At 61.4% G+C, this 57671-nt stretch carries 53 protein-coding genes and 1 pseudogene (2 of these 54 running past the window's edge); 23 read left to right on the forward strand and 31 right to left on the reverse strand.

Annotation, left to right across the window (positions count from 1 at the left end; translation table 11 throughout):
• Positions 1-2099 carry the 3' portion of an ABC transporter permease/M1 family aminopeptidase gene (locus H8B13_RS18505; protein WP_187312312.1) on the forward strand. The gene continues 1522 nt to the left of window position 1, outside the view, so only the last 2099 of its 3621 coding nucleotides appear in the window; the start codon falls outside the window, past its left edge; the stop codon is at positions 2097-2099.
• A gap of 151 nt (positions 2100-2250) precedes the next feature.
• Here H8B13_RS18505 and H8B13_RS21715 read toward each other — a convergent pair.
• From H8B13_RS21715 to H8B13_RS21620, 3 genes and pseudogenes are all read right to left on the reverse strand, one after another.
• Positions 2251-2633: pseudogene (locus H8B13_RS21715) on the reverse strand (sensor histidine kinase).
• A 23-nt stretch (positions 2634-2656) separates the two neighbouring features.
• Complete coding sequence (locus H8B13_RS18515) at positions 2657-2824, reverse strand: hypothetical protein (protein ID WP_187312313.1); 168 nt, start codon at positions 2822-2824, stop codon at positions 2657-2659.
• A 3-nt stretch (positions 2825-2827) separates the two neighbouring features.
• Positions 2828-3361, reverse strand: coding sequence for a sensor histidine kinase (locus H8B13_RS21620; RefSeq protein ID WP_187312314.1), 534 nt, complete (start codon positions 3359-3361; stop codon positions 2828-2830).
• Between the two features lie 649 nt (positions 3362-4010).
• On the opposite strand from H8B13_RS21620, the gene H8B13_RS18525 reads away from it, so the two are divergent.
• From H8B13_RS18525 to H8B13_RS18540, 4 genes are all read left to right on the forward strand, one after another.
• On the forward strand, positions 4011-4367 hold the full coding sequence (locus tag H8B13_RS18525; RefSeq protein ID WP_187312315.1) for a hypothetical protein: 357 nt from the start codon (positions 4011-4013) through the stop codon (positions 4365-4367).
• A 466-nt stretch (positions 4368-4833) separates the two neighbouring features.
• Complete coding sequence (locus H8B13_RS18530) at positions 4834-5877, forward strand: hypothetical protein (RefSeq protein ID WP_187312316.1); 1044 nt, start codon at positions 4834-4836, stop codon at positions 5875-5877.
• Between the two features lie 11 nt (positions 5878-5888).
• Positions 5889-6332, forward strand: coding sequence for a hypothetical protein (locus H8B13_RS18535; RefSeq protein ID WP_187312317.1), 444 nt, complete (start codon positions 5889-5891; stop codon positions 6330-6332).
• Between the two features lie 33 nt (positions 6333-6365).
• Positions 6366-8015 (forward strand): sensor histidine kinase, encoded by a 1650-nt coding sequence (locus H8B13_RS18540; protein WP_187312318.1) that lies wholly within the window; start codon positions 6366-6368, stop codon positions 8013-8015.
• 176 nt (positions 8016-8191) lie between these two features.
• Here the strand turns inward: H8B13_RS18540 and H8B13_RS18545 are convergent, their stop codons facing one another.
• The 15 genes from H8B13_RS18545 to H8B13_RS18605 all read right to left on the reverse strand — a co-directional run bounded on the left by H8B13_RS18545 (position 8192) and on the right by H8B13_RS18605 (position 17133).
• Positions 8192-9178 carry a bestrophin family protein gene (locus tag H8B13_RS18545; RefSeq protein WP_187312319.1) on the reverse strand — a complete coding sequence of 329 codons (987 nt, stop codon included), beginning with the start codon at positions 9176-9178 and terminating at the stop codon, positions 8192-8194.
• Between the two features lie 228 nt (positions 9179-9406).
• Entirely contained in the window at positions 9407-9631 is a 225-nt protein-coding gene (locus tag H8B13_RS18550; RefSeq protein WP_187312320.1) for a hypothetical protein, read from the reverse strand.
• A 149-nt stretch (positions 9632-9780) separates the two neighbouring features.
• Positions 9781-9927, reverse strand: coding sequence for a hypothetical protein (locus H8B13_RS21390; protein ID WP_261990451.1), 147 nt, complete (start codon positions 9925-9927; stop codon positions 9781-9783).
• A 3-nt stretch (positions 9928-9930) separates the two neighbouring features.
• The gene (locus H8B13_RS21395; protein ID WP_315985162.1) at positions 9931-10110 is read right to left on the reverse strand and encodes an ATP-binding cassette domain-containing protein; all 180 of its coding nucleotides are present in this window, start codon (positions 10108-10110) and stop codon (positions 9931-9933) included.
• An 86-nt stretch (positions 10111-10196) separates the two neighbouring features.
• On the reverse strand, positions 10197-10697 hold the full coding sequence (locus H8B13_RS18560; RefSeq protein WP_187312321.1) for a hypothetical protein: 501 nt from the start codon (positions 10695-10697) through the stop codon (positions 10197-10199).
• Between the two features lie 263 nt (positions 10698-10960).
• Positions 10961-12049 carry an ABC transporter permease gene (locus H8B13_RS18565; RefSeq protein WP_261990462.1) on the reverse strand — a complete coding sequence of 363 codons (1089 nt, stop codon included), beginning with the start codon at positions 12047-12049 and terminating at the stop codon, positions 10961-10963.
• Positions 11982-12560 (reverse strand): outer membrane lipoprotein-sorting protein, encoded by a 579-nt coding sequence (locus tag H8B13_RS21400; RefSeq protein ID WP_261990452.1) that lies wholly within the window; start codon positions 12558-12560, stop codon positions 11982-11984. Before H8B13_RS21400 ends, H8B13_RS18565 begins: the two co-directional genes overlap by 68 nt.
• Positions 12561-12605: 45 nt before the next feature.
• Positions 12606-12950 (reverse strand): hypothetical protein, encoded by a 345-nt coding sequence (locus H8B13_RS21405; protein WP_261990453.1) that lies wholly within the window; start codon positions 12948-12950, stop codon positions 12606-12608.
• 19 nt (positions 12951-12969) lie between these two features.
• Complete coding sequence (locus H8B13_RS18575; protein WP_187312322.1) at positions 12970-13521, reverse strand: cupin domain-containing protein; 552 nt, start codon at positions 13519-13521, stop codon at positions 12970-12972.
• A gap of 11 nt (positions 13522-13532) precedes the next feature.
• Positions 13533-14069 carry a hypothetical protein gene (locus H8B13_RS18580; RefSeq protein ID WP_187312323.1) on the reverse strand — a complete coding sequence of 179 codons (537 nt, stop codon included), beginning with the start codon at positions 14067-14069 and terminating at the stop codon, positions 13533-13535.
• Positions 14070-14454: 385 nt separating this feature from the next.
• Complete coding sequence (locus H8B13_RS18585) at positions 14455-14649, reverse strand: hypothetical protein (protein ID WP_187312324.1); 195 nt, start codon at positions 14647-14649, stop codon at positions 14455-14457.
• 47 nt (positions 14650-14696) lie between these two features.
• A complete protein-coding gene (locus H8B13_RS18590; RefSeq protein ID WP_410054439.1) occupies positions 14697-14903 on the reverse strand; it encodes a VIT1/CCC1 transporter family protein in 207 nt (68 codons plus the stop codon).
• A gap of 61 nt (positions 14904-14964) precedes the next feature.
• Entirely contained in the window at positions 14965-15336 is a 372-nt protein-coding gene (locus H8B13_RS18595) for a hypothetical protein (protein ID WP_187312326.1), read from the reverse strand.
• 41 nt (positions 15337-15377) lie between these two features.
• On the reverse strand, positions 15378-16691 hold the full coding sequence (locus H8B13_RS18600; RefSeq protein WP_187312327.1) for a PAS domain-containing protein: 1314 nt from the start codon (positions 16689-16691) through the stop codon (positions 15378-15380).
• A gap of 43 nt (positions 16692-16734) precedes the next feature.
• Complete coding sequence (locus H8B13_RS18605; RefSeq protein ID WP_187312328.1) at positions 16735-17133, reverse strand: hypothetical protein; 399 nt, start codon at positions 17131-17133, stop codon at positions 16735-16737.
• A gap of 583 nt (positions 17134-17716) precedes the next feature.
• On the opposite strand from H8B13_RS18605, the gene H8B13_RS18610 reads away from it, so the two are divergent.
• A complete protein-coding gene (locus H8B13_RS18610; protein ID WP_261990454.1) occupies positions 17717-20089 on the forward strand; it encodes an ATP-binding protein in 2373 nt (790 codons plus the stop codon).
• Positions 20090-20200: 111 nt separating this feature from the next.
• Here H8B13_RS18610 and H8B13_RS18615 read toward each other — a convergent pair whose 3' ends face one another.
• The 3 genes from H8B13_RS18615 to H8B13_RS18625 form a co-directional block, all read right to left on the reverse strand.
• The gene (locus H8B13_RS18615; protein ID WP_187312329.1) at positions 20201-21490 is read right to left on the reverse strand and encodes a metal-dependent hydrolase family protein; all 1290 of its coding nucleotides are present in this window, start codon (positions 21488-21490) and stop codon (positions 20201-20203) included.
• 803 nt (positions 21491-22293) lie between these two features.
• A complete protein-coding gene (locus H8B13_RS18620) occupies positions 22294-24924 on the reverse strand; it encodes a TonB-dependent receptor (protein ID WP_222841474.1) in 2631 nt (876 codons plus the stop codon).
• A 201-nt stretch (positions 24925-25125) separates the two neighbouring features.
• Positions 25126-25410: a transposase gene (locus H8B13_RS18625; protein ID WP_261990463.1), complete on the reverse strand. Its 285-nt coding sequence runs from the start codon at positions 25408-25410 to the stop codon at positions 25126-25128.
• On the opposite strand from H8B13_RS18625, the gene H8B13_RS21410 reads away from it, so the two are divergent.
• A complete protein-coding gene (locus tag H8B13_RS21410; protein ID WP_261990455.1) occupies positions 25363-25497 on the forward strand; it encodes a hypothetical protein in 135 nt (44 codons plus the stop codon). The genes H8B13_RS18625 and H8B13_RS21410 overlap by 48 nt on opposite strands.
• Positions 25498-25553: 56 nt before the next feature.
• On the opposite strand, the gene H8B13_RS18630 is transcribed toward H8B13_RS21410, so the two are convergent.
• Complete coding sequence (locus H8B13_RS18630) at positions 25554-25703, reverse strand: hypothetical protein (RefSeq protein WP_187312330.1); 150 nt, start codon at positions 25701-25703, stop codon at positions 25554-25556.
• 158 nt (positions 25704-25861) lie between these two features.
• Positions 25862-25999: a hypothetical protein gene (locus tag H8B13_RS18635; RefSeq protein WP_187312331.1), complete on the reverse strand. Its 138-nt coding sequence runs from the start codon at positions 25997-25999 to the stop codon at positions 25862-25864.
• A 68-nt stretch (positions 26000-26067) separates the two neighbouring features.
• Here H8B13_RS18635 and H8B13_RS18640 point away from each other — a divergent pair, with 68 nt between their 5' ends.
• Positions 26068-26238 carry a RidA family protein gene (locus tag H8B13_RS18640; RefSeq protein ID WP_187312332.1) on the forward strand — a complete coding sequence of 57 codons (171 nt, stop codon included), beginning with the start codon at positions 26068-26070 and terminating at the stop codon, positions 26236-26238.
• Positions 26239-26532: 294 nt separating this feature from the next.
• Here H8B13_RS18640 and H8B13_RS18645 read toward each other — a convergent pair whose 3' ends face one another.
• From H8B13_RS18645 to H8B13_RS18665, 6 genes are all read right to left on the reverse strand, one after another.
• On the reverse strand, positions 26533-27783 hold the full coding sequence (locus tag H8B13_RS18645) for a 5-(carboxyamino)imidazole ribonucleotide synthase (protein ID WP_222841475.1): 1251 nt from the start codon (positions 27781-27783) through the stop codon (positions 26533-26535).
• Entirely contained in the window at positions 27780-28313 is a 534-nt protein-coding gene (gene purE, locus H8B13_RS18650) for a 5-(carboxyamino)imidazole ribonucleotide mutase (protein WP_222841476.1), read from the reverse strand. The genes H8B13_RS18645 and purE overlap by 4 nt, the downstream gene beginning before the upstream one ends.
• A gap of 37 nt (positions 28314-28350) precedes the next feature.
• Positions 28351-28473 carry a hypothetical protein gene (locus tag H8B13_RS21415; protein ID WP_261990456.1) on the reverse strand — a complete coding sequence of 41 codons (123 nt, stop codon included), beginning with the start codon at positions 28471-28473 and terminating at the stop codon, positions 28351-28353.
• A 79-nt stretch (positions 28474-28552) separates the two neighbouring features.
• Positions 28553-29830, reverse strand: a complete 1278-nt coding sequence (locus tag H8B13_RS18655; protein ID WP_187312333.1) for a dihydroorotase — start codon at positions 29828-29830, stop codon at positions 28553-28555.
• Between the two features lie 78 nt (positions 29831-29908).
• Positions 29909-30889, reverse strand: coding sequence for an aspartate carbamoyltransferase catalytic subunit (locus H8B13_RS18660; protein WP_187312334.1), 981 nt, complete (start codon positions 30887-30889; stop codon positions 29909-29911).
• Between the two features lie 1045 nt (positions 30890-31934).
• On the reverse strand, positions 31935-32270 hold the full coding sequence (locus H8B13_RS18665) for a hypothetical protein (protein WP_187312335.1): 336 nt from the start codon (positions 32268-32270) through the stop codon (positions 31935-31937).
• 451 nt (positions 32271-32721) lie between these two features.
• Between H8B13_RS18665 and H8B13_RS18670 the strand changes: the two genes are divergently transcribed.
• From H8B13_RS18670 to H8B13_RS18685, 4 genes are all read left to right on the forward strand, one after another.
• The gene (locus H8B13_RS18670; protein ID WP_187312336.1) at positions 32722-33375 is read left to right on the forward strand and encodes a response regulator; all 654 of its coding nucleotides are present in this window, start codon (positions 32722-32724) and stop codon (positions 33373-33375) included.
• Between the two features lie 415 nt (positions 33376-33790).
• Complete coding sequence (locus H8B13_RS21625; RefSeq protein WP_187312337.1) at positions 33791-36892, forward strand: histidine kinase; 3102 nt, start codon at positions 33791-33793, stop codon at positions 36890-36892.
• A 407-nt stretch (positions 36893-37299) separates the two neighbouring features.
• Positions 37300-37875, forward strand: coding sequence for a hypothetical protein (locus tag H8B13_RS18680; protein WP_187312338.1), 576 nt, complete (start codon positions 37300-37302; stop codon positions 37873-37875).
• 123 nt (positions 37876-37998) lie between these two features.
• Entirely contained in the window at positions 37999-39225 is a 1227-nt protein-coding gene (locus H8B13_RS18685) for an aminopeptidase (protein ID WP_187312339.1), read from the forward strand.
• A 448-nt stretch (positions 39226-39673) separates the two neighbouring features.
• On the opposite strand, the gene H8B13_RS18690 is transcribed toward H8B13_RS18685, so the two are convergent.
• The gene (locus H8B13_RS18690; protein ID WP_187312340.1) at positions 39674-40648 is read right to left on the reverse strand and encodes a LacI family DNA-binding transcriptional regulator; all 975 of its coding nucleotides are present in this window, start codon (positions 40646-40648) and stop codon (positions 39674-39676) included.
• 303 nt (positions 40649-40951) lie between these two features.
• Between H8B13_RS18690 and H8B13_RS18695 the strand changes: the two genes are divergently transcribed.
• From H8B13_RS18695 to H8B13_RS18715, 5 genes are all read left to right on the forward strand, one after another.
• Entirely contained in the window at positions 40952-44023 is a 3072-nt protein-coding gene (locus H8B13_RS18695) for a SusC/RagA family TonB-linked outer membrane protein (RefSeq protein WP_187312341.1), read from the forward strand.
• Between the two features lie 26 nt (positions 44024-44049).
• A complete protein-coding gene (locus H8B13_RS18700) occupies positions 44050-45471 on the forward strand; it encodes a RagB/SusD family nutrient uptake outer membrane protein (protein WP_187312342.1) in 1422 nt (473 codons plus the stop codon).
• A gap of 250 nt (positions 45472-45721) precedes the next feature.
• The gene (locus H8B13_RS18705; protein WP_187312343.1) at positions 45722-46915 is read left to right on the forward strand and encodes a glycoside hydrolase family 88 protein; all 1194 of its coding nucleotides are present in this window, start codon (positions 45722-45724) and stop codon (positions 46913-46915) included.
• Between the two features lie 179 nt (positions 46916-47094).
• Complete coding sequence (locus H8B13_RS18710) at positions 47095-49557, forward strand: glycoside hydrolase family 2 TIM barrel-domain containing protein (RefSeq protein WP_315985163.1); 2463 nt, start codon at positions 47095-47097, stop codon at positions 49555-49557.
• A 146-nt stretch (positions 49558-49703) separates the two neighbouring features.
• Positions 49704-49859, forward strand: a complete 156-nt coding sequence (locus H8B13_RS18715) for a hypothetical protein (protein ID WP_187312344.1) — start codon at positions 49704-49706, stop codon at positions 49857-49859.
• A gap of 75 nt (positions 49860-49934) precedes the next feature.
• Here H8B13_RS18715 and H8B13_RS18720 read toward each other — a convergent pair whose 3' ends face one another.
• Positions 49935-50750: a substrate-binding domain-containing protein gene (locus H8B13_RS18720; RefSeq protein WP_222841477.1), complete on the reverse strand. Its 816-nt coding sequence runs from the start codon at positions 50748-50750 to the stop codon at positions 49935-49937.
• On the opposite strand from H8B13_RS18720, the gene H8B13_RS21050 reads away from it, so the two are divergent.
• From H8B13_RS21050 to H8B13_RS18745, 6 genes are all read left to right on the forward strand, one after another.
• Entirely contained in the window at positions 50727-50867 is a 141-nt protein-coding gene (locus tag H8B13_RS21050; protein ID WP_222841478.1) for a hypothetical protein, read from the forward strand. The two genes, H8B13_RS18720 and H8B13_RS21050, sit on opposite strands and share 24 nt — an antisense overlap.
• A 628-nt stretch (positions 50868-51495) precedes the next feature.
• Entirely contained in the window at positions 51496-53364 is a 1869-nt protein-coding gene (locus H8B13_RS18725) for a glycoside hydrolase family 2 protein (protein WP_222841479.1), read from the forward strand.
• A gap of 3 nt (positions 53365-53367) precedes the next feature.
• A complete protein-coding gene (locus tag H8B13_RS18730) occupies positions 53368-54918 on the forward strand; it encodes an agarase (protein WP_187312345.1) in 1551 nt (516 codons plus the stop codon).
• A complete protein-coding gene (locus H8B13_RS18735; protein ID WP_187312346.1) occupies positions 54915-55781 on the forward strand; it encodes a sialate O-acetylesterase in 867 nt (288 codons plus the stop codon). Before H8B13_RS18730 ends, H8B13_RS18735 begins: the two co-directional genes overlap by 4 nt.
• 44 nt (positions 55782-55825) lie before the next feature.
• Positions 55826-56902 carry an endo-1,4-beta-xylanase gene (locus H8B13_RS18740; RefSeq protein WP_187312347.1) on the forward strand — a complete coding sequence of 359 codons (1077 nt, stop codon included), beginning with the start codon at positions 55826-55828 and terminating at the stop codon, positions 56900-56902.
• Positions 56903-57125: 223 nt separating this feature from the next.
• On the forward strand, positions 57126-57671 hold the start of the coding sequence (locus H8B13_RS18745; RefSeq protein ID WP_222841480.1) for a glycoside hydrolase family 3 N-terminal domain-containing protein. Its footprint extends 1479 nt past the window's final position; 546 of the gene's 2025 nt are visible here — the first part of the coding sequence; its start codon is at positions 57126-57128; the stop codon falls past the right edge of the window.

Consider the following 57671-nt stretch of genomic DNA (forward strand, 5'->3'; position numbering starts at 1 on the left):
TCCTCATCTTTGGCGCCAGTCCAAGTTGGACGTATACTGACATGGCGGGTTTTGGCTCGTCGCTGGGGTCCTGGCTGTGGTTTAAAGGGTATTGGGTGGCCTGGGCGCTGTTGCTGGCGGTGGTGGCGCGGCTGTTCTGGGTGCGGGGCCGGGAGGGCAGTTTTGCGGCGCGGCTGCAGCTGGCCCGCCGGCGCTTTACGCGTTCCAGCGTACTGGTTTCGGCAGTGGCCGTGGGGGGCATTTTTACGCTGGGCGGGTTCATCTTTTACAACACCAACGTGTTGAACGGCTACCTGAGCTCCTCAGCAGCCACTGCGCAGCGCGCCTCCTACGAGCACCGCTACCGCCGGTACCACAACGCCCCCCAGCCCCTGCTAACCGGCGTAAATCTGCAGGTAGAAATCTATCCGCAACAGCGGACGGTAGAGATACAGGGCGCGTATCTACTGGTGAACAACAGCCCGGCACCCATCGACACCGTTCATCTGGCGACTGGAGCCGGCGTTGAAACCGTTGCGGTAAACTTCGACCAGCCCTTCAAACAGGTTCATAGAGACGAGGAGCATGGCTACCGCATGTACGCCCTGGCCCGGCCCCTGCAACCCGGCGACTCGCTGCGCCTGCGCTTCCAGGTAACGCACAAAGCGCAGGGCTTTTCCAACCACGGCGCCGACGCGCAGGTGCTGGCCAACGGCACCAGCTTTCGAAATATGGAGTGGCTGCCGGTGCTGGGGTACCAGCCCTACCGGGAGTTGGACGAGGCTGGCGACCGCAAAGCGCACGGCTTACCAGCCCGGCCTGCCACCTACTCGCTCTACGACCTGACGGCCCGCCGGTACGCCCCATTCCCCGAGCAAATCCGCTTCGAGGCCATCGTGGGCACGGATGCCGCCCAGACCGTAGTGGCCCCGGGCACCCTGCGCCGGACCTGGGCCAAGGGCGGCCGCCGCTACTTTCACTACGCCACGGAGGCGCCCATCCGCAACGAATACGCCATTTTCTCGGCCCGCTACGCGGTGGAGGAAGGCACCTGGCGCCACCCGCCCGCCGGCCCGGGCCAGGACGTGGCCATCCAGGTGTACTATCCTCCGGGGCAGACCGAGAACCCGGCGCGCATGGTCCGGAGCGCCCAGGCGTCGCTGGATTATTACACCCGGCAGTTCGGGCCTTATCCCCACCGGCAGCTTCGCTTTGTAGCCCATGCCAGCTACGCCTTTGGCCACCACGCCGCCCCCATCAACATCACGGCGGAGGAAGGCTTTTTCCTGTTGAACTCGAAGGCGGATGAGCGGGGCTTTGACCTGGTGACGGCCGTAGTGGCCCACGAGGTGGCCCACCAGTGGTGGGGCAACCAGCTCAAGCAAGCCTACGTGGAGGGCGCCGGCCTGATTACCGAAAGCCTGGCGTGGTACTCGGCCATGGGCGTGCTAGAGGACAAATACGGGCCCGAGCACCTGCCGGCGCTGCTGCGCTTCCTGCGGGAAGAAAACGAAACCCCACGCACACGGGCCGCCAAGCCACTGCTGCAAGCCGAGGGCTTTTACCAGAACTACCGCAAAGGGCCCTTCGCGCTGTATGCCCTGAGCCAATACATCGGCCGGGACCGGGTAAACGCGGCGCTCCGGCAATTGCTAGTGAACCACCCACCCGGGGCCCTGCCCCATCCCACCTCGCTGGACCTCTACCGGGAGCTGCAGGCGGCCACGCCGGACTCGCTCCAACCGCTGCTCCGCGACCTCTTCGAGGCCAACACCTTCTGGGAGCTGGCGACGGAAACCGCTACCGCCCAACCGCTCAAAGACGGCACCTGGCAAGTGAAGCTCCGCCTGCAGGCCCGTAAGCTGGTAGTGGACAGCGCCGGCGCCGAAACGAAGCTACCGATGCAGGAGTGGGTGGAAATCGGCGTCTTTGCCCCCGCCGAGGAGGGAAAAAGGGTAGGCAAGCCGCTTTATCAGCAAAAGCACCTGATCAAATCCGGTCAGCAGACGATTTTATTGACGCTACCTGACCGACCCGCTATCGTTGGGGTGGATCCCCGCCAGTTGTTAATTGACTGGAAGGGAGATGATAATTACCGAGGGGTGCAGGCAAATAAATAGCTTTTTACGAGCTTTCTAGTTTGTAAGTACCGCCATGATACCCGACAGAGGGCAGCAAAATGAAGATGAGTAGCCGAGGCTGGGAATCAAACGAAATCAGGATGCAGGAACCATAGCTAGCAGGTCTTTTTTCGCAAAATAGCCGCTTTGCCTACCGTTGCTTCTCGGGCTGGCAGCAGAAAGGTGCTGGTTTTCGGGCCAGCTGGCCCCTAGCCACCGCAGAGTAGTGTGGGGGAAAGGAGGCTCTAGCAGTCGGGTGGGGGCAACGGCCTATGGGTAAGCGACAGCCGGCGCTAGGCGGCCGGCAGGGACGGCGCGCTGGGCACCGGCAACCCCACGCGAAAGGTCGCCCCTGTCCTTCCTGGCTATCCACCGTGAGGGTGCCGCCGTGGCCCTGGGTAATGATCTTGTAGCTCAGCGATAAACCCAGGCCGGTGCCCTGCCCGGGGGCTTGGTCGTGAAAAAAGGCTGGAAGATTTTCGGCTGTACTTCGGGCGGAATGCCCATCCCGTTGTCGGTGACCTGAATCTGCACCTGCGCCGGTAGCCGCCGGATCGCTACTTTAACGCACGGCGCGTAGTCGACTTGCCCGAGTTGCGCCCGCTGTGGCGCACGGCGTAGAAAGCGTTCTGGAAAAGGTTGAGCGGTACGCGTCCCACCTCAGCTGGCACGGCCGAAACGAGCGGTACCGTGGCGTCATATGCCGTTTCCAGGGTGACGTGCACCGTCTAGTCACTAGCGCGCCAGCCCTGGAAAGCCAGGCGCAGGTACTTCTCGGCCAGCTGATTCAAGTTCGTCGGTTCCCGCTCCCCCGTGCGAGCGCGGCTGTGCGCCAGCATGCCGCGCACGATGCTGGCCGCGCGCTGCCCATGCCAGTGAATCTTGCTCAGGTTCTGGTTCAAATCGTCGAGCAGTTCCGCTTCCAGGGTGGCATCGACCGCCTGCCCGCTGGCTTTTTCTTCGCGTAGCTCACTGACCAGCTCGGTGCTCACCTCGGCGAAGTTAGTGACGAAGTTCAAGGGGTTCTGAATCTCGTGGGCAATGCCGGCCGTCAATTCCCCCAAGCTCGCCATCTTTTCTTTCTGAATCAGCTGCACCTGCGTGGCTTTAAGCGCCGCCAGGGAGTCCTGCAGCTGCTGGGTGCGCTGCTGCACCTGCTGCTCCAGGGTTTCATTGTGGGCGGTCAGCAAAGCTTGCTTTTCCTGCTCCTGGGCCAGGGTCTGAGCCGAGAGGCGCTCTACCTCGCCCAGCTTGACTGCCAAGAGTTGGGCGTCGAGGGCGAATTTCGCGGGCCAGAAACAGGGAGATGCCCAGGGCGGGCGGCAGGTAAATCAGGGGGTAAGGTAGCGGCGCGAAGGGAACGCCGCTGGCTCAGAGCCCCACATGCACCAGCAAAGCCAGTAGGGCCAGCCCAAAGCCCACACCGATGATCCCAGCGCCGCGCTGGTCCGCGACCGCGCCGGCCGCCTCTGGGTGGGGGGGCAAACGGGCTTATTTTTGGTGAGTCCGGACTTCCCTTCCCTGCGGCGCAGCGCGGACCAGCGCGCCGGCTGGCCCTTGCACAAGCTCGACATCACGGGCCTAGCCGATGCCCCCACCAACCGATCCCTGTGGATCAGCACCAATGAGGGCCTGTTCTGGCTGCCACCCGACCACTTGAATCAGCTGCGGGCTTTCCGGGTAGGTGCTCCGGCCGGGCGCCGCCTGCCCACGGACGCGCTGACCTGCGTGGTCGCGGCCGACCCGGGCCGGGCCTGGGTCGGCACCCGCGACCAGGGCCTGCTGGTGGTGGATGCCCGCGCGGGCGTCCTGCGCCAGCTTAGCTTGAGCGAGGGCCTACCCAGTCACAGCATCGCCTCGGTGCTGCTGGACCGCGGCGGCGACGTGTGGGCGTGCACCTACGCCGGGTTGGTGCGCTATACCCCAGACAGCGGCCAGCTGGCCGTGTTTAGCGAAGCTGAGGGCCTGGTGGACCCGGAGCTGAATCGCCGCTCCGCCTTCGCCGATGCCGATGGCTCCCTGTGGTTTGGCGGGGTGGGGGGCGTGTACCGGGTGCAGGCCGACCGCGCGGCGGCCACTGCCCTGCCTCGCCCGCCGCGGCGGCTGCTTACCACCCTGGGCCAACCGGCCGGCGCGGCGGAAGCGCTGCAGTATCTCACCGGCGACCCGGGAGAGCCGTTAACGCTGGCGGCCGGTCGCAATGCGTTTGTGGAGCTGCGCCTGGCGCTGACGGATTTTTTGGCCCCGAGCCTCGTGCGCTACGCTTAGCGCCTGCATCCGGCGGGCGAAGCGCAGCCGACAGCCTGGCTCAACACGCCACGGCGGTTTTCTGCCCCCGCGCCTTCCTATGGTGTTCCGACCAGTGGATGGGCCACCCTTCCAAATTTTAGGAAAACCTAGTTATTTGAAAAAATAGAAATAAAGGAAGTAACTTTAAGAGTTTTCTTATATCCACTTAGTCGTATTTTCGGGGAATTATCTGCTCCGGCAGCTCTCGTTTCCTTAGCCCCTTCGCCCCCCGTATCCTTCCGATGCAACTGCCTCCTTTTCCGAGCTTTAGCCGTGGCTAAAAGCCCGGTCTTGCTTCTTATGCATGGTATTATGTCGGTGCCTAGCTGGCGGACGGTGGCCCGTGCGTGGTCGCGGCCAGGGGTTCCGCGGGGCCTACTAGCCCCGCCCGAATCTTGGGCCGGCGGCCGGGCCCCGCACTTCAGTACTTATTAAATACTCCTCTATGAACCGAAACTTTACGCTGATTACGTTTTTCGTGGTGGGTTTGCTGCTGGGGTGGGCTCACCCGCTGGCGGCCCAGCGCACCCAAATCCGGGGCTTCGTGGACACCTACGCTTCATACCAGCAGGGCAAAGTAAGCTTTGGCTTGGGCGAGCAGGACTTATTCATCACCTCGGAGATAACGCCGCGCTTATCTTTTCTGGGCGAGACTGTGTTCAAGTTTTCTCTGGCCTCTCCCACAGACTTTGCCATCAGCATTGAACGCATCATCCTGAAGTACAATTACGCGGGTAACCATAGCCTGTTGATTGGCAAGCACCATACCCCCGTCAACTACTGGAATGACACCTATCACCACGGCCGGGTATTTTTTCCCACCATTGAACGCCCCCTGCTTTTTGCCCAGGGCATCGTGCCCCTGCACACGACGGGCGTGAGCTTGCAGGGCCAGAATCTGGGCTTGTTCCGCTTCGGCTACGATGTCATGGTGGGTAATGGATTAGGCTCCGGGGAGCTCTTTGATAACAACCGCTTCAAGTCCCTAACGGTGGCCGTGCACGTCAAGCCCCGGGACGGCTGGCGCATCGGAGCTTCCCTCTACCACGATGTCATCTCGCCCGGCAGCCTGCTCCACAACCACTCGGGCGGGGTGAGCACCCGGGCCCTGGAGAAGATAAACCAAAACATCCTGACGGCCTCCTTTGCCTACACGGACTCGCTGTTCACGAAAAAGTACGAGCTCCTGGCCGAGAGTAGCATGGCCTTAAACAAGTCCGATAGCCTGGGCCAGCAAAACACCATCGCCTCCTACGCTTATGCCGGTCTGCGGCTGACGGATAAGATTATACCCTACATCCGGGTGGATGACATCCACTACCGGCAGGCCGAAGTGTATTTCACCGACCGCAACGTGCGGTCCTTCGTGGGCGGGGTGCGCTACGAACTCAATTACCTGGCGGTAGTCAAAGTCGAGTACCAACGCACGAAAAGCTACCGGGCCGCGGCGGTAGATAAAGTATCAGTTCAGCTGGCCGTGGGCTTTTAATCAATAACGTTATGCCGAGTTTATCCCGACTACTTTTCCTCTTATTAGTAAGCACCGGTGCCTATCTGCCCGCCCGGGCCCAGGACGGAAGCCTGGTGGTTATTGCCAACGGCAAGGGCGCGCCCGCGGAAATGAAGCTGGCCCAGCTCAGGGCGGTAATGCGGGGGGAGCGCCTGCGCTGGCCCGACGGGAGCAAGGTGGTCATTGCCCTGATGAAAAGCAGCACGCCCATTGGCGTCAACACCAGCCAGAAGATTTATAACATGAGCGCCAACGAGCTGAACAAGTACTGGCTGGCCTTGGTCTTTCAGGGCAAGGCCGACGCGCCCAACTTTTTCAACTCGGAGGATGAGCTGGAAGCATTCATCGCCCAGACTACGGGGGCCATCGGCGTGGTAAATCAGCCCCCCACGGGCGGAAAAACCATCCTCATCGATGGAAAACGGTCGCTGTAAATACGCTTCGCTCTCCCTTGCTGCCCGCCGCTTATGCCCCCTCTTTTGAACTGGTCCGTGCTGCCCGCTACTTTCCGCCTGCTGCGCCTGACGGTCAAGACCAAGATCTGGCTGACGGTGACCAGCATCGTGCTGCTGTTTTCCTTCTTTGTGCTGTTTTACCTGCCCGCCATCCAGGAGCGCTACCTGCTCAACAACTTCAACAAGGAAGTGCAGAACCACGCCAACACGGTCGCGTTGGGGGTGAAAATCGCGATGACGGAGCAAAACTTCGAGGGCGTGCAGACGGCCATGGATTTCGTCAAGCAAGACCCGCTGCTGCGGTTCGTGAGCTTGCTGCAGACGGATACCGTGTGGAACGCCCAGCGCTCGGCCTATCACATCAAGCGCACGGTGTTTAAAACCTACCCTGAGGGTCAGGCCATCGCGGTGGAGGCCACCTCCAACGACACGACGGTAATCAAGCGGGCGCCCTTCAGCACGCCCATGATGAGCGGGGAAATTCTCTTGGCTTCCTCCACCCGCGACATTATTCAAAGCCGCCGCCAGATTCGGATCACTTCCCTGCTGTTTAGCTTTCTGGTGTTTAGTATCGGCATTGTCATTGGCTTTGGCTTGGCCCGCAACATCTCCGTGCCGGTCCTGGAGCTGCGGGACGCAGCCCGGCGCGTGGGCCGGGGCGACCTCACCCAGCGGGTGCACAGCAAGTCCCGCGATGAGATTGGCGAGCTCGGGGTCGCCTTCAACAAAATGGTGACCGATCTGGCCCTGGCCCGGCAGGAGATAGAGGACCGCACCCGCGAGCTGCTGCTGGAAAAGAAAAAGTCCGACGAGCTGCTGGCCGACCTGCGGCAGACCCTGGCCGATTTGAAGGAAACCCAGGAGCAGCTCATCCGCCAGGAGAAGCTGGCCTCCCTGGGACAGCTCACCAAGGGGCTGGTAGACCGCCTGCTCAACCCGCTGAACTACGTCAGCAACTTCGCCGCCTTAGCCACCGAGTTCGTGAAAGAAAGCCAGGAGCTGCTCGCCGGCGCCCCCTACGCCACCGACACCCACCTCCAGACCGAGGTGGTCCCGCTGCTGACCATGGTGGAGCAGAACACCCAAAAGATCGAAGAGCACGGCCAGAGCTTGACCCGCATCGTGCGCAGCATGGACAAGCTGCTGCAAGCGAAGTCCGACGTGTTTATTGCCACCCCGGTCAACTCCTTTGTGGAGGCGCAGCTGCTTACTTACCGGAAGGAAAGCCAGTTAGCCAGCACGGGCATCGCTCTAGAGTTCATCCAGGATGGCGCGCCGCCCACTACGTGCGTGAGCATCCTGCCGGCCGAGATGAATCTGGTGCTGGTGAACCTGCTCAACAATGCGGTTTATTCCCTCCAGGAAAAAGCGCAGCTGGGGGCGCCCTTCGAGCCCCGGGTGGTGGTGACCACGTCCTTTGCCCCGGAATGCGTGGCCATCAGCATCCAGGATAACGGGCGGGGAATCGCCGGGGGGGATCTACCGCAGCTGTTCTCGCCTTTTTTTACGACCAAGCCCACCTCCAAGGGCACCGGCCTCGGGCTGTTCATCAGCCAGGATATTATCCGGACTCACAAGGGTAGTTTGGCGGTGGAGACGGAGCCAGAGCGCTGGACCCGGTTTATCATCACCTTACCTCTAGCCCCGGCGGCACTGAGCTGAGGCCGCTCACCGGGGCAGGAGGGAGGCTATGGTAATCTGCGGTCGGGTAGGCCAGCTACCAGAACCCGACCGAAGGCTCCACCCTGGTGGAGGACCAGGTGGTCGAACACGTAGGGCCGCCGGCCGGCCGACAACCGCGTCCCCATCCACCATCCCTGCCGCTCAGGGCGGGCAGGTTACAGCAGGAAGCCATTTTCTACGGGATACGGCCCCGGGATGGTTTCTTCATCCAACATTTCCCGCAGATCAATCTCGATCGTGCGGGCAATAGCCGAAATAGGCACATCATTATACGCCCGCTCAAACGGGTTTTCCGAGTAGTCGCCTATGCGGTCCACCAGAAAATATAACCAGATGATGAGCGTGGAAAAAGGAAGGGTCAGCCAGTAATGCAATGCCCGCGATTGTTCAAAGACGTCCAGCAGGCCAAACGGAATCAGCGCACAAAAAATGTACATGATCCAGAGCCCGGTGGAGGCGTACTGCCGGGGGAAAGGGAAATTTTTAAGGCGCTCGGTCATTCCCTGCAGCTCATACAGGTTGCCGATGAGGGCATGGAGCCGCACGTGCTTGTAGTCCGATAAGTGCCCGCGGTGAAAGAGCTGTTCGATGGCCCGGCTTTGGTTTTTCAAAATCTGGCTGGGGATGTTCGTGTACTTTTGGAGCTGGCTGAATTCCTCGGCCGATAAATAGGGCGCTATTTCCGGCTCCATCCCGTCCTGGCACTCCTGGCGGAACGTCGGGGTAAACACCAGCTTTTCAATCGCCTCATCGTGTTCCCACGTTCTGGCTTTGCGCATCGTGTGCTTAAGGGCCAGCAGCCAGGCCAAGTGGCGATGAATGGTGGTTTTTTTCCATTCCGCGCTGACCCCGTGCCCCGGCATAGTCAGGATGGCCGTCGCGAACGTTCGGCTTTCATTGATGATTCTCCCCCATATTTTTCTCGCCTCCCAGGTCCGGTCGTAGGAGCTGTTGTTTTTAAAGCTCAGGAACAAGGCCACCGCAATGCCAATGACCGAAATGGGCTGCCAGGGCAAGGCAAAGGGAAGATGGGTGACTTCGTACACCACAATAATGGCGGCCGAATACAGCAACCCATACAGCAGCGAGCGGCGCGACCACCGCATCGTCATCCACAGACTGTAATAGCGTTTTACATACATCCTTTGTCAATTTAAGTAAAGGCCGGGGGCGCAACACTCGCCTTTTCAACGGCAGCAACACCATCGACCACTCCGGCGGGAAAGCTAGGCCAAGCGATGTAGGAACAACAAGTATACAGGTGATTGCCGGATATGTCCCGCGCCAGCCCTGATTATACTCATTATGTGCCCCAGCTCACCTCTTGGTTGCAGTAGACACCGCGGGGCAGGCCACCCGCGAGATTGGGTTCAAGGCCCCAGACACCCCGATCTTAGGCGCACATTCAGGCGGTGGTGCAGCAGATTGCCGGTGCTGATGGAGTCGCCCTGGCCGGGCAGCGTGACAAACTGCAGGTCTTTCAAATAGTCCCCTACTACTTGCCACCGTTTAGGTAGTTGCTCCACTGTATCGGCCGCCACCGGGGTACTGGTGGAATCAGGGACTTGCGCGGTAGCAGAAGCGGTGGCCAACAAAAGCCCGGCCAGTAGCCCTAGCCTCCTCACTCTTGCTATGGAGCGCGCGCAACCCATTTCTGCTCAGGCATGAAGGGCAGTAGACGCCGCCGCGAGCCCCGGGGAGGTTAGGGCGGCATCCCCCACAATGCGGCCGTCTTCCAGCTTTATCACCCGGCGGGCCGGTCAATCACGCGCTGGTCGTGGGTGGAGAAAATATACGTCATGTTCTCCTCCTGGTTCAGCTTCCGCATGATGTCGAGCAGCGTGAAGGCCACCTGCGAGTCGAGGTTGGCGGTGGGCTCATGGGCCAGCACAAACTATGGGCGCGAGGCCAATGCCCGGGCTACGGCCACCCGCTGCTGCTGCCCGCCCGAAAGCTGGCTGGGCCGCTGACCCGCGCGGTCCGCCAGCCCCACCTCCGGGGCCAGCTGGGTCCAGTCTTCTACCAGCAGGCCGGGGGCGCGGGCCCGCACGGCGGCGGGGGCGCGGGCCCGCACGGCGGCGGGGGCGCGGGCCAGCGTGCCGGGGTCCTGCAGCCGCAGTGCTACTTCGTTCAGGGTGCCCGGGGCGCCCAGCAGCCGGTTCAAATCCTCGCGCCGCACAAAGGTGTTGGCCTCGTCGTAGGGCGTGTTGAGGGGGAGCGGTACAGGCCTACGCGCCGGAACGCGCCGGAGGTGATGGCCCCGCTGGTATCCTGAAAGGTGAGCACCACTTTGCTGCGCAGCTTTACCCGCAGTTTGCGGGCCGTGGTGGTGCTGAGCAGAATAGCCGGCGTTTTTGGAGGGGTACTAAAGTAGCTGCCCTCCGCTATGCGGCGGCCCAGGCCGGTTAGCTGGTGCTCGGCGGCGGGCTCAATGCCATTGAGTTGCAGCCCAGCGCTGCTGTAGGCCGAGGCCACTATGCCCCGCACCACCGTGCGCCCCGAGAGGGCGGCCCGGCCCGGCAGCGCCCGCAGCTGCCGCACCACTGCGGGCCCGTGCGGCAGCAGGTAGCGCGGCTCATAGTCCTGCTTGAAGGGCGGGTGATGAATCTGCAGGTGCGAAACCTCGTTTTCAATGACTCCCCGGATGCTCTGGTCATGCATCCCCCAGCTGAAGCCCGCGTAAAAGCCGCCGGCCCACACGCCCACCGTTATAGAGGTGATGATGAGCAGGCTGCGCAGCTTGTTGCGCCACAGGCTTCGCTAGGCAATGAGTAGCAGCATGAACTTCGGGATAAGACAGAAATATTAGGAGGGTTAAAACCTGCCTCTGCACGACAGGATGTAATGGATTGGGTAGAAAGATTTCGAATCAGATAAGTTGCCAGGATTAATCAGGCCCGCATGGCCTCCACCGGGCGGAGTCGCTAGACGGAGATAATCGGGTACAGCGCCAGCACGGCCGCCACGGCCAGCAAAATCAGGGCTTGGTTGATGAAAATGAAGGGCGCGGTGGAAGCAGGCATAATGGCCTCGAAGCCGAAGCGCTGAAAGGCTTCGACCCAGGAGCTCGTGAAGGGGATGGGGTAGCGCGCCAGATACACTATCAGGGGAACACTGGCCGCCACACCCGCCGCCACACCCAGCAGCGCCAGCTGCCCCTTTTGCATGCCCACGGCCACCAGCACGCCAAACTCGTAGCGCCGGTCCATGGTCATCATCAGCAAGGTGCCATAGACCGCAAAGGCAATAATGAGGTACACCATGCCGCTGATAATGAAGATGCTGGCCCAGTCGCCTTTCATATGCTCGTAGATGTCCGGCAGCAGCTCCTGCCAGTTCATTACCTCGTAGGTGAGGCCCAGCTTCTGACGGAGCGTCGCGCCCACCGCTTCCAGCTCATTGGGCTCGGGCAGGGCAAGCACCAGCGCCGTGGCCCGGCCTTCGGCGGCAAACAGCGCCTGGGCCCGGCGCAGCGGCAGATATACCAGCCCGTTGTTCTGGGCCGGGGTAGGTAAGCGCAGCACCCCCAGAATGGGAAACTGCCCGGCGGCCCCCACGCCGTGGTAGCCCTGGCCTAGCAGAATCAGCGTATTGCCCACCCCCAGGCTGAGCTTGCGGGCCAGCCCAGCGCTGAGCAAAGCCCCGTGGTCGGTGGGCCGCAGGTAGCGGCCCTGCACCAGGCGCTGGCGCAGGCCCGCTACCCGGTTTTGGCCGGCCGGGTCGGTGCCTACAACCAGGCAGCCCACGCTGAGGCGCTCGGAGGCCGCCAGGGCGAAGCTTTCCAGGCGGGGTACTACGCCACCCACCTCCGGTGCCTGGCTCAAATGCTGAATAAGCTGCGGCGTGAGGGCCAGGAAGTTGTCGAGCCCCTGCTCGTCCCAGTAGCCGGCCTGGTGCACCTGGACGTAGCCGGTGTGAAAGCTGACCACATTCTTAATGCGATTATCAAACGTGCCCTGCCACAACGCCCGCAGCGCCACGGCCAGCAGCACCGCAAAAAACACCGAGCCCATGCTGATGAGCGAGCGGCTGCGGTTGCGCCAGAGGTTGCGCCAGGCCAGGGTGAAATACATAAGAGCAGGGTATAAAAGGCCGCCATAGGGGATTTGGCGCTGGCGCTGCACCGTAAAGTCCGCTTCGGTAAGAGGCACGTCGAAGCGCAGGGAGCGGTAGAGCAGCACGGTTTTCTGGTTGGGCTTGTCGGCGGGAATCATTTCCAGGCGGGCGGGCAGCAGGACTCCCCAGCAGACGGATATCGGAGCCATGCATGGTGTTCACAAGCTGGCCGTCCTCATCATAAAACTCGCTGCGCAGCTGCAGATAGTCCTGGGTGTCAATCCAGACCAGCACCTTGCCCCACACCACGGCGGCCTCGGGGCGGGGCAGCAGCTCAATCCGGTAGCAGGGGCGGCCGTCCACGGCTTCCTCGCCCAGCAGGCGGTGGATATAGTCCGTGACAATAGAGGATTCCTTTACCAGGTCGTCGTTGGTGAAATCGGTGCCCATCCACGACTGCGTCATCATAGACGGCGGCAGCTTGATGGTGCGCTCAATAGTGGGCGCCCAGTTTCAAACCTCTTTTTTCCGCTTCAGGAAAGCGGTGCCTTTGTCCCGGGCCGGCGCTTTTATCAGAATGATGGAATAGCCGTTGCCCAGCGTCCAGGAGTGCACCAGCAGCTCCCGCTTCCAGGTGGGCCGCACAATCTGAATGGCGGCTTCGCCTTCGGAGCTGCGGCCCCGTACTTTTTCATCGGCACGCTGCACAATGGCGCGGGCGTCCTGCGCGGCACTTGGCCGGGCCAGCCCCAGCAGGAGTAGGGCCAGCATCACTACGCGGGGCCGTCGGCTAACCAATCCGCAGATTCGCACCACCATTTTCATTGTGTTGCCCCACGTGTAGGGGGCGGGGGGCATTTTTCCCGATTCCAAAGAATTACTCCGACGTATTGCCGTCAAAAGGGGCCTCGTGCTGCGCCGCCTCCTGCCTGGTAGCCTGCACCACGCCGTTCCGGTGCTGGGGCGGCGCGTACAGGGTATAGAGCTGCAGGGGTTTGGCCGCATTGGTGTTGATGACATTATGCGTGGAGCCTGCCGGGGCGATAATGACGTCCCCGTCCGTCACCTCATAGGAGTGGCCGTTGATGACGCACTGGCCCGAGCCGCCCTCGACGCGAAAGAACTGGTCGTGGTTTTTGTGCACCTCGCTGCCGATTTCCTCACCGGGCTTCAGGCTCATCAGTACTAGCTGTAAGTGCCCGCCGGTGTAGAGCACCCGGCGAAAGCTACGGTTCGCCAACGTAGCCCGCTCGATGTTGGTGTGAAAGCCTTTGAGCTGGCTGGCCGCTGCCGCAGGGGCCGGTGCCGGGCGGCTGGATGCCTTAGGATTAGCTTGGCTGGCCGCCTGGTCATCGGCCGCAGAATCCGTGGTGCAGGCCGGCAAGACAGCCAGCGTCAAGCCGGCGGCCAAGGAAAGGAAAGTATTCATGGCATTAGGTGTTAGCGATACCAACAAATGATGAAAAGCAAGGAGGCTGTGCGGCCTGAAACCCAATCGTCATGGTCCTCCGGCTCCCCGCCGGCAGTCCCGAAAGTGCTGCGGGCTTCCGGGTGCATGATCTGCCCGCCCAGGTAACCAGTGCGGGCCAGCAGCCCAAAGCTGGCGAGGGCTCCGGCCAGCGTCAGGTACGTGACGAGCCCGGCTCGGGTATGGCCGCGGGCCAGCAGCAGCAGGCTGATCAGTGCTAGGACTCCAGTGGCTTCCATAACCCAAAAGCTTAGTTCGGCAGCCTCTTCGTGCGCGTGAATAAGTGCCTCCGAGACACCGGGCAGGTCTTCGACCGTTTCCTCGGCACCGTCGCCGCTCACCTGGGTGGGAATGGTGAGAAGGGCCGCGACAAGCAGCGTGGCCAGGCCCGTGCGCAGCAGCACGGGCTGCGTGCGCAGCACCACAGCCAGCAGCAGCAGCAACAGCCCGAAGAGGCTGCCCAGAATGGGGACGTGGTTGATGAGCAGATGCCAATGCGCTGGGTTCATAGAGAGGGCCAAAAGCGGTGTAAAAAGCTCGGTCTGAGGTAGCTGGTGCGGCCAAATGGGACGTTCTGAAACGGAGGCAGCTCGCTGCGGGGCTCGCCCGGAACAAGAACGGCCACCGCTGTCACCTTATTAAATTTAACTGCGCTCTTCACTTGAATAAATGCCGAATAACATGTTGAGCCATGACTTTGATCATTGCTTTCCGCCATTGCTTCCGATCTCGTCTGGCGACCGCGGTGCATCAACAAGTTGATGCACCGCGGTCGCCAAAAAAAGTCCCACGCAGGGGCAAAATGGCCATTATGCCATTTTCTTCCGCGAAGGGCCTGTCCCGCTAATCGAAGCGAGCTTATTTCAGCAAGCCCACCAGCAGCTGTTGACGTGCCTACGCTCGGGCATGGCTATGGCTCCAGTGAAGAGGCCCCACCTGCTTGGTGAGCACCTCCTGAAGGCTGTACAATGGTAGCTGCGGCAGGCCGGGAAGCTGGCGCACCACAGCCAGCAGCAACTGCAACAGGCCGAAGAGGCTACCCAGGATAGGCAGGTGGTTGAGCAGCAGATGAAGATGGGCACCGTTCATAAGGAGGATAAATAAAGGAGGAAGAAGACCCTGAGCCGCCAGGCAGGTTAGGGAGAAACGTTGAAAAAGGCCCCCACGGCCGCGGTCAGGGCCATGGCCAGCACGCCCCAGAAGCTGACCCGCGCGGCGGCCTTCCACACCCCGGAACCCCCTACGTATGCCGCTAACCCACCCAGCGCTGCCAGAAACAGCAGGGACGTGAGCGACACGCTCCAGCCCAGTAGGCTCTGGGGCGACACCAGGATCACGAGCATCGTGCTGCAGGTACGCTGCCTGTTATTTTGCTGAAAGGGGGTAGACCAGCCTGCTGCGGCATTAAGCCACAGTTCCTGCCCGCCCTGGGTCCTGCCCCAGCTGTTGCAGCACCGTCACCAGCTGCTCCCCCATCCGGTCAATCTGCGTCAGCCCCCGGCGGGCTTCTTCGATCTGCCCACGGCCGTGCTGCGCCGCCAGCTCGCGCCCCGTGCGGAGCATGTCCAGCAGCAGCCTTTCGGCTTCCCGCACCTCGGGTTGCCCCAAGAATTTAGGCTTGATGACGGTGCTCAGCCACTGGCCCAGTGCGTTGCCCTGGGGCAAAAACAAGGCCTCGTCCGCCTCCCGCACGCCGTAGAGCACCGAGCGCAGCTGCGACTTAAACAGAATCTGTTTAATGCGGGCCTGCTGCATATCAAGGGTGTTTAAATCCATCGGTAAGGGCGTTGAAAGGGGTATAAGCGCACTGACCGTCATCAGGAAGCCGCAGGGATTGGGGGCGAGGCGGCGAGAGCCTGCAACTGGTGCCGGGCTTCCACCAGTTCGGTCACATCGAAGGCAAAACTGAAAATGCCTACAATTACTCCGTTTTCGCGGAACGCCTGGTACACAAAGTCAAAGTAGCGCGACTCCATCTGGCCCGTGGCCCGACGGTGCAGCTGCAGGAGCATCTGCTTGCCGTAGTAAGGCTCCCCCGTCTGGTAGACGTGGTCGAGCAGGCCGATGAAGCCTTGTTCCGCCGCTTCGGGCACGATGTCCAGCACCGTGCGGCCCACCAGCTCGTCGGTGGCAAAGAGCTCGTGGTAGCGGGGGTTGGCGAACTCAAACACGTACTGCGGGCCCCGCACAATGGCCACCAGCGCTGGGGCCTGCTGAAACAAAGTGTAGAAGGTCTCGCGCTGGCTTTGCGCCAGCTGAAACGCCTGGTAGGCTTGGTCCGAAAGGGCGGCCTGTTCCTCGTTGGCCTGCAGCAGCTCCAGGACCAGGGCCTTCTGGTCGTGGATGTCCACCGAGCAACCCACCCACATGCTCACTTCGCCCGTGGCTGTGTGCCGCGGAAAGCCCCGGGCCAGCACCCAGCGGAAGGCACCATCGGCGCCGCGCAGGCGGTACTCCGTCTGGTAGGATTCACCCGATTCGTAGGCCTTGCGCCAGGCAGTAGCAGCCGACTCCCGGTCGTCCGGGTGGACCCCCTCGAGCCAGCCAAAGGCCACCTCCTGCGCCATTTCCCGCCCCGTGAACGTGAGCCAGCGCTGGTTGAAGTAGTCCGACGAGCCGTCCGCGCGGGTGGTCCACACCATTACCGGCAACGACTCCAGGATGAACTTCGACCGCTCCTGGCTTTCCCGCAAGTCGCGCTGCATGGCACGGGCCCGCTTTTCGGCCCCGTGCTGCTCCGTGACGTCGCTGGTTTTCAGCAGGATGGCTTGCAGGTTGCCCTGCGCGTCCAGCTGCGGGTAGTTGGTGGTTTCCCAGTACCGCTCTTCCAGGCCCCCGCCCTGCTCGGCGGAGCGCTGCATGTCATAGCGAATCCGGGGCATCGTGTGCGGGGCCGCGTGCTCGCGCACGTAATCCAGCGAATCGGCAAACACCTGCCAGTCGTTTTGCTCGTCGCGCGGAAACACCTCGAACACGTCGCGGCCTACGATGGCCTCGCGCTGCTTGAAGGTCACGGCCAAATACAGGTCACTCGCGTCCAGAATGGTGTAGTCTGGGGTCAGGAGCAGGTAGTACTCCGGCAGTTGCCACAAGGGGTAAAAGGTGCCGGGGGCAGAAAGCGAAAGGGTCATAGCAGTAGTAGGTACCAAAGGGGAACATGGGGCGCGGCCGCCCTTACATGCGCTGCAGCCAGGCCGCCGCCGTGTCCCGGTTCTGAAAAGTCATGATGCTGATGCCGGCCGCGGTATGCTCCACGGCCAGCTGCGCCGACAGCTGGCTGTAGCGCTCGGGCGAATATACCCAGGAGAAGTGTCGGCACCCCGCCTCGTACAGCAGGGGGAAGAACACGTTGCTGCCCCATTTGGCGGCGTCGGCCCACAGGCCCGTAACGTGGGTGTTGTCGTTGAGCACTTTCGTGCAGCGTTCCTGCCGTAATAGCTCCAGCAGCTTCAGGGCCCCAGCCATCACTGATTCATCATCTAGGGCGCCGTGCCAGTCCAGGTATAGCCAGTCGTTGGCAAAGTCGTAAGAAATGGTGAGCGTGGGCGCGTCGTACAGGGTTTGCAGGGCCATGGGTAGGATGTGTCTGCGGGCAGTACGCACCAGCCGGGCATAAGTTGGCAAATGGCTGTTTGAGCAGCAGCTTCACAACCCGTTGGTCCTAGGAGTAGAACCGGGTGAGACGCCTGGCATTGGTAGAAGTTCTCCGGCTGAAATCCGGGCAAGTTGCGTAATTGCCCGGTACCACGGACCGGGACCAGGTGTTGACCGGGTAGGGACGAATCCTGCTTGGCGACGGTCAGTGGACGCCGGCGGGCGCGAGCCGCACCCCACGCCTACCAATGCCCCCAGAACAGGGCACCGACTACTCGCTTCCTGCCGGGCATTCCCCACCTCCTGCTTGTGTGCTTCCTTCCTGCTATCAAGCTGATAGGTAGCGGAAGGCTCCAGCGCGAATCCTGGCCTACGTGCCGCCCCAACGCGACGGGAAAACGCGCCCGCCTCCTGCTCCCCTCAGGAGGATGGAACCAGCGTCCCCAGCGTAGTTATCGGGACCGGGTAAATGCGTAGCTTAGAGGACTAACGTTCTCTGTCTCAGCTTTCTTTTAGCCCACCCCGAGAAGTAGCTCGTGGCGTGGTCCTGCCTCCTGCTGCTATGCGCTCTATTCTCTTGCTGGTGGCCTGCGGGCTGCTGTGTTTGGCTACCCCCACGGCGGCGCAATGGCCTCTAAACCCCGCCGCTTCGCCAACCACGCCGCTGGCCGGTTCCGGGCTGGGGGCGGTGCCAACCCCGGCGGCGACGGCGGCCCGCTACCGCTACTGGGAAGCCGACCCCGATTCCCTGCGCCAGGTGTTGACTACCCAGCGGGCGGACACGGCCCGCCTGCGCACGCTCATGCACTTGGTTGATGTAGCGCCCCTGTGGAGTGCGACGAACCCGAACGAGGAAGAGACGGCGGAATTGGCCGTGCTCAGTGCCCGGCTGAGCCGGCCCGAGCAGCGCGCGTATCGGTTGCTGGCGGCGGGAAATTGCCTCTACCAAGTCAACGTCGTCGCGGCCGCCCTCGATAGCCTGCAGGCGGCCGTGGCGGCCTTTGACCGGCTGCATCGACCCGTGCCGTATGTGCTGGCGGCCACGGGCGTGCTATTCATCGAGCTGAACCAGCGAGAGGCCCGGGGCCGGTACTTTTTCGAGAAACTGGCCTATTACCGTCCGCGCGGGGCGACCGAAAACATGGCCATCTGCCACCATGGCTTAGGCGGCTATTACCTGGGGCGGGGCGACTACAATCAAGCCCTGAGCCACTACTTGCAGGATGTGCCGCTGTATGGCTCCTTTAATCGCTCGACCTATTACAACCAGTTGGCTTCCGTTGGGGCCCGGTACGCCGAGTGGGGCAATACCGACAAGGCCTTACCTTACGTCCAACGGGCCGTAGCCGGACTGCGCCGCCACCGCCGTGACAGTTTCTATGCCTACAAAGTCCTGGCGGAGGTGCAGCTGCTGCGGCAGGACTACCCCGCCGCCCTCCACGCGCTGAACCAGGCCTTGCGGCCGCTGGAACGGGGACGGGAAATCTACCCCTGGGTTAAAAAGAAGGCCTATATCTTTCTGCTAAAAGGGGCCGTGCTGCTGGCCCAGCAACAGCCGCAGGAAGCCCGCCCGCTGCTCCTGGCAGCTCAGCAGTTGGTCGACTCGCTGCAGCTGCCCCTAACCGCGTCGGTTGGGAACCTGGAGGCAGATGCCACCTGGGCGCGGTACTACGTCGCCACGGGCAATGCCGCCCGGGCGGAGACCCATTGGCTGGCGGCCTACGGCAAAGCCCGGCAGGAGCAACGAACGTCCCTGCGCCTAGCCTACCTGCAGGAGTTGACCCGCTTCTACCAGCAGCAAGGACAACCTGACCCCGCGGCGCGCTATGCCGTAGCCGCCTTGGCCTTGGCCGACTCGCTCAACGCCAAGCAAGGCGCTTTGCACGTGGCCCAGTACGAAATCGAGCAAGCCGACCGCGCCCAGACGGCCCGTATTGCGGGCTTGCGGCAAGCCCAGCAGCAGGATGCCGCGCGGGCTCGCCGCCAGCGGAACCTCCTCTGGGCGGTACTGGCGGTATTGGCCCTGATTGGGGGCTTCTCGTTTTTACTCTGGCGCAGCAACCGGCTCAAGCAACGGGCCAATGAGCAGCTGGAGCAGCAGAAAGCGAAGCTGCAGGTCCAGCGCGACCAAACGACACAAGCCCTGACTGAACTGCGCACGACTCAGCAGCAACTCATGCAAAAAGAGAAAATGGCGAGCCTCGGGGAACTGACGGCGGGCATCGCCCACGAGATTCAGAACCCGCTCAACTTCGTGACTAACTTTTCGGACGTGAGTGCCGAGTTAATGTTGGAACTACAAGAAGCCCACCTTGCGGGGGATGGCGAGGAAGTAACCGCGTTGGCCGGCGACGTAACTGAGAACCTGACCAAAATCCGGCAGCATGGGCAGCGGGCCTCTAGTATTGTAAGCGGCATGTTGGAACACGCCCGCCCCAGTACGGGCAAGCGGCAGCCCACCGACGTGAATGCGCTCTGCGAGGAATATTTGCGCCTAGCCTACCAGGGGCAGCGCACGAAAACGCCGTTGTTTGAGGCGGATGTAATCACGGATTTTGCCCCCCAGCTACCCCTGACAAATCTCGTAGCCGCCGACATTGGCCGCGTGTTGCTGAACCTCTACAGCAACGCCTTTTACGCCCTGCACGCCCGGCAACAGGGAAGTCAGAAGGGGTATCAACCTACGCTCCGCGTCCAGACGCGGCAGCGGGAGGGGCAGGTCGAAGTCCGGGTCCAGGACAATGGGGGCGGCATGAGCGCGGCCGTGCAAGCCAAAGTCTTCCAGCCCTTTTTTACCACCAAGCCAGCAGGAATTGGCACCGGCCTGGGCCTCTCGCTGAGCTATGACATCATTACCCAAGGGTATGGGGGCTCGCTCACGGTCGAGAGCCAGGAAGGGGAGGGCAGCGCATTTGTGCTCTCGCTGCCGGCCTAGGAGCTGGAAACCCTGGCCTGACGATGCCTGCTATTGGGGTGTTCCGCCATCTGCCCCATGATAGAATGGCCGTGTCATCCGCGCATCAGGTTACCAGGCACCTCGAATAGGTCATGGCGTGTCAGCACGCTTCGTCTTATCAACCCCCACCTGACCCGCTTTCATCACCCACTTCACCTGCTGGATCACCACCTGGATGTCCTGCAGCGGGTCGCCTTTGACGGCCACGATGTCGGCTAAGTACCCAGGGGCGATAGCACCCAGCTCCTTTTCCAGGCCCAGCATTTCCGCTCCCGTGGTCGTGGCGGTCTGCAGGGCCTGCTCCGGGCTCATGCCCGCTTGGACAAACCATTCCAGCTCCCGCGTATTTTCCCCAAAGCCGGTGAAGACCGCATCCGACCCCATCGCGATTTTCACCTTGGCCTTTATCGCGCGCTTCAGGGTTTCAACATTCTTGCCTAGGTACTGATTCAGCCCCTCCACGGTCTGGGCATCATAGCCATATTCGTCCTTATGGGCGACATAGTAGCGGTTATGGTCGACGGTGGGCACGTAGATGATGCCTTGCTTGGCCATGGCCTTCAGGGTCGCGTCGTCCATATCAATGGCATGCTCCACCGTATTGGTGCCCGCCCGCACCGCCGCGCGGGCCCCGTCGGGGCCGTAGGAGTGAATGGCAATGCGCTTGCCCGCCTGGTGGGCCACGTCTACGGCCGCTTTCATCTCCTCGTAGCTGAAGGTTTGAAAGCCGGTCACGTCCTTGTCACTGCCCGTCGAGCCGTACATCTTGATCCAGTCCACCCCCGCGGCTAGTTGCTGGCGGGCCACGCGTTGCACGTCGGCCACCCCGTCACACTGCCCGGCATCGGGGATAGCCCCCACTTTATAGGGGCTGCTGGTCACATGCAAGCCATTGCCGGCCACCAACATGCGGGGTCCCAGCATGGCCCCGCGGTTGATAAGCTCGCGCAGGGCCAGGTCCATGTTGTCAAAGGAGCCCAGGTCGCGCACGGTCGTGACGCCCGTCTCCAGGGCTTTGCGGGCATTTTCCTGGGCCAGGAAGACCGTCACGGGCGCGCTTAAGCTGCCCAGCTGCCCCCAGGGGGTGCTGCCGGGGGCCTTGTCCCAGTAGAAGGAGAGGTGGGTGTGGGCATCAATTAAGCCTGGAATGGCAGTATAGGCCCGTAAATCAATAGTTTCGGCCCCCGCTGGGATAGCGATGGCTTTCTCGGAACCTACTTGCATAATCCGGTCGGCGTTGACCAGCACGACGGCGTTCGATATCACCTGGCCCTGGCCCGTGATGACGCTGCCAAAGCGCAGGGCCTTGACTTGGGCCGCGACCCGAGCAGGAAACCCGAACGAAGTAAGAACGAAGAGTAGAAGAGAGAGGGGACGCATACTCGTTCATGGAGTTAGGAGCGTTGAAGCTAGAAAGTGTTTGAATTCTGTACTCATTGGTTTACTTCGCTTTTTCTAGCTAGGCTGACCGCAAGGACTTTTGTAAGCTTAATCCGCATGGGCTGGCCTCCCCCTTCACTGTTGGCCAAAGCCAGCGGCAGGGGTGGAAAGCACTATAATACGAACTACGGCGCCCTCATCCCTTCGAACTGGAGAAATCGGGGAAACTGACTTCGGTCAACCAACGTCCACCGAGTCCAGCTGCCGCAATATGCTTCGCTTTTCCCTAATATACGACCGGCACAGGCATCGCTGCGCTGGGAGCGCGCCACAGGTGGGAGCGCGCCACAGGGATAAACAGCCTAATTCAGCCCGAAGACAAGTGGATGCTCCCCGAACTTACTTCTCATACCTTTCGGGCCTGATCCGTGGAGCAGCAGATGCTGCTGGTGTGGCCGAGAGGAGCTGCTGGGATCGGCGGCAGACGGTGGGGCTCTAGCAGTTGCGCGGCTTTTGCTGCGCGGTGGATTACGGTGCCCAGACCAACGATATCCAGCCCCTGCGGAGCTTTCCGATGCGGCGTGCCTGGACGCGTACCTGGACAAGATTCGCTGGGACAGCTTAAGGTACCAGGGAAGTAGGCGGGAATGGTCGGGCTTGCGCCTGGGGTCCGACATGATCGGTTTATACGAGGGTTATGGCCTCGCACCGGGTGATGGCGCTCCTCTAGGGGGTGCTGAGCGTTCCCACAAGGGGCCCTTTTCCTAGAAACCGTGGTAGCGAAAAACCCCGGCTAGGGATACTTAGCGCCCGTACACGAGCGTCAGGTAATACAGCCCCCCCACCCGGGGGGCGCCTAGATAGGAAACATAGGAGGTATTGAGCACGTTGCTGGCTCCCAGCTTCAAGCGCAGGGGAGCCGCGGGCAGGGTATAGCTCAGTTGGGCGTCCAGCGTGCCGTAGGCTTTCACCGTACCGGCGACCAGAAAGGTCTGGGAAATGTACCGGCTCTGCCAGCGGTAGTTTAGGCCCACGCCCACCTGGTGGTAGACGTCCTCGTTGGCCACGCTCAGGTTATAGGTCCAGCGCGGCGTGTTAAAGCCGTCCTCCAGTCCGTCCCCATTGTCGGGGCGCCGCAGGCGGGTATAGGTCGTGTGGGCCCCCAGCAGATAGCCGCCCCGTAGCTCCCAGCGCACCCCAGTGGAGGCGCCGTAGGTCGTGACCCGGCTCCGCGAATTCGTCCAGAGGCGGTAGCGGGCCTGCCCGGCGCGGGCATTCAGCGCCGTCGCTACCGTGGGTAGGTCGGCGGAGAGCAGGGGCACGCCGTCCGCCGCGACGGGCACGTAGGCTTCAACTTGCGCGATAAAGTCGCGGTACGAATTATAGTAGCCATCAACGTCCACCAGCAGCCGGCCTTGGGGCAGGAAGACCGCTTTGTACCCCCCTTCCAGGGAGCGGATGTACTCGGGGTGGAGGTAGGTGTAGGGATTTTTTACGAGGCGGCCCTGGTGTTCCAAAATCGCTTGCTGGCGTTTCTGGGTGGCTGACTGCGCCGACGGGTTGGCGTTGATGCTGGCGATAACGGCGGCGTTAAACGCATCAATGCTCGTACGCAGGTAACTATGCTCGAACACCCCGGCCGACATCACCCGCAGGCCCCCAATGCGCTTGACTTGGCCGCTGTTGACGTTGGAAAAGCCCTCAAACAGGCTGGGAAAGCGGTAGCCACTCTGGTAGCTGAGCCGAACATGCTGCCGTTGGGTGGGCGAGAAAACCGCCGTCAACCGGGGGTTGGCTTTCAGGGCGAAGTAGTCGTTCTTATCCACCCGCAGCGTGGCCGTCAGCCGGAGTTGGTCGGCGAGCACGCGCCCGCCTACCTGCACGAAGCCACCGGTTTTGGCGTACGTTAACTTGTCGTGGAGCGGGTCCTGGCCGGGTTCGGGGTTGATAAAATAGTTGCCATCGGGCACCACCAGGTAGGTGCGGTGCTCGGCCCCGGCCAGCAGGTCCACGGTGGCCGGCAACTTGCCGCCCCGCCGCAGTGCTTCCGCCACGTTGATCTGGGTCTCGGCGTGCAGCAGGGTCGCTATCACCCGCAGGGCGGCGCCCTGGTCCCAGTTGTTGATGGTCTGCAACTCTGCTAAGCGCTCGGTAAAGGCTTCCGTGCCGGATTGTAGGCGGCCCGCGTCGGCCGCCGCGCGGGCCCAGGCGTGGGCCTGGGTTATCGTTTGCCCTTCGGCTACCGCCGTGTGCCACGCGGCGCTATACGCCGCATTCCAGGGGGCATCGGGCTGAAAGCTCCGGTCCAGGTTCTCGCCCAGCGAGCGCAGGTTATAGCTCTGGCCCGTATTTTCGTGGGTTAGATACGTGCGCGCCTGCACCACGGGTGTGGTCAGGGTCAGCGCGTGCTGCTGCAGCGTGTAGTCCTGCAGCCGAAAGCGGTTGGCGCGCTGGTAGACGTTGTCGAAGTTGGCCACCCGGTAGGTGTAGGTCAGCTCCTCCGCGGGTCGGAAGCGGTAGTGCAGGGCCCCGTCGGCTTTGCGGTGCTGGACGGTATAGTCGACTAACTCGGGCTCGCGGTAGCCGGTGCGGGCCACCGTGTACTGCTGGCCGCCGAGCGTGAGCGTGGTGCGGTTCGAGGACTCGTTGCCGTAGCTGTTGGTGGGGTCGCGGGCGGGATTGTCCGCGCCCAGCAAGCCCGTGGTAGCGTTGCCCTGGGCAAACAGGTCGGTCTGGTCGTTGGCCACCCAGTCGGCGGCCCGCAAATAGCTGCCGTTTACTTTAAAGGCCAGCTTGCCCGGCACCAGCACCCGCGCGTAGCGGACGCTCGTTTCCGTATACAAGAGGTCGGCGAGGCGGCGTGACCCCGAGGGGGGGCGGTTGCGCTCCCCGAGGTGATTGACGCCCGTTTGCTGGCGCAGGCTGAGCCCTGCGGAGGTGAATGGATTCTTGGTCTGGAAGGTAGCCAAGCCGTTAATGGCGTTGAGCCCGTAGAGGGCCGCGGCCGTGCCCGGCACCAGTTCCACGCGGTGTATATCGAGGTCGCTCGGCCCCAGCACGTTGCCGATAGGCCCGCCAATATGCGGGGATTGGTTATCGACCCCATCCACGAGTTGGGCAAAGCGGACGTTGGTGGTATTGGCAAAGCCCCGGGCGTTAATAACCCGGAAGCCTAGGCTGGGCGTCAGGACCTGCACGCCCTTCAGGTGCTCCAGGGCGTCGAAAAACGTGGGGGCGGGCGTGAGCCGCAGGGCCCGGGCGGTGAGCTTTTCCACGGTGACGGGCGAGTGCAGCCAGCTTTCTTCCACCCGGGAGGCGGAAACGACCACCTCTTGCAAGGTGGTCCGGAGGGTGTCTTTCGGGACCGGCGCAGGCCTGTTCGCTTGGCTGTACGCCCCGCTGGCACTCAGGGAGGCGAAGGCTAGAAGCCTCATTCGGCGCGCGCTGGCAGTAATCCAAAAAGGCCGCATCCGAAGGGGCGTCATACGCGTTAGGTTCGACCAAATATAACCAACGAAGGAGCTCGCAGCTTACTAAGCCGGTGGGGCAGCTAACAGCCGGGGACCCAATCCCGGCCAGCGGAATAATAAGTAACTGTTCGTTTCCCGATTGGACCGTGGCTGTTGCAGAACTCGCTACCTCGAGTTCTCGTCTTGTTTTGCTGGCTGGCGTTTACCGCCGCAACTCCGGGTTCGAAGCTGAAAAGGGAGGGTGCCAAGTGGGGGAGGCGGGTTAGGGAGGGCCACGGCCAGGCTCAGGTGCTGAGCGGGCCGGTGCTTGAGCAGCTTCTTCAAGTTGAAGGCGATGGCGGCCAGGAGCATGGCTGTGTGCGCTCCGGCTTTGCCCCGCATAGTCATTCGGCGTAGCCCATAATGGTGAATCAAACTACCGAACACGAGCTCAACGGCGCGGTGGCGCAGTCGTTTCCAGCGCCCGCCCTGCGGACTGCACTGCCGGGCCAGCGCCCGTTTGTACGCGGGGCATCAGAGGCCGAACGGACGATGTGACGACACTGGCTTTTGGGCACACAACCCGGCTTCCGGGGGCACTGCTGACAATCCTGCTAGGGCGCGCGGTAGACCTTCTGCCAACTGCCGTTCGGATCGGTCGCGTATTTTTGAAACGGCAGCCGCTTGCTCGCCGGACAGGTAAAGTGATCCGCGATCGGGTTGTAGGGAAAGCCCACCATCTCGGGCTTGTAAGGTCCGTGCACTGGAATCCAGGGCGTGATGCCTCGTTGCTCGAGAAAGGCATAGTTCGAGCCCGTCGAGTAGCCCGCTGTAACCGCAGCTCGTTGGCGGCTAAGCGCTGTTGCACCCGTTGGGCTAGGACAGGAAGATAGACGCTGCCCCGACTATCGGCGAAATCGGCCTAGATGTGGCTAATCACATCCTTCGCCGTGTCCACGGCTAAATTACAGAGGTAGTTCAGGGCGCGGGCTTTGCCGGGCTTCATGGAGATGCGCACGTCAGGATCGGTCGGGCTGTAGTGCGTTTTGTTGCTCAGCAAGCGGGCTTTCGGATGCCTCCCTCCGGGAGCGCCCTCATGGGTAGCGCGCTTGGCTTGGTGCGTGGCCAGTGCGCGCCACGGACACCTTCACCGAGCAGCCCCAGGTCCTTAACGGCTACTCGGACCTGCTGCTGCAGGTGTTCGGGGAGCGGGGCCGACACGCGCGCACGGCTTTGGGCACCAACGCCCTGCCTCTGGGCATGGCCCTGGAAGTGGAGATGGTGGTGGAAGTCGAGTAGGCACGGGGGTGACCCCGCCTCACCCAAGAGGAGGCGATAACAAGCGGCATGTTGGCTCTTCTCGTTAAAAATAGGGAGTATCTTCAACGTGGGTAGCTCAGCGCACAATTAAGTGTTATCAGTGCTTATAGCGGGTGGAAGCCAGGACCCTCCCGTCTTGGCTTATCGCTCCCTATTCTGCAAAATAAAGGCCGGCGGCACCGGTGTTGGTCAGGTCCTGGGCGATGACGAGGGTAGCTAGCGGCCGGCTGAGCAGTAGCGGGCACCCGTCTGGTCAAGAGCAGCCATCGGCCACTAGAGAACGTCCAGCCCCGGCAAGTTGAGCAGACCAGCGGCGCGACGCGCTACGGCTTTAACGCTGTCCACATCCGGGCCGGTGATGGTCAGGTGACCCATCTTGCGGCCGGCCCGCGCGTCCAACTTGCCGTACAGATGCAGGTGCGTGCCCGGCAAACTCAGCACGGACTGCCAGTCTGGCTCACGCGGTTGACTGCTGGCGTTGAACCACACCTCGCCCAGCAGGTTGAGCATGATGGCCGGGGAATGCTGGCGCGGCGGCGGCAAGGGCAAGCCCGCCAGGGCATGGACCTGCAAGTCAAACTGCGACGCATCGCAGGCGTCCAGGGTGTAGTGGCCGCTGTTGTGCGGGCGCGGGGCCATTTCGTTGACCACCAGGCCGCCGTGCGCGCTGCCGTCCGCCACTACAAAAAACTCCACGCACAGCACCCCGACGTAGCCCAGGTGCTGCGCGATGGAAACGGCCGCGTCGCTGGCCCTGGTTGCCAGGGCGGGGGGCAAATTGCCTTCGTAGGCGTGGGTCACGGCCAAAATGCCATTGACGTGCACGTTGCGCTGGGGGGCGAAGCTGACAACTTGCCCATCCCAGCCGCGCGCCACCAGCACCGAACACTCGGCGGTGAGCGGCAGCATCTTTTCCAGCACGCAGGCGACGCCGCCCAGCTCCGCCCAGGCGGCGGCCAGCTCCGCGGCGGTCCTGACGCGGACCTGGCCTTTGCCGTCATAGCCCAGGCGCGCAGTTTTCAGAATGCCGGGCAGCAAATCCGCCCGCTCGGCCTGGACGGCCTGCAGCTGGGCCGGCGTTTCAATCACCGCATAGGGCGCGCAGCTCACCCCCGACCCGGCCGCGCAGGCGGCGAAGTGGGCTTTTTCCTCGATGCGGTTTTGGGCAATGCCCACTACGGCCGCACTGGGTGCCACGGGCCGGGTTTGCGCCAGGGTTTGCAGGACCTGGGCCGGCACGTTTTCAAATTCGGTAGTGATGGCCTGGCACAGCTGGGAGAGTTGCGCCAGCCCGGCCGGGTCGTCGTAGGTGGTCTGGATGTGGTGGTGACTCACCAGCCCGGCCGGGCTGTGCGCGTCGGGCTCGAGCACGGCGGTAAAGTACCCCAAGCGCTGGGCGGCATGCACAAACATGCGGCCCAACTGGCCGCCCCCCAGTACCCCCAAGGTGGCCCGCTGGCCCGCGGCGTCCACACTGCCCGGGAAAATCGGGGTCATCGCCTCGGCGTTGCTAGCGGCGTTCATACGGGCAGCGTCATGGCGCGGGCGGCTTCGGTTTGTTCGGCGCGAAACGCCTGCAGCTTGGTCGCCAGGTCCGGGTCGTGCAGGGCCAGCAGGCTGACCGCGAACAAGGCCGCATTGGCCGCCCCGGCAGTGCCAATCGCAAACGTGGCCACGGGCACTCCTTTGGGCATTTGCACAATACTGTGCAGCGAATCCACCCCCTGCAAATGGCGACTGGCCACGGGTACCCCCAGTACGGGCACCGTAGTTTTGGCGGCCAGCATGCCCGGCAGGTGGGCCGCCCCCCCCGCGCCGGCGATGATGGCCTGCAAGCCGCGCGGGCCGGCTTGTTCGGCGTAGGCAAACAAGTCGTCGGGCATGCGGTGGGCCGACACCACGCGCGCCTCGTGGGCCACGCCAAAGTGCGTGAGCATCTGCACGGCATGCTGCATGGTGTCCCAGTCGCTGCTGGAGCCCATGACCACGCCGATCAGGGGCGGGCCCGGGGCGGGGCGGGGGCTGGGAGTGTCGGAGGGGGAAAGGGTGCTCATGGGGAGGCAGGTAAAGGGGCCAGGCAAGCCCAGGTGGTCAATAAAAAAACGCGGGCTCGGGCGTGGTCACCGGCCCGAACCCGCGGCCGGACAGCCGGCGGCGGGGCATTGCCCCGCTGGTGAAACGGGCCGTGGGGGGCAAACCCTGTCCCGCGGCCACAAAGCTAAGGCTGCGGCCCCAGCGGCAGCCGATATTCAGAGCAAATCCTGAAAAACACCGGTCCCAGCGCCACGAGCAGTTAGCGCTCCAGCAGGATTTCCGCGCCTAGAATCACCAAGTCTACCCGGCCCTTCAACGTCTGGTCGATGAAGGGCGTGTTCTGGGATTTGGATTTCATGAATTCCCGCGTGAAGGTCGTTTCCGCTTGGGTATCGAACAAGACACACTCGGCTGGCTGGCCGACTTCGATGGCGGGTACCGGCAGGCCCATCAGGCGGCGGGGCTCCGCCGAGTAGCGCTTCACCACCAGGTCCCACCCGAATTTTCCGGGCTCGACGAAGTGGTGATAAAGCGACACCAGGGCCGTATCCAAGCCGGTGATGCCGTTGGGCGCGCTGATGAAGTCCTGGGCTTTTTCAAACGGCGTGTGCGGCGCGTGGTCGGTGGCAATGAGGTCGAAGACGCCGTCGATGAGCCCTTCGAGCAGGGCATCACAATCCGCTTGGGTCCGCAGCGGCGGGTTCATTTTGTAGTTCGTGTCGTAGTCCCCGATGTGCTCGTCGGTGAACATCAGGTGGTGCGGGGCCACTTCCGCCGTGACCTTCACGTCGCCGCGGGATTTCCACCAGCGGATGGTTTCCATGCCGAGCTTGCTGGACACGTGCTGGATATGCACGTGCGCGCCCGCCGCCCGGGCCAGGCGAATGTCGCGGTCGATGATGATTTCCTCCGCGCACGCCGGCGAACCCTTGATGCCGAGCCGGTAGCTCATCACCCCTTCGTTCAGGGCGCGCGGTCCGGCCAGCTCCGGCACCTCGCAGTGGCTGGCGAAAAACATCCCAAACTCGGTGGCGTACTGCATCGCCCGCAGCAGCACCGCCGGGTCGGCGGTGGTATCCCCGTCGTCGGTGAGCATTTTCACCCCGAGCAAACGCATGCCTTCGATTTCCGCCAGTTCCTTGCCCTGGCGGTCCTTGGTGACGCAGCCGGAGGTGTACACCGGAATGCGAGCCTTGCGTTTGGCATTGTCTAGCACGGTGGCCACCGTGCTTGCCGAATCGAGGGCTGGGCGGGTGTTGGGCATCATGACCACGCCGGTAATGCCGCCATTGATGGCCGCTTCGCTCCCCGTGGTGATGGTTTCCTTGTTCTCAAATCCCGGAGCGCGGAAATGGACGTGGGCATCAAACATACCCGGCATCAGAATCCGACCACGCGCGTCGATGACACGCGCACCCTCGGGAATGGCTAGGTTACTGCCGATGTCCTGAATTTTTCCTTCGACAATCAGAACATCGCTCTCAAGCAGTACGGGTGAATTTTCGGAAGCGATACGGGCGTTTTGAAGGAGGAGCATGAATTAATAATTTCTGTAAGCCGCAAGGGTTATGGAAGATGTAGATTAAAGAGCGGAGTCAGCCGCCGCGTCAGGCGTTTAGGGCGTAACCACCGGTGAGTTGGCTCGTAGCGGGGCGGCATACGCTTCTTGCCGCGGAAATTCGCCCCCCGGCGTGAGCCAGTCGAGTACGGCCATGCGAACGGAAATCCCGTTTTCAACTTGGTTGGTGATTAGGCTGCGCTCATAGTCCATGACGGCGTCACAGAGCTCCACCCCCCGGTTCACGGGGCCGGGGTGCATGATGTAGAGGCCGCGGTCGCGGATTTCCGCTAGCCGGGTGTTGGTGATGCCGTACACCCGGTGGTATTCCCGGACGTTGGGGAAAAACTGCACGTCCTGGCGCTCCAGCTGCACGCGGAGCAGGTACACCACATCGGGCGCCCAGGCCAGGGCCGCCCCGTAGTCGGTGAAGCGGGGGATGCTTTCCGGGATATACTTGGGCACCAGGGAGCCCGGGCCCAGGTAAGCGACCTCCACGCCCAGCTTTTGCAGCAGGGTGCTGGTAGAGCGCGCGACGCGGGAATGGAGAATATCGCCGATGATGAGGACTTTTTTGCCCCGAGGGTCGGGGAATTTTTCCTTGATGGTGAAGGCATCCAGCAGGGCCTGGGTGGGATGCTCATGCGCCCCGTCGCCGGCATTGATGACCGACGCCGTGGTTTGGCGGGCAATCATAGCGGGCAGGCCGGGGTGACCATGGCGCACGACGATGTAGTCGGTGCGCATGGCTTGGAGCGTTTCAATTGTCTCGCGTACCGACTCACCCTTGGTGATAGAGGAGTGGGCGACATCGAAATTCGTTACCTCCGCCGAGAGGCGTTTGGCCGCGACCTCGAAGGAGGAGTGCGTCCGGGTGCTGGCCTCGTAGAACAGCATGAGCACGGACTTGCCCTCGAGGGCGGGGATTTTTTTTACCGAGCGGGTGAACAGCTTTTTAAAGGACGTGGATTGGTCGAGCAGGAACTCGATTTCCTCACGGTGAAGGGATGCGATGTCGAGCAGGTCTTTACGTGCCATACCGGAGTTGGGGAAAAGTGAGGTCGTCTAGCTTAAAAGGACAAGGTGAAGTCTTATCTGCCCCGACCTAGGATGCAGGAGCTGGCTGCCAGGATGGGCCAACCCGATGGTGGCAGCTGCCCCGGCTGGGGAGAGGGTGTTGGCGTCCACGGGAGGTAATCATTGGCGGCGGGGCAACAGTTGATGAACGCGACGGACATAAAAAAACCGTTTCGGAATCCGAAACGGCGGCGGGGCAACACTCAGAAAAAACAACGGAAATACCAGCGGCTAAATCGAAAAAACCGATGGCGGCGCAGACCTTCCGGTCCACTCGCGGTTCCCTGTAGAGCGGGGTCCCACGCTTCAGGAACAAGTTTTTTTGTTGAAGCATGCTGCAAAACTACGGCATTGTTGCGCCCGGCAACGCATCGGCAAGGTTGATTTTTTTTTCGCGCTGCTTTTCTCAAATTTCATTTTCGACCTAACGGGCTAAAGGACCCACTTTTTAGCATTCTTTTCGCCAGCAAAAAAATTAGGGCTCGCGTAACCAATTGCTTGGCAAGGACATTCCACCCTAACTTTAGCTCTTTATTCCGCAGCCTCTACAGCCGGCAGGCCGCCACGCTCCGGCGGCAAACAGCCCAGGAACTGCTCGGTAGTTCCTGGCTGCTTCATTTTCGGCCGGCACAATTGGTATTAAGGTGGTCTGGTTAGGCTAAACAGTTTTGGGCAGTAGCCTTCCTTACGTCACCCTTAACAAGTACGTGCCCTTCCCGGTCGTGAACCCGACCTTTTCCGAGGTGCCGACTACGCTCCAGCCGTTAGGAACTAATACCTCTAGCATCCGCGACAACGATTACAACCTAGGGTGAGTGGACACCAATAAAAAAGCTGTTTTGACGCTCTCCAGGCCGTCATGCTTTGACTGCGCTCCGCCTAAGGTTCATCTTGCTTAATGACCCCACACCCTCCTACCCCTGCCGCACTAGTTGGCGGCCTATGCGCTTTACAAACCGTCGGGCCTAGATAAATGAAGCCCGCGTAGAGCTGCACCAGTGCAGCTCTACGCGGCCCGCTTTTCCTGCGCGTCAGCGGGGGTGAAGATCCCACCCCGATGATGGGCCAGGTGGCCCTCCTTGCGCCGGTGGAAGTAGCGGATAACTTCCGGGGCCCGCGCCCGGAGCGGCAAGCCACACAGCCCGCCGCCCATTTGCTCCACCACCGCGGTGGGCGTGCGTAGCAGCGGCCGGGCCATGGTGGCCTCGGTTAAAAGTTGGGTACAGAAGTCAAGCGACTCGCTTCCAACTGGGCACCTACCCGCTAAAATCCGGCATATAGCGGTTGCTACGGCTGTTTGTTCGAAGGGACGTCCGTATTTCTGTACAAATTGCCTGAGCACTCAACAGCCAGCGAAGCAGACGGAAAACAGACTAATTAAGTGCAGAGAACGTGTTCATCAACCAAAGTACTTTTAACTCACTACAGGTGACGAGTGAACTGTATTCTGACCTTTAAAGCAGCTGCCTGATACAGGCAAGAGTTTGATTACTAGGCGTGAACACCTTGCTAATCTTGGAAAAGCGAAGTGACCAGCAGTTTCTCCGATTACCTTTTGTACCCAACTTTTAGCCGAGGCCCACTTACCAGCAGAGAACTGAGTACGCTGCGTGTTCTTCTAGCACAGCAGTGGTAGTTGCTTAACAGCAGCGCCGCTTCGCTAGCGGGTAACCGCGCATCTTATCCCGCTTGAACGTCGCTGATTCGGCCTTACCTTTCGCGGGGGGTAAGGCAGGGTTTTCTCCCCCTTTTGTGTCATAGCGCCGGGTGAGAAAGGGCGTTACCTTTGGCCCATGCACACGCGCCTGCCCTTAGCCATTATCGAAGACCAGACCCCCATTCGCGACATGCTGCACCACTACCTGGGCGCGCAGGCCGAGTTTGAATGCGTGCTGACGGCAGCATCGATGGAGGATTTCTTTCGGCAGCTGCCCGCGCTCGGCACCCCGCCGTCCCTGGTGCTCTCGGACATTGGCCTGCCGGGGCGCTCGGGCATCGAGGGCTTGCCCCTCATTCTGGCCCGGCTGCCGGCGGCGCAGGTGCTCATGCTGAGCGTCTACACCGATGCAGCCCGCGTGTTCGAGGCCATCTGCGCGGGGGCGGTAGGCTACCTAGTGAAGAATACCCCACTGCCCGTCATCAAAGCCAACCTGTTGGAGGTGGCCGCCGGCGGCTCACCCATGTCGCCGGCCGTGGCGCGGCACGTGCTGCAAGCGTTTCGGCGGCAACCGCCGGTGGCCGTCGCGGCGACGCCCGCGGCCCGCCTGACGCTCCGCGAGCAGGAAATTGTGACGGCCGTGGAAGAAGGGCTCAGCTATAAGCTCATCGCTGACGCCCTCGGCATCAGCCTCGATACGGTGAAGAACCATCTGCGGTCGGTGTACCGCAAGCTGCACATCAACTCGAAAGGCGAGCTGCTGGCCCTGGCCCTGAAGCGGCGCGACTAGATTTAAACGCGCTGCCTAACGGCCTTTTTGGTGGCGTTGTCCTGAGTGGAGAAGCAACGAACCCTTTTCCAAGCACCGGCAGTGCTAGGCAGGGCCCCGCAGCATCTCCCTCTTTCACGTTAGGACTTTATGTTGTACCGTTGTAGAGTAATATTCTAAGATAATCTTGACTTTATGACAAAACAGATACCCTGTCTGCTCTTCCTCCTCCGCGGGCTGCAAGGCCACCTGGTGGCCCAGCAGTCACCGGACAGCAGCGCGTAACGACGTATTTCGATTACGACAACACGAGCCCCACTCGGCGCTTGCTCCTAGAGACTTCCCAAACCTGCTTGCTGGAGCAAGTTAAGCATACCGACCTACCCGCTTTTGGCGGGTTAAACGACCTCAACTAACGAATTGGCGCCAACGCCGCGTGATCTATATACCCATCTTTCACCGGCTGCCTGGCATGCGGCTTAAGCGAACGACAATCTTGTGCTGGCTGGTGAGCGGCTGGCTGCTGGGTACGGGGCCGGTGGTGCGGGCCCAAACGCTGGTGCAACAGCCGGATCGCGTGCTGAGCACGGTGGGGGTCCGCGACGTAAGCAGCGACCCGGCGGGCTTCGCCTGGTTGGCCGCCCGGCAGGGCATGTTTCGCTACGACGGCCGGCAGCTGGTACCCCTCAACCAGTTGGTGCGGCAAGGGCCCCACCTGCGTGGCGAGGCCATCCGGGTGCTGGCCGATTCGGCCGGCACGGTGTGGGTCGGTATGCACGACGGGCTCTACGCCTTCGTGCCCGCCACCGGCAAGCTGCGCCAAGTGCCATTGCCTCGGCTCACGGGCCGGCACAGCCGCATCAACGCCCTGCTGTTGCACCGAGGTGCGCTGTGGTTTGGCCGAGGGATGGACCCGTGCCAGGTGTTCCGGCTCTCGCTCCGGCGGCCCCAACAGCCCGCGCGGCTGGTGTGGCAGTACCCGCAGGGCCTGATCGCGGCCATCGAGCCCAATTCGGCGGGACAGCTGCTGTTGTTCAGCTTTGAGCGCACCTGGCGGCTGACGCCAGGTGGCCGCGTAGTGCCGGTGGCCAGCCACAGCCAACGCTACCGGGTGCTGACGGCCAATAACGCCCGCCGGACGCAGCTGAACACCCGGCCGTTGCGCCTGCCCTCCGGCCCCTACTTCTTGACCGACAGCGTGCTCTATGAACGTCGGCCATCGCAGCCCCCGCGGGTACTAGCCCGCTGGCTGCGCAACCGTTCCTCCGCCGCCGTGCCGCGCCTGAACGTGCTGGAACTGGACAGCACCTGGTACTGGCTGGGCAGCGGCGAGCTATTGGCGTTGTCCATTCGGCGACGGCGGCTGCCACCCGAGCTACAGCATTACCCGCTGCCCCTGGCCCGCGAGTGGAACGGGTGGCTGGGCTTCAACCGGGACCGGACGGGGCTGTGGGCGTTTGCCGAAGGCATGCCGGGGGTGTTTAAGGTGCGCCCCTGGCGGGCGCCCATTCAGGCGCTGCCCGTGACTGGCGATCAGCGCCTGAGCACCCGCGCCATCAGCCGGCTAGCCGATGGGCGGCTGCTAGTGGGCAGCTACTCGGGCACGTTTACGCAGGCCGCTGATAGCCCCCTGGCCCCCCTGCGCCGCTGGTGGGGACAGGTACCCGACCGCGTCTGGTACTGCAGCTTGCGCCTGCCCGACGCGCGCCTGGTCGTGGGCTTTGAAAACGACCAAAGCGTGGGCCTGCTGGCGGGGGGGCGGTTTGAGGAAATCAGATGGGTCGGGACCCACCCCGAGCCCACCGGGAAAACCATCTTTTGCCTGCTGCGCGACCGGGCGGGGCGGGTGTGGGCGGGCGGGCAGCAGGGCCTGTTTGAACTCGACCTGGCCCGCCGCACACGCCGGCGCTACCGTGAAGGCGACCCCACCTGGCCCCTGCACCACTGCGAGATTGAGGCCGTGAGCGAAGGGGCGAACGGCGAGCTGTGGCTGGCCACCAACCGGGGGTTGTACTGCCTGCAGCCGGCCACTGGCGCGCTGCGCCACTACGGCCCCGACGAGCCGCCGCCCTACCGGCTACCCACCAGCCTGCTACGCTGCGTGCTGGCCGCGCACCCCGACAGCGTGTGGGTGGGCACCCTCGACGCCGGGCTGCTGCTGCTCCACCCCCGGCGGGGCGTGCGGCGGCAGCTGACGCTGGGCCGGGGGCTGCCCAGCGAGGCGGTGGCCTTTGTGCTGGCCCCCCGGCCGGGGCGGGTGCTGTGGGTGGGCACGCATAACGGCCTGGTGCGCTACGAGCCCCGCACCGGCCGGCGCAGCGACCTGACCACCGCCGATGGGCTGGCGACCAACGAGCTGAACCGCCAATCGAGCTGGTACGACGCGGGGCGGCAGCGCCTGTACGTGGGCGGGGTGGGCGGGGTGAGCGTCCTCGCCCCCCAGGACCTGGCCACGGCCGGGCCCCGGCCCCGGCTGCTGCTCACCAGCCTCACCCAGCACCACGCCCAGCCCGATACTATCCGCACCGACTACCTGCCCGGCACCCTGCCCCAGGGGCTGGAACTGGCCCCCGGCGACGCTTTTGCTGAACTGGCGTTGAGCCTAAGCGACGACGGCGGGTCCGAGCTGGGACGCTTCGCGTACCGCTTGCGGGGCACGGGGCCCGCGCCCTGGCAGGAGTTGGGCCCCGGCAACCGCCTGCGCCTGCAGGGGCTGGAACCGGGTGACTACACGCTCGACATCCGGGGCGAAACCGAACTGGGCACGCCCACCCGCAACGTGCTGCGCGTGCCGGTGCGGGCGCGCACCTACTGGTGGCGGCGGCCCGGCGTGTGGGTCGCCCTCACGGCCCTGATGCTGGCGGTAGCGGTGGGTGGGGTGTACGGGTGGCAGCAGCACCGCGGCCGGCGGCGCGAGCAGCGCTGGCAGGCCGAGCACGCCCTGCGCCAGCGCATTGCCGCCGACCTGCACGACGACGTGGGCAACCTGCTCACCCAAATCAGCATGCACAGCGACCTGCTGCGCGAAACCCCCCACACCCCGGCCCAGACCCGGGACCGGCTCGACGCCTTGGCCCTGGCCTCGCGCCAGGCCGGCCAGCAAATGAGCGACGTGGTGTGGAGCCTCCACGCCGGCCCGCTGCGCCTCAGCCAGCTGCTGGAGCGGATGCGCGACCACGCCCAGGAGGTATTGCCCCCCGCTGGTCTCGACGTGCAATTCCGCATAGCCCCCGACCTGCCCGACCCGGAACTGGCCCCAGCCCGGCTCCACAACTTCTACCTCATCTACAAGGAAGCCTTGCACAACGTGGTCAAGCACGCCCACGCCACCACGGTCACCGTGCAGCTGGCGGCGGACCCGGCTGGCCTCACTCTCACCGTGGCTGACGACGGCCGTGGCCACGACGGCCGCCCCCGGCCCGGCGGGCGGGGCCTAGCCAACATGCAGGCCCGCGCCCAGGCCGTGGGCGGCACCGTGCGCTACGAGCCAGTGACAACAGGCTTCGCAGTGGTGGTGGCCCTGCCGCTGGCGCGGTAGCACCCCATCCCGCGCGGTACATTGAGGTGTTCCGTGGGGGCTACGCTCGCGTCAGCCCTTGCCCGTCGGCCGCGTGTTCCGCCCAGGGGTGGGTGTAAGCAGCAACAACTAGCTGCCGCCCTGCGCAGAAATGCTGGGCCGCATCCTGCCGTAACGTTCGCTTGTTCGAGGTGATGGGTTTAAATTGACGCCCGGGAGCCCCGAGGCGGCCGGGGGCATGCGGGCACTGGGCTATTCACCCCGACAAAGTACCACAACTTCTTAGTTTATAGCATGACACCAACGTGTCATAGCGCAGCTTTGCGGTGGCTGGTAGATTTGTAGAATTAGTGGATGGAATTGTATTTGCCGGCCGCGGCCGCGGAGAAAGCCGCGATATGTTCACTTTTCCCTTTTTCCCCAAGCGTATGCGTACCTGTTACCCTTTAGCCGCCACTTGTGGCCCCGACGCCCCACCACCCGACGCCCCCGCCCGCCTTCCCAGCTCGGCCCGCCACCAGCTCTGGCATGCCAGGTGGGATAGCACGGCGTGGAGTAAGCGGAGCACGGGCGTGAACAACACAGCGAATGCGAGGGCCCAGGAAGGCAGCGGCGACGAGTACGCCGGGGGCAGCTGCCCCGCAGTGGGTGACGGCTTAGCGGTGAGGACCTACTTAGGCATCTACCAGGATGACATGCCATTCGCTATCCTCACGGCCCTCTCGGCCAGCAGGGGCGTGGCCAGGCGCCTACTTAGTCTGACGGGCACCGGCTTACGCGGGGTCACGGCCGTGACCTTTACCAGCGCCAGCACGGCCACCAACGCGCCGGCTGGCTTCGTGGCCCGTGCGACCAGCATCAGGGGCATCGTGGTACCGGCAGGCCTGGCCCCCGGCGCCTACACCGTAACCGTGACGACGGCCGGCGGCACCAGCAACGGGCTGCCCTTTACGGTACTAGTGTCGGCTCCCACCCTCAGCAGCTCACGCCCACCAACTGAGTAGTGGGTACTTGCTTCATGACTACCGGCCCCACCTTCCCCAGCCCCACCGCGCGCCGTAGCCGTTAACAACACGGCGGCCTCAGATCCTTTTTTCCCCATTTCTCACCCTCCATTCCCCGTTCGCATGAAAAACCGCTACGTACAAACCAGTGGGCTGCTCGGTCTGCTGTTGCTGGCTAGTCCCGCATTTAGCCAGAATTATGAGCAGATTGCCAAGCAGATCGTCAACACCTCGGCCGGTGTCAAGCCCGGGGAGCTGGTGATGATTACCGGCGGCCAGCACACCCTGCCCCTAATGGAGGCCGTGGCCGTGGAAGTAGCCCGCGCAGGAGGGCAACCCAATATGCTGCTGAATACCGATAAAGTCGCCCATGCCACCAGCGTGGAAATGCCCGAGTCGGCGATTCAAGCCTCGAAATCCAATGATTGGCTCTTAGGGGCGGATGTCCTGATTCAACTGCCCAGCGTAGAAGACGCCAAGACGGTGCTGGCCGGCACGACGCCGGAACGCCAGGCTAAATTTGCGAAAGTGGCGGCCGAGGCGGGGCTCAACAAAAAGTTGGATGCTGCCAAAGTTCGGGGCGTTTTTGTGAGCTACCCCAGTAAAAGCTTCGCAGCGAACCAGCAAATGGACTACGCTGGCTATGAGCAAATGGTGTGGGCGGGCATTGGCGCCGATTATACGGCCATCGCCACCCAGGCGCAGCAACTGAAGCAACTGCTGGCCACGGGCAAAAAAGTGCATATCACTTCTCCCGCGGGCACGGACCTAACCTTTCAGCTCGCCGCTCGCCCCGTCTTTGTCGATGATGGCGTGCTGACGGCCGCCGATCAACAAGAGAAGCTAATCTATAACCGCACGGCTGCTCTACCGGGAGGGCGGGTCTATGGTACCAACTTGGAGACCTCGGCCACGGGCCGGTTAGTGGCCTCTCCCGGCACGTGGAATGGCAAGCCGTTTCAAGGCTTCAAAGCCGACTTCAAAGGGGGCCAGATGGCGAACGCGAAGGCAGACGTGGGCAACGAAGATTTGCAGAAGTATCTTGCAACGTATGATCCTAGTGTGATGCAGCTCAGCTACTTTTCTATTGGCCTGAACCCGGCCATGAAGGCGCAGGAGCAGAAAGGCTATAACCCGGCTACGGCGGCGGGCATGGTACTCGTGGGAGTTGGGGGCAATGAACTGCAGGGCGGTCAAAACAAGGCTGCGACCAGCAATGGCTTCCCCATCGCCAACGCGACCGTGGAAGTGGACGGCCAAGTAATTGTCCGCAACGGCCAACTGGTGGCACCGACCACGGCCAAAGCTTCCCCCGGGGGCAAGAAAATGCAGAAATCCGGTAGCCGGTAGCCGTGGGGAGCCTCGGCCTGCGGTTGCGCTGCTTAAGCTAAACTCTCCCCTAGAGCATCTGCTGAACAAAGCCCCGTGCCCTCTGCAAAGGAACGCGGGGCTTTTCGCGCTCGGGAGGGTTGACGGAGACGAAGTCGTCGACTTGACCCAGGGACGACCGCTACGCTTTTAGCCTAGGGGCAAGGCCCAGGGCCCGCCCCCGTCTAGCTCAGGCCCGCCCAACTCCTGCCCGAAGCCGTGTCGATGAACTAAGTCAGCAAGCAGCTAGGCGTAGCTTACGGCACCTCCTCCAACTACGCTCAGAAGCTAAAAAGTGCTGAGCATGGGAATCCGCCCTTTTGGAAAAAGAATTCCTTATTCTAAGGAAATCCTTCAACCCAGCAACCCAATTGTATGCGCGCTACTTAGCTCACAGCCAAAGTAGAGCTTCTGACAACCAACGCTGATTTTAATTCCAGGCTGTGGCTGGTTGAAAGCGGCGTGTTTTCCAGGATTGCGTCAAACAGTATCCGGGCGGCGGCTTGGCCCATAGCGTGCGCTGGTTGGTGATGGTGGTAAGGGGAGGGCTTAGGAAGGTGGCTATTTCCAGATTGGAGAAGGCAATGATTTTTATCGCTGTTACGATCGAAAGCCCCAGATTCTGGCAGGCTTCATAGCTACTCATCGCCAGGCTTTCGACCGACGCGAAAATGCCGTCGATATCCGGCCTACGTTGCAGTAAGCCCTGAATCATGGCCACATCCTGGCGCTGGCTGGGTTGCGCGTACCGCACTAATTCATCATCGAAAGGAATCCGGTTATCGTGCAGCGCGGCAGCGTAGCCGCGCGTGCGCGCCCGCCCGATGTATAAGCTGTTTGACACGGCTAAATGGGCTATGGTGCGGCAGCCGTTATCAATGAGATGGCCAGTTGCCGCGTAGCTGCTGTCGCAATTATCCGTTGTTACCTGCGCCGTGTGGAGGCCGTCGTACACCCGGTCGAAAAACACAGTTGGGATATTGCGCTCTCTTAGTAAATCCAGATGAGTAAAATCCTGACTGGCACTCGCAACGGACATTAACACGCCGTCGATCCGACCTCCAACTAGTAAGCGGGTAATGGCCACTTCCCGCTCATAATTATCATGCGTCAGATAAAGTAAGACGTGGTAATTCTGGTCGCGCGCTACCTCTTCAATCCCGTTTACCACCAGCGAGAAAAAGGGATTGGCTACTTCCGGCAGGATCACGCCGATTGTTTTGCTGGTGTGTCTGCGTAAGCTGCTGGCGTGGGGGTTTGGCTCATACTTCAACTTGGAGGCCATGGCTACTACTCGGGCCTTGGTCGCCGGCGAGGTGCTGCTGCTGTTATTAAGGGCTCGGGATACCGTAGCCACCGAAAGCTTCAGTTCTTGGGCAAGTCGCTTCAGGTTTACCGGCTCCATCAATTAACTTAGCAAAAAGAGGGCAAACGAAATATTTCGTTTTAAAACAATCGTGGGGAGCAACGCTGGCAGTTGAAAGAAGCTACAGAAATGGTAGCTATGCTTCTACATTCAGTTGGGGTAGATGAGGGTAGAAGCTTACATAATTCATCGATCTGATCCGCAGTCAATCTTAGATAATTAAACGGAGAGATTTTTATGAATCACTGTAAACGTTTACGTAAATAAAAAAGCCCCCCAATAGCTGATAGATGGGGAGTTTGAGGAGATTACCATACTAATTCTCCATCAACTACCCGTCCCATGCGAACACCTACTCTTTTGCTGATCTTCCTGGCGCTGGTCGCGAGCTTATCGGTCCATGCCCAAACCCGGCAGGTGGCCGGCACCGTGCTGAGCGCCGTCGACAAGGCGCCGCTCCCGGGAGTCTCGGTAGTGGTGAAAGGCACTACCACGGGGACTTCCACTGATCCGGAAGGAAAGTTTAGTCTATCGGTGCCCACGGAAAGCGCGCCGGTGCTGGTGTTCTCCTTTATCGGCTTTGAGTCGACGGAAGTGAGCGCGGGGGGCAATTCTACCGTTGGTCCGGTGCAGCTAAAGGAGAAAACGACCGAGCTGAATGATGTAGTGGTAGTGGGCTACGGCACCCAGCGCAAGCAGGACGTGACGGGCTCCGTCGCTTCCATATCGGCGGAGCAGGTAGCGGAAGTACCTATTACGCGGCCCGAGCAGATATTGCAGGGCCGCGTGAGTGGCGTGCAGGTCACGCAAACCAATTCGGAGCCGGGCGGCAGCGTGTCGATCCGCATCCGGGGCACGAATTCCATCAACTCCGGCAATGAGCCCCTGTTCGTGATTGACGGCTTTCCCGGTGCTGGCGACCTGAACTCCATCAACCCCAGCGACATCGAGTCGATTGAGGTGTTGAAAGATGCGTCGGCCACGGCCATTTATGGCTCGCGGGGGGCCAATGGGGTCGTGATTATCACCACCAAAAAAGGCAAGGCGGGCGCCAATACCATCAGCTTTGAGGCCTACACCGGCGTGAGCAATATCCGGAAGCAGTACGAGCTGATGAATGCCACGGAGTACGCTACTTACCTGAACGAGGCCCAGGCGCTCAACAACTTAGAAAACAGAACGACTACCCCTTTACCCTTCACCCAGCAACAGATAGATCAATTGGGGGAAGGGACCAACTGGCAGGATGAGGTTTTTCGCCAGGGCCGGATCAGCAACTACCAGCTGGGCTTTAACGGGGGCAACGCGGATACGCGCTACAACCTGAGCTTCAACTACTTCGATCAGGACGGCATTATCCAAAACTCGGGCTTCCAGCGCGGCTCTGTTCGGCTGAACCTGGATAAGAAGGTCAGCAATAAAATCAACGTCAACTTCACTAGCCAGATTTCCCGTACGCTCCAGCAGCGCACCACCGTGAATACCAACGGGGGCAGCGGGGGCGGCGTGGTTTTGGATGCCCTCCGGTTTAGCCCCACCCAAACCGTGCGCGACGCCGACGGCAACTACACCTTGCAAAATCAGCCCATACCCTACGTGGAAATCGGCGGCAACCCCGTGGCTTACGCCGACCTGGCCAAGGACGAGGCTACCATCACGCGCGGCTTACTCAACGTGGCCGGCGAGTATGAAATTCTGAAGGGCCTGAAGCTGCGGATTTCGGGCGGCGTTGATGTTTTTGGCAACCAGCGCGACCAGTTTATTCCGTCTACCACGTTTGTAGGGCAAAATACCAATGGCTCCGCAACGAAAGCGTCGAACAGCAACTATAGCTGGCTGAATGAAAACACGCTGACCTTCGACCGGGCGCTGAACGAGAACAACGCCCTGAACGTGGTGGTGGGCCTTACGTCCCAGCAGTTTGTCAATGGTAACTACACCGCGGCGGCCAATAACTTCTTTACCAATGCGCTGGGTAGCGATAACCTCGGCATTGGAGCTAATATTCTGACCCCCATATCCGGGAAAAGCGAGAACACATTGGCGTCTTATTTTGGCCGCGTCAACTACCGCCTGTTCGAGAAGTACCTGTTCACGTTTACCATGCGCGCCGATGGCTCGTCGCGGTTCGGTGAAAACAACAAGTGGGGCTACTTCCCCTCCGCGGCCGTGGCGTACCGGGTGATCGATGAGCGCTTCATGGAGAACCTGACTGCTTTCAGCGACCTGAAGCTGCGCGCCAGCTACGGCATCACCGGCAACCAGGAAATTGGCTCCTATCAATCGGTGGGGCGCTACGGCTTAAACGCCTACACCGCCGGCACTACCCGCTTGGTGGGCCTGACGGCTTCCAACATCCCGAATCCTGAGCTGACCTGGGAGTCAACAGCGTCGGCCGACGTGGGCATTGACCTGGCTTTCCTGAAAAACCGCGTCATCCTGACGGCGGACTACTACTACAAGAAAACCACGGATCTGCTGCTGCAAGTGTCTATTCCCCAGACCTCGGGCTTTTCCAACATTCTGCAAAATGCCGGCAGCGTGCAGAACAAAGGCTTCGAGTTCTCGCTGAATACGGTGAACTTTGATACCCCCAAATTCTCCTGGAATACCAATCTGAATCTGTCGCTCAACCGCAATGAAGTGCTCGACCTGAACGGGGAGCGGGAGCGGTTTGTGGGTCAGTCCAGCACCAGCATTTTCCCCGGTGCTACGGGCGCCACGAGCGTATTGCGCATCGGGGAGCCCATTGGCGCTTTCTACGGCTACGTGTTTCAGGGAATCTGGCAGACACCCGAGGAAATTACGGCCAGCGGTATCACGACGAGTGTACGCCCCGGCGACCCGCGCTACGCCGACCTGAACGGCGACAACCGCATTGACGGCAACGACCGCACCATCATCGGGCAGGCCCAGCCCAAGTTTATTTACGGCGTCACCAACAACTTCACCCTGGGGCCCGTGAGCCTGAACTTCTTTATTCAGGGCGTAGAAGGCTCCGACATCCTGAACCTGAATCGCTACGAGCTGGAGTCAGGGTTTGTCGCGCCCAACAAGCTGAAAACGGTGGTAGACCGCTGGACCGGCCCCGGCACCAGCAACACCATTCCGAAAGCCAACAGCGTGGTGCGCCGCAATACCGGCATCACGAGCGACGTGATAGAAGACGGCAGCTTTGTGCGCCTCAAAACCGCCACTATCTCCCTCCAAGTGCCGGTGCCGCAGGGCATCAGCGCCACCGTGAAATCGGCGAGCGTTTACGTGACGGGTCAGAACCTGATTACCATTACGGACTACTCGGGCTTCGACCCGGAAGTGAATTCGTTTGGTAATTCCAGCCTGAGCTTGAACACGGACTATAACGCATTTCCCACCACCCGGACCTTCATTGCGGGCGTGCGGATTGGCTTTTAATCAACTAGGTCATAATCGCAACTGACATGAAAAAGAAGATTATCCTCCTAGGCATCTGTTCCCTTGGCCTGTTCTCCTCCTGCGAGAAGTTTCTGGAAGAGAAGCCCTACGACTTTTTGACCAGCAGCAACTTTTACCAAAACGAGGGCGATGCCACGGCCGCCCTGAACGGCGTGTTTAGCACCATGCAAGCCCAAACCCACTACGGCCGCACCGTGTGGTTGGTGACGGAGCTGCCAGGCGAATACTTGGAGGTGGTGGGCGCCGCGACCGGCGACCGGGCCGAGCTGAGCCGCTACACCTACACCGCCAACAACGGCGAAATTGCCTTCTGGTGGATCAACACCTACCGCATGATCAGCCGGGCCAATGATGTGATCCAAAAAACGCCCCCCATCAACATGGATGAGGCGCGCAAAAACAACATCGTCGGCAACGCGCGCTTTTTGCGGGCTATAGGGTATTTTGAGCTGGTGCGCAGCTTCGGCGACGTGCCCCTGATTCTAACGCCCGTGGCGGGCCCGAATGATGATTTGCGGCCTTCCCGCACGCCCCAGGAGCAGATATATCAGCAAATCATTGACGATCTGACCTTTGCCGAGGCTAACTGCCTGCCCGAAAATCAAATTCCGGCCGCCAGCAAAGGACGCATCTCCACGGGAGCCGCCTCCGCGATGCTGGCCAAGGTGTATTTGACCCGCGCCGGCACGGCGTTTGCCCAAGGCACGGACAACCAAAATGCCCTGGCCGCCTGCAACCGCGTGATTTCCTCTAACACGTACAGCCTCGCGCCGGTGTACGGCGACGTGTTCCTGCCCGATCGGGAAAATGGGCCGGAGCATATTCTCTCCGTGCAGTTCGATTTGCCCCCCAACGTGGGCAATATCATCGTGCGGCAACACCTGCCGGCCTTGCTGGGTGGGTTTGCCTCGTTCACGGTTACCAATGCCTTTGTCAACTCCTACGCGGCCACCGACGTGCGCAAGGAGTGGAACGTGAGCAACCGTGCCGGCACTACCGTGCTGCCCCAGTACTACTTCAACAAATTCCGCGATGACCGCCGCATCGGCAACGACTCGCGCGTGAACTGGCTGATTACCCGCTTCGCCGACGTGCTGCTCCTGCAATCGGAAGCGCTGAACAACCTGAATGCTGGCGACGCGACCAAGTACCAGGGCATCAACCGCGTGCGCGTACGGGCGGGCCTGGCGCCGCTGCCGCTCACGGCCACTACCAAAGATGCATTCGTGGACTTATTGGTGCGGGAGCGCGCCTGGGAGCTGTGCAACGAAGGCCACCGCCGCTACGACCTGATTCGGCTCAACCGCCTGAAGCCGGTGCAGCAAGCCACGTTCAACCGCACCATTAGCGATAACTACCTGCTATTCCCGATTCCGCAGAGCGAAGTGCTGCTGAATCCCAACCTCACGCAAAACCCCGGCTTCTAGCCTTCGAAAACGGCGGTGGGGGGCTTTTTTGAGCGTGACAAATGCGTTGTGAGCGGGCGGTTGCATCTGCAAATGCTGCCGGAAATCATGCTTACGCGCAGACGATCAGAAATTGCCCCAGCCGCTGGTTTTCCGGTTGAAGTGAAGGCAATTTTTGGGCGCCCTTACAGCCATCATTCGCTTGCTGCCACGTCATCAAAATCAGCCGCATTCGCGTCGCCTTTTACGGACTCATTCTTAACATGAAGTAATGGGAGTACAGCACAGAGCCGTTCTTTTTCTCTCCGCCTGGGCGCTATCCAGCCAGGCAGCGTTTGCTCAAAAGGCCACCGCCATTCCGGTGGAAGCAGTGATTGCGCGGGCGGAAAAGCAATACACGGGCTATTTCAGCCAATACCCCGACAGCACCAAGTTTCCGCGCAGCACCAAAGAAGACGGCACCATCCTGCTGACCTCCTCCCGCAACTGGACCAGCGGATTTTTTGCCGGCAACCTGTGGTACATGGCCCGGCTTACCAACCAAGAAAGCTGGCGCCGCCGCGCCGCCGCCTGGACCGAGACGCTGGAGGCGGAAAAGAACACGACCAGCACCCACGATCTGGGCTTTATTATCAATAACTCCTTCGGGCAAGGCTACGCGTTAACGCAGAACCCGAAGTATAAAGAAGTAGTACTCCAAGCCTCCACTACCTTGGTGCGACGCTTCAGCCCGACGGTGGGCGCCATTCGCTCCTGGGATTTCGCGCCCTTCACGTACCCGGTTATCGTCGATAACTTGATGAACCTGGAACTGCTGCTGTCGGCGGCCAAGCTCAGCGGCGACCCGGCGTTGGCGCGCATCGCCAAAACCCACGCTACTACCGATCTGAAATACCGGTTTCGCAAAGACTACAGCACCTTTCACGTCCTCGACTTTGACCCCGCCACCGGCCAGCTGCGCCAGCAGATGACCCACCAGGGCTTGGCCGACAACTCCTGCTGGGCGCGGGGCCAGGCCTGGGCGATTTACGGCTACACCATGCTCTACCGCTTCACCCGCGACAAGCAGTACCTCGCCGCCGCCCAACACGCCGCCGACTATTTCATCCAGCACACCAACAAGATTCCCGACCACATTCCTTACTGGGACTTCAACGACCCGGCCATCCCCCACTCGCCCCGCGACGCGTCGGCCGCCGCCGTGGCGGCGTCGGGGTTGCTGGAGCTAAGCAAATACTCGAAGAGCCCAAAGAAGTATCAAGAAGCGGCCACGGCGATGCTCAGCAGCCTGTGCACACCGCAGTATCTGGCCGCGGCGGGCACCAATAACTTTTTCCTGCTGAAGCATTCCACCGGCAACAAGCCCTCCAACTCGGAAATTGACGTGCCGCTGGTGTATGCCGATTATTACTTCCTAGAAGCCTTGTGGCGCTATAAAAACTACGCGACGCTGGCGCTCCAATAAACTCTGACCGTTAGGCCGAGCCTGTGGCACATCAAGCCCGGGACGAAGCATCTCGCGTGCTGAGATTGCCACAGTGAATTCTAAAAGGATTCTCTCTAATCGTCTGTCATCCTGACGCAGAGAAAAAGAAGTTTTGGGAGGTTCTGATAGCCAAACGAATACGCATTAACCATTAGCCTGTGAAAGTTGTCAAGCTCGCTGTATTCCTTCTGATTTTCCTGCTGGGGGGCAAATCTGCTGCTGCCCAGCAAAGCACCCGGCTGACTGACAACTGGGAGTTCGTAAAACAAGATTTGGGGGGCGTGTGGGAGGCCGTGCGGCTCGTGGGCGCCGGCAATCCGGAGAGCGTGCCGCTGTGGGAAAAAGTAACGCTGCCGCACTGTTTCAACGCCCGCGACGCGGTCAATCCGGACGTGAACTACTACCAGGGGCCCGGCTGGTACCGCACGCAGTTGGAGGTACAAAATCCGTATGCCAACGGCCGCACCCTGCTCCACTTTGAAGGCGCCGGCCAGAAAACCGAAGTCTACATCCACACCACCAGAGTCGGCAACCACGTGGGCGGCTACGACGAGTGGACGGTCGATATCACCCAGGCCGTCGCCGACTTCCAGAAAACGGAAGCGTTCCACAAGCAATTCAAAGGCAAAGTTCCCCTCTCCATTCGCTGCGACAACTCGCGCGACCTGGAGATGATGCCTTCCGATTTATCGGACTTCAACCTCTATGGGGGGCTTTATCGCTACCTGAATCTGGTGCACGTACCCGTTATTTCGCTGGCGCGGGTGATGGCCAAGGTGGAAGTTGACGCGGCCGGCAAGCAAGGCAGATTGAACATCAAAGTCGCGTTTCAAGAGCCGGCACAAGGGGGCGAAACCCAGGTACAAGTGCGTGTGCTGGACCCGAAAGGCAAGCAGGTGGGTAAGCATCAGGCGAGCTATCCAGTGAAAGCGGGCGAGCAAGAGTTGCACACCTTTCCGCTGAAAAACCCGCTGCTCTGGTCGCCGGACAAGCCGCAGCTGTACACGGTGCAGGTAACCGTAAAATCCGGTGCCGACACCTTCGTGCAAACCGAGAAAGTTGGGTTTCGGCACATTGAGTTTGTGGAAAAAGGGCCGTTTAAGCTCAATGGCCAGCGCCTGCTGCTGCGCGGCACCCACCGCCACGAAGACCACGCGGGCGTAGCCGCCGCCATGACCGAGCCCCTGATTCGGCAGGAAATGCGGATGATGAAGGAAATGGGCGTCAACTTTATTCGCCTGGGGCATTATCAGCAGTCGCGCCTTGTGTTGCAGCAGTGCGACAGTCTGGGTATCGTGGTGTGGGAGGAGATTCCGTGGTGTCGGGGTGGCCTGGGGGGCAGAATTTACCAGGAGCAGGGCCGCCGCATGCTCACCAACATGATTCAGCAGCACTACAACCACCCGTCCGTCATCATCTGGGGATTGGGCAACGAAAACGACTGGGCCGGCGACTTTCCCGAGTTCGACAAGGAAAGGATTCGGACCTACATGAAGGAGCTGAACGCGCTTTCCCACCAGCTCGACCCGGCCCGCTACACGGCCATCCGTCGCTGCGACTTCTGCAAAGACATCGTGGACGTGTATTCGCCCTCCATCTGGGCCGGCTGGTATCGCGGCGTCTACACTGACTACAAGGAGGTTAGCCAGAAAGAATTTGAAGGCGTGAAGCGCTTTCTGCACGTGGAATGGGGCGGCGACAGCCACGCCGGCCGCCACGCCGAAACCCCCGACAATGCCCTAGCCAAAATCAGCAGCGCCCAGCGGGCCGATGAGCGCGCCGGCGACGCGTCTCTGTTCGGCGGCAGCGCCCGCGTCTCGAAAGACGGCGACTGGAGCGAATCCTACCTCTGCAACCTCGTGGACTGGCACCTGAAGGAGCAGGAAACCATGCCCTGGCTCAGCGGCACCGCCTACTGGCCCTTCAAGGATTTCTCCACGCCCGTCCGCCCCGACAACCCCGTGCCCTACATGAACCAGAAAGGCGTAGTAGAGCGCGACTTCACCAAAAAAGAGGCCTACTACGTGTTCCAGTCGTACTGGACCACCCAGCCGATGGTCCACATTTACGGCCACAGCTGGCCCGTGCGCTGGGGCGACGAAGGCGAGCAGAAAATGGTGAAAGTGTACTCCAACTGTGCGCAGGCTGAACTGTTCGTAAACGGCAAAAGCTACGGCACGAAGAACCGCAACAGCCAGGATTTCCCCGCCGCCGGCCTGCACTGGACGGTGCCGTTTGTAACGGGCCAGAACCAGGTGCGCGTCGTGGCGCGCCAGGGCCAGCAAACCGTGCAGCACGAAATCAGCTTCCGCTACCAAACCCGGAAATGGGGCAAGCCCACCCGCCTGACTTTGGAAAAAGTAAGCGACGCCAAGGGCCTAACCACCATCGAAGCCAAGCTATTCGACGCCCAGGGCGTGCAGTGTCTGGATGCCGCCAACTGGGTGCATTTCTCTCTGGCCGGCGCGGGCAAGCTCCACGATGACTTAGGCACCAGCAGCGGTTCCAGCAAAGTGCAGGCCTACAATGGGCGGGCCATCATTCGCCTGGAGGCCCAGGCCGGCCAGACCGCCGTAGCCGCTCAGTCGCCGGGCCTGGCAACCGTGCTGCTGACGCTATGAGCAAGCCGTTGAGGTTGGCTGGGGGGCAATTCGGGCGGCAACCAAGCCGGCGTGTTTGAGACCTATCCCAACCCGTTTGACGGCCGCTACGCAGGTGCCGGGGTACCATGCACTCGGGCAGCTGGTCACCACGTACAGTCCTACGGATGAAAAACACCGCGTTCTCGCACTTGCCCCCCACACCGGTATTGGGCGCCGGAGCCGGCGGAAGCCCCCGCCATCAGCCGGCTCCGGCGGACGGATATATCCTGACCATAACAACTGCCCAGGGCCAGGTAAATCGGAAGCTGAGCCAGGAATAACGCTCGTTCGCGCTTTCCCCTGGTGCGGACATCCGCATTTCTGGGGCTAAAACTTCCGCAAAAAAGCCCCCCATCCTAACAAGCCGTTGATTTGCGCTGAAAAAGCTCCGACTTCAGCCTCAAGCTCTGGCTAGGCAGAATAGCTTTTTTCTTTTCAATGGCCCGCAGCAGGATCTTGGCGGCTTCCTTGCCAATCTCGTAGGCCGGCTGCGTAATCGTGGTGAGGGCCGGGTCGAGCAGGGAGGCGACGCCCAGGTTGGAAAAGCCGATGATCTTGACTTCCCCCAGAATCGAGCGGCCCATGTTTTTGCAGGCCTGGTAGCTGCTGATGGCCAACCGCTCGGCGGCGGCGAAAATGCCATCTACCTCGGGACGGCGGCGCAGCAGCTCCATGATGAGCTGGGTGTTCTGCTCATCGTCGGCCTCGCCATCCAGCACCAAGGTGTCATCAAATGCCAGGGAGTGGGCGGCAAGTGCCGCCTGATAGCCCTGCAGCCGCATGCGGCCGATGGACAAATTACCCGACACCGACATGTGGGCAATGTGGCCGCAACCGGCTTCAATGAGGTGTTCGGTCGCTAAATGGCCACTTTTATAATCGTTGGTGGTGACCTTCGCCGTAGCCACGGCATCGCATACCCGGTCGAAGAACACCAGGGCGGGCTTGCGCGCGTAGAGCTGCTGCAAATGCGCGAACTCCTGGGTTTCGCTGGCTACCGACATCAGAATACCATCTACCCGCCCCCCCGTCAGGTACTGCGTAATGGCCACTTCCCGCTCGTAGTCTTCGTGCGTGAGATGGATGAGCACGTGGTAGCCACTATGGCGGGCCATTTCCTCTATGCCATTAATAGCCAGCGAGAAAAAATGGTTGGCGACCTCCGGAATCACTACGCCAATGGTTTTGCTGACGTTACGGCGCAGACTACTGGCGTAGGCGTTGGGCCGGTAGGTGAGCTCAACCGCCAGCGCCTTGACCCGCTCTTTGGTTTGGGTGATACCTCGTAGCTATCCTGGAGCGCGCGCGAAACTGTAGCAATAGATAAGTTTAGCTCCTGGGCCAGCCGTTTCAAGTTTACTTGACTCATGAAGATAAGTAAGTAAGTAAGGCTGAAAGCAGGAAGGGTAGGGGATGAAGGCAAGGATATAAGCTGAGTTAAGCTAACGCATTTTAAGTAAGGCCGAAGCCTAATCCAATGCCCTGCCGAAGCGCCCCTTGCACTAGTACTCTTAGAATTTCCTATCGAGCTGCCCTCGTACTACTTACCTGCTATCAAGCGCTGGTCGGGTGATGAATCAATGTAAACGTTTACGTAGATAAACACGGGTTCGCTCTGTGATTTGAAGGGCAAACCTGCTGTACTTGGTAAGGCGAAGCATGCAAAGTACAAGTTAAATTAATAACAGCGCCACCAACCCCATCGTCCAGATTCAGCCTTCTGAGCTGCTGTTCCCGCTGCCGATTTAGGAAATCCAGACCAATCCTATCATGACCCAGAACACGGGTTATAACTAACCAGCCAATAACAGTCAGCCAGGCGGTCAGCTCCCCTCCTCCGCGGAGGAGGGGAGCTGACCGCCTGGCGTTCCTGGCAAGTACTTTCTTTCCCGCTTCCCCAGCCTTTCTTCTCTTCCCATGATGTCACGAAACCTGATGAAGACGCTGCTGGCTGCTATTCTTCTGCTGCTTAGCGCATTCAACAGCCAGCTAGCACAAGCGCAGTCGGCGTTGCTCCAAAATGCCCCCCAGCGCCGGGTACTGAGCCTGAACGGATCTTGGAACTACATTATTGATCCGTACGAAAACGGTTTTTATGACTACCGCCGCGAGGCTTTCGATCAGTCGAAGTCGGGCAAGGGTGGCTATTATGACAACCAAAAACCCAGCAGCACCCAGGAAGAGGAGCTGATTGAGTACGACTTCGATAAGTCGCAGGCCATGCAGATTCCCGGCGACTGGAACTCCCAGCGGCCGGAGCTGCTCTACTACGAAGGCACCATCTGGTTTAAGAAAAGCTTTGACCTGACGCCCAAAGCCGGTAAGCGCTACTTCCTGTATTTCGGCGCCATCAACTACGAGTCGCACATTTACCTGAATGGCAAGAAGCTGGGCATGCACAAGGGCGGCTTCACCCCCATTCAGTACGACATCACCAGCCAGCTTAGCCCCTCGGGGGGCAATTTTGTGGTAGTGAAGGCCGACAACACCCGCCGCCCCGAGGATGTACCGACCATCAACACGGACTGGTGGAACTACGGCGGCATCACCCGCGACGTGTTCATCGCCGAAACCCCGGACACCTACATCGTCGACTACAAAGTGCAGCTGGCCAAGGACGACGCCAAGATGCTCAGCGGCTATGTGCAGCTCAGCGGCGAAGGCAAGGCCGGCCAAAAGGTAAGCCTCAATATTGCGGAAGCGGGCATCAAGCAGACCATGAAAACCGACGCCGAAGGGCGCGCCACGTTCAGCGTACCAGCCCGCAAGCTCACGCTCTGGTCGCCCCAAACGCCCAAGCTTTATACCGTAGCCTTAAGCGCGAGTGGCGACGCCATTCAGGATAAGATTGGCTTTCGCACCATTCAGACGCGGGGCCAGGATATTCTGCTGAATGGCAAGCCCATCTTTATGCGCGGCATTTCCATGCACGATGAAAACCCGCTGATTCCGGGCCGGGCCCGCGGCGAAGGCGACTTGCGCATGATGCTGACCTGGGCCAAGGAGCTGGGCTGCAACTTCGTGCGCCTGGCCCACTACCCGCACAACGAAACCATGCTCAAGCTGGCCGACGACATGGGCCTGCTGGTGTGGGCCGAAGTGCCCGTGTACTGGACCATTGCCTGGGAAAACCCCGCGACTTACCAGAACGCCGAAACCCAGCTCTCGGATTTGATCAGCGTGGGTAAAAACCGCGCGAGCATTGTGATCTGGTCGGTGGGCAACGAAACGCCCCTGGGTGAGCCGCGCCTGAAGTTCATGAGCAATCTGGCGAAGAAAGCGCGCAGCCTGGATGATACGCGCATGATTTCGGCCGCCCTGGAGCTGCACCGCACCCCCGACAACGTGATTCACGTGGACGACCCGCTGGGCGAATTCCTCGACCTGACCAGCATCAACGAGTACGCCGGCTGGTACTGGGGCGGCAAGCCCAGCGAAATTACCAAGTACAGCTTCGACATCAAGTACAAGAAGCCGGTGATCATCAGCGAATTTGGCGGCGATGCCCTGGCCGGCTACCACGGCGACGCCAACACCCGTTGGAGTGAGGAATACCAGGAGGCACTCTACGTGAACCAGATTAAGATGCTGGGGGGCATTTCCGGCCTGCGCGGCTTGACGCCCTGGATTCTGGCCGACTTCCGCGCCACCCGCCGCCAGCACCCCGTCTACCAGAACGGCTTCAACCGCAAAGGCCTGATTTCGAGCACCGGCGTGAAGAAAAAAGCCTTCTACGTGCTCCAGGAATACTACCGGCAGCTGGCCCAGAAATACGACGGCAAATAGCGCATGAAAACGAGAAACCAGACCGTCAGGCAGCGCCGCGCGCCGCAGCGCGCCAGCGGTAGTAAGGGTAGGAATCCAGCGTCAGCCCGCGAGCTGCGGCGCACCGCGCTGCCTGACGTTCGCCTGGTGGGGGCGTTTCTGTTGCTGCTCGGCGTTACTACTGTAGCTCAGGCTCAGAACCGCGACAGCGCCGAGTACACCTTGCGCGTAGCGGCTAAAAAGACCATCAACAACTCCGCCATTGATGGCAAAGCGGGTTTCTCCGAATACAAGAATTACCCTACGCGCACCATTGCCCAGCTCCAAGACTTCAAGCCGGCGACCGTCAAGCTGAGCAAATACGGTGGGCGGCTCGACAAGCGCACCAAGGCCACGGGCTTTTTCCATGTGCAGAAAATCGATGGGCGTTGGTGGACCATCGACCCGGAGGGCTACTACTTCCTGCACAACGCGCCGAACGACGTGCAGCCAGGCCGCTCGGCGCGCACGCAAAAGGCCTTGCAGGAGAAGTATAAGGATAACGCTGACTGGATGGCCGCGACCCGCCAGTTTCTGTTGGCGAACGGCTTTACCGGCACGGGCGCCTGGTCGGCCACCAAGGGGATTCAGGCCGAAAACGGGAAGGCTGATAAGCCGCTGGCCTACACCGTCAACCTGGATTTGATGAGCAGCTACGGGAGCAAGCGCGGCGGCACCTACGTGCAGCCCGGCCACAAAGGCTACCCCAACGACGTGATTTTCGTGTTTGATCCGGGCTTCGAGGCGTTTGTGGAGGAAGCCACCAAGCAGCTGGCCCAGAACAAGAACGACCAGAACCTCTTCGGCTATTTCTCCGACAACGAGATGCCGCTGCTGCGCAAAAACCTCGACGGTTACCTCACGTTGCCCCCCACCGAGCCCGGCTACGTGGCCGCCAAAAAGTGGGCCGACGAGCGCGGCATCACCTTAGCCACCGTCACCGACCAGCACCGCCAGGATTTCCTGGCCTACGCGGCCGAGCATTACTTTTCCATCGTGGCCAAGGCCCTGAAAAAGAACGACCCCAACCACCTGTACCTGGGCTGCCGCTTCCACGGCGCCCAGCGCTACTACCCCGAGCTGATGCGCGTGGCGGGCAACTACCTCGATGCCGTGAGCGTCAACTACTACAACAACTGGACGCCCGAGAAGAAGTGGGTGGCCGAGTGGGAGCAGGTAGCCGGCAAGCCTTTTATGGTGACGGAGTGGTACGTGAAGGGCGAAGACGCCCCCGAGTCGGCCAACACCGCTGGCGCGGGCTGGGTGGTAAAGACCCAGGAAGACCGGGGGCTTTTTTACCAGAATTTCACGCTGGGCTTGCTGGAATCGAAGAATTGCGTGGGCTGGCACTGGTTTAAGTACCAGGACAATGCCCCCACCCTGGTGGGCGCGGAGCCTTCGAACACGAACGCCAACAAGGGCATCGTGAACAACTACCTGGAGCCCTACCAACCGCTGCTGGATAAGATGCGCGAGCTAAACCAACAGATGTACACCCTAGCTGACTTCTTCGACAAACGCCAGCCCCAGCTATGAAGCATGCCGCTGCCATGCTGCTGAGCCTTGCGCTCCTCCTAACTAGCTCCGCCGGGGCGCAGAATCTGCGGCCGCGGCTGCGCGAGGTGGTAGCGCCGCCGGCGTGCAAGGAGCAGTTCCGGCTGTACCTGCTCATTGGGCAGTCGAATATGGCCGGGCGCGGCGGGGTGGCAGCCCAGGATACGGTGCCCGACCCGCGGGTGCTGCGCCTGAACCAGGCTGGGCAATGGGAAGTGGCCAAAGACCCGGTGCATTTTGATAAGCCAGTAGCCGGCGTGGGGCCGGGGCTGAGCTTTGGCAAAACGTTGGTTGCGCAGGCGGCAGGTATCACCGTTGGGTTGATTCCGTGCGCGGTCGGTGGCTCGGCCCTTGCGGTCTGGCAGCCGGGCGTATTTTACCCCGCCACCAACACCTATCCCTACGACGATGCCCTGGCGCGGGCCAAAGCAGCGATGCAGCATGGCACCCTAGCCGGTATCCTCTGGCACCAGGGTGAATCAGACAGCAATCCGGCCGGCAGCCAGGCGTATGCCCAAAACCTGACCGAGCTAATTGCGCGGCTGCGTCAGGATCTGCAGGCTCCCACTGTGCCTTTTGTGGCCGGCCAGTTGCCCGCCTTTCAGCTGGAGAAAACCGATAGCCTCGGCCGCAAAACCACCAATGCAGCGGCGGGAAGCCTGAATCAGGCAGTAGCTTCCCTGGCCCGCACGGTACCGCACTACGCCTATATCCGCGCCGAGGGTACCCACGACACCGGGGACCACATCCACCTGGCTGCTGCTTCAGCGCGGCTCATGGGCCAGCGCTACGCTCGGGCTATGCGCAGGCTGCAAGCCAAGATCAAACGCCCCAAACGCTCCTGACGCTTCACCCAGCCCCGCTTCGCTCACCACTTACTTACCCGTTTATGAAGCCGTTGCCTGTCCTTGTCTTGTGCCTGTTGCTGCTAATGCAGTGCGGCAAAAAAGAATCCGGCGACGCGACGCCTACCCCAGCGCCTACGTCCCCAAAAACGCCCCCCAGCACCACGCTGCGGCAAGCCGCACCCTTCCCGATGGGGGCGGCCGTGAACATCAATCTGCTGAAAACGCGGGCCGCTTACTCCAGCGTCGTAAAGACCGAATACAACAGCGTGACGGCCGAAAACGCCATGAAATTCGGCGCCTTGCACCCCAGCGAGGCGGTTTACACCTGGACTGATGCGGACTATTTGGTCGAGTTTGCGCAGCAGCATAACGCCCGCGTGCACGGCCACACGCTCATTTGGTATAAGTCATTGCCCAACTGGGTGACTAATTACCCAGGCAACACGGCGGCGTGGGAAAACCTGATGAAAACCCACATTCAGACGGTGGTAGCGCACTTTAAAGGCAAAGTGGCAGCGTGGGATGTGGTGAATGAAGCGTTTGAAGATGACGGGCAGTTGCGCAACAGCATCTGGCGGCAAAAGCTCGGCGTCGACTACATCGCACGGGCCTTCGAGTACGCGCATCAAGCCGACCCCGCCGCCTTGCTTTTCTATAATGACTATGGCCACGAGTATAACCTCACCAAGCGCACGGCTATTCTGGACCTAGTAAATAACCTGAAGAGCCGCGGTATCCCGATTCACGGCATTGGCCTGCAAATGCACACGAGCAGCAATATTGCCAATGCGAATCTGGCCAACGCCATCCAGACGGCGGCCCAAACGGGCTTGACAGTGCACCTGGCGGAGCTGGACATTGCCATGAACCGCGATGGAGTGGCAACGGCTACTTTCACTCCGGCGCTGGCCGCGGCCCAGAAAGACAAATACAAAGCGGTGGTGCAGGCCTTCAAAGCCCTGCCCGCCGCCCAGCGCTATGGTATTACCACCTGGAACGTAGGTGACGCCGACACGTGGGTGCGCGGCTACTGCAGCTGCCCCGATTGGCCCCTGCCCTTCGACGAAAATTACCAACGCAAGCCCGCTTACGACGGCATGGTGGAGGCTTTACACTAATCGAGTACTAGTGCGGACTTGAGAGATGTTCGTGCTTCTATGTTCACTTGGCGGCCGCGGGCCCCATTGGGGAATGGGAAAGCAGCTTTTCAGTGATGCACGCGTCGGCCGCCTTGGTGGGTGAAATGGGCCGATACGGATGGAAGAGCTGTGGCCCGGGGCCGCCAGTGAACATATTATCATTCGTTCTCGCCTTTCCACGGCGACTTTTAACTCTACCTGCATGCGCTTACCACTGCCTACCTACCTGCTCTTGGGGTTGCTGCTAGCTTCCAGCCCCAGCGTTCTGGCCCAGAAAAAGCCCCCCACGGCGGCTTCGATTGAGCAGCGCGTCAGCGAGTTGCTGGCTCAGATGACGTTGGCGGAGAAAGTGGGCCAGCTCAACCAGTATTCGGGCCGCGAGCTGACGGGCCCGGCCAGCAACCGCAAAACCGATTTGCTCAACAGCATCCGCAGCGGGCAGGTGGGCTCCATGCCGAACGTGAAAGGCGTGGCCGCCACGCGCGCCATTCAAGCCGAAGCCCTGAAGTCACGGCTGAAGATTCCGCTGCTCTTTAGCCTCGACGTGATTCACGGCTACCAGACCGTTTTCCCAATTCCCTTGGGGGAAGCGGCTTCCTGGGACCTGGCGGCCATTCGCGAATCGGCGCACGTGGCGGCCCGGGAAGCGGCGGCTTCGGGTATTCACTGGACGTTTGCGCCGATGGTAGACGTGGGCCGCGACCCGCGCTGGGGCCGCGTGATGGAAGGCGCCGGCGAAGACACCTAC

The organism is Hymenobacter sp. BT188 (assembly GCF_014333585.1).
Taxonomy (GTDB): Bacteria; Bacteroidota; Bacteroidia; order Cytophagales; family Hymenobacteraceae; genus Hymenobacter.

What these genes read in the sequence shown, in the direction of transcription:
- H8B13_RS18530 (WP_187312316.1), top strand. Translation starts at nt 4,834, where the DNA reads ATGAACCGAAACTTTACGCTGATTACGTTTTTCGTGGTGGGTTTGCTG.
- H8B13_RS18535 (WP_187312317.1), top strand. Translation starts at nt 5,889, where the DNA reads ATGCCGAGTTTATCCCGACTACTTTTCCTCTTATTAGTAAGCACCGGT.
- H8B13_RS18540 (WP_187312318.1), top strand. Translation starts at nt 6,366, where the DNA reads ATGCCCCCTCTTTTGAACTGGTCCGTGCTGCCCGCTACTTTCCGCCTG.
- H8B13_RS18545 (WP_187312319.1), bottom strand. Translation starts at nt 9,178, where the DNA reads ATGTATGTAAAACGCTATTACAGTCTGTGGATGACGATGCGGTGGTCG.
- H8B13_RS18560 (WP_187312321.1), bottom strand. Translation starts at nt 10,697, where the DNA reads ATGCATGACCAGAGCATCCGGGGAGTCATTGAAAACGAGGTTTCGCAC.
- H8B13_RS18565 (WP_261990462.1), bottom strand. Translation starts at nt 12,049, where the DNA reads ATGGGCTCGGTGTTTTTTGCGGTGCTGCTGGCCGTGGCGCTGCGGGCG.
- H8B13_RS21400 (WP_261990452.1), bottom strand. Translation starts at nt 12,560, where the DNA reads ATGATGACGCAGTCGTGGATGGGCACCGATTTCACCAACGACGACCTG.
- H8B13_RS21405 (WP_261990453.1), bottom strand. Translation starts at nt 12,950, where the DNA reads ATGCCCCCCGCCCCCTACACGTGGGGCAACACAATGAAAATGGTGGTG.
- H8B13_RS18575 (WP_187312322.1), bottom strand. Translation starts at nt 13,521, where the DNA reads ATGAATACTTTCCTTTCCTTGGCCGCCGGCTTGACGCTGGCTGTCTTG.
- H8B13_RS18580 (WP_187312323.1), bottom strand. Translation starts at nt 14,069, where the DNA reads ATGAACCCAGCGCATTGGCATCTGCTCATCAACCACGTCCCCATTCTG.
- H8B13_RS18585 (WP_187312324.1), bottom strand. Translation starts at nt 14,649, where the DNA reads ATGAACGGTGCCCATCTTCATCTGCTGCTCAACCACCTGCCTATCCTG.
- H8B13_RS18590 (WP_410054439.1), bottom strand. Translation starts at nt 14,903, where the DNA reads ATGCTCGTGATCCTGGTGTCGCCCCAGAGCCTACTGGGCTGGAGCGTG.
- H8B13_RS18595 (WP_187312326.1), bottom strand. Translation starts at nt 15,336, where the DNA reads ATGGATTTAAACACCCTTGATATGCAGCAGGCCCGCATTAAACAGATT.
- H8B13_RS18600 (WP_187312327.1), bottom strand. Translation starts at nt 16,691, where the DNA reads ATGACCCTTTCGCTTTCTGCCCCCGGCACCTTTTACCCCTTGTGGCAA.
- H8B13_RS18605 (WP_187312328.1), bottom strand. Translation starts at nt 17,133, where the DNA reads ATGGCCCTGCAAACCCTGTACGACGCGCCCACGCTCACCATTTCTTAC.
- H8B13_RS18610 (WP_261990454.1), top strand. Translation starts at nt 17,717, where the DNA reads ATGCGCTCTATTCTCTTGCTGGTGGCCTGCGGGCTGCTGTGTTTGGCT.
- H8B13_RS18615 (WP_187312329.1), bottom strand. Translation starts at nt 21,490, where the DNA reads ATGCGTCCCCTCTCTCTTCTACTCTTCGTTCTTACTTCGTTCGGGTTT.
- H8B13_RS18620 (WP_222841474.1), bottom strand. Translation starts at nt 24,924, where the DNA reads ATGAGGCTTCTAGCCTTCGCCTCCCTGAGTGCCAGCGGGGCGTACAGC.
- H8B13_RS21410 (WP_261990455.1), top strand. Translation starts at nt 25,363, where the DNA reads ATGGTGAATCAAACTACCGAACACGAGCTCAACGGCGCGGTGGCGCAG.
- H8B13_RS18645 (WP_222841475.1), bottom strand. Translation starts at nt 27,783, where the DNA reads ATGAACGCCGCTAGCAACGCCGAGGCGATGACCCCGATTTTCCCGGGC.
- purE (WP_222841476.1), bottom strand. Translation starts at nt 28,313, where the DNA reads ATGAGCACCCTTTCCCCCTCCGACACTCCCAGCCCCCGCCCCGCCCCG.
- H8B13_RS18655 (WP_187312333.1), bottom strand. Translation starts at nt 29,830, where the DNA reads ATGCTCCTCCTTCAAAACGCCCGTATCGCTTCCGAAAATTCACCCGTA.
- H8B13_RS18660 (WP_187312334.1), bottom strand. Translation starts at nt 30,889, where the DNA reads ATGGCACGTAAAGACCTGCTCGACATCGCATCCCTTCACCGTGAGGAA.
- H8B13_RS18670 (WP_187312336.1), top strand. Translation starts at nt 32,722, where the DNA reads ATGCACACGCGCCTGCCCTTAGCCATTATCGAAGACCAGACCCCCATT.
- H8B13_RS18680 (WP_187312338.1), top strand. Translation starts at nt 37,300, where the DNA reads ATGCGTACCTGTTACCCTTTAGCCGCCACTTGTGGCCCCGACGCCCCA.
- H8B13_RS18685 (WP_187312339.1), top strand. Translation starts at nt 37,999, where the DNA reads ATGAAAAACCGCTACGTACAAACCAGTGGGCTGCTCGGTCTGCTGTTG.
- H8B13_RS18690 (WP_187312340.1), bottom strand. Translation starts at nt 40,648, where the DNA reads ATGGAGCCGGTAAACCTGAAGCGACTTGCCCAAGAACTGAAGCTTTCG.
- H8B13_RS18695 (WP_187312341.1), top strand. Translation starts at nt 40,952, where the DNA reads ATGCGAACACCTACTCTTTTGCTGATCTTCCTGGCGCTGGTCGCGAGC.
- H8B13_RS18700 (WP_187312342.1), top strand. Translation starts at nt 44,050, where the DNA reads ATGAAAAAGAAGATTATCCTCCTAGGCATCTGTTCCCTTGGCCTGTTC.
- H8B13_RS18705 (WP_187312343.1), top strand. Translation starts at nt 45,722, where the DNA reads ATGGGAGTACAGCACAGAGCCGTTCTTTTTCTCTCCGCCTGGGCGCTA.
- H8B13_RS18715 (WP_187312344.1), top strand. Translation starts at nt 49,704, where the DNA reads ATGAAAAACACCGCGTTCTCGCACTTGCCCCCCACACCGGTATTGGGC.
- H8B13_RS21050 (WP_222841478.1), top strand. Translation starts at nt 50,727, where the DNA reads ATGGTTGGCGACCTCCGGAATCACTACGCCAATGGTTTTGCTGACGTT.
- H8B13_RS18725 (WP_222841479.1), top strand. Translation starts at nt 51,496, where the DNA reads ATGATGTCACGAAACCTGATGAAGACGCTGCTGGCTGCTATTCTTCTG.
- H8B13_RS18730 (WP_187312345.1), top strand. Translation starts at nt 53,368, where the DNA reads ATGAAAACGAGAAACCAGACCGTCAGGCAGCGCCGCGCGCCGCAGCGC.
- H8B13_RS18735 (WP_187312346.1), top strand. Translation starts at nt 54,915, where the DNA reads ATGAAGCATGCCGCTGCCATGCTGCTGAGCCTTGCGCTCCTCCTAACT.
- H8B13_RS18740 (WP_187312347.1), top strand. Translation starts at nt 55,826, where the DNA reads ATGAAGCCGTTGCCTGTCCTTGTCTTGTGCCTGTTGCTGCTAATGCAG.